The organism is Amycolatopsis sp. NPDC051903, assembly GCF_044452505.1.
Lineage (GTDB): Bacteria > Actinomycetota > Actinomycetes > Mycobacteriales > Pseudonocardiaceae > Amycolatopsis.
Genome location: NZ_JBITBT010000040.1, coordinates 1 through 56,106, shown reverse-complemented (window position 1 = coordinate 56,106; position 56,106 = coordinate 1). Strand labels below are relative to the sequence as shown.

At 68.3% G+C, this 56,106-nt stretch carries 52 protein-coding genes and 5 pseudogenes; 30 read left to right on the top strand and 27 right to left on the bottom strand.

What is annotated here, in order from left to right:
• Window positions 1-15: 15 nt before the first annotated feature.
• Window positions 16-747 (bottom strand): annotated as a pseudogene (locus ACIA77_RS43505) (TRM11 family SAM-dependent methyltransferase); the annotation flags it as partial.
• An 887-nt stretch (window positions 748-1,634) separates the two neighbouring features.
• Between ACIA77_RS43505 and ACIA77_RS43500 the strand changes: the two are divergent.
• Window positions 1,635-1,967, top strand: a complete 333-nt coding sequence (locus ACIA77_RS43500; protein ID WP_395892028.1) for an SDR family NAD(P)-dependent oxidoreductase — start codon at window positions 1,635-1,637, stop codon at window positions 1,965-1,967.
• Window positions 1,968-2,624: 657 nt separating this feature from the next.
• On the opposite strand, the gene ACIA77_RS43495 is transcribed toward ACIA77_RS43500, so the two are convergent.
• A complete protein-coding gene (locus tag ACIA77_RS43495) occupies window positions 2,625-2,864 on the bottom strand; it encodes a DUF2188 domain-containing protein (protein ID WP_395892027.1) in 240 nt (79 codons plus the stop codon).
• 272 nt (window positions 2,865-3,136) lie between these two features.
• Here ACIA77_RS43495 and ACIA77_RS43490 point away from each other — a divergent pair, with 272 nt between their 5' ends.
• A complete protein-coding gene (locus tag ACIA77_RS43490) occupies window positions 3,137-3,511 on the top strand; it encodes an STAS domain-containing protein (protein WP_395892026.1) in 375 nt (124 codons plus the stop codon).
• A gap of 119 nt (window positions 3,512-3,630) precedes the next feature.
• Here ACIA77_RS43490 and ACIA77_RS43485 read toward each other — a convergent pair whose 3' ends face one another.
• Window positions 3,631-4,083 (bottom strand): ATP-binding protein, encoded by a 453-nt coding sequence (locus ACIA77_RS43485; RefSeq protein WP_395892025.1) that lies wholly within the window; start codon window positions 4,081-4,083, stop codon window positions 3,631-3,633.
• Between the two features lie 244 nt (window positions 4,084-4,327).
• The gene (locus ACIA77_RS43480; RefSeq protein ID WP_395892024.1) at window positions 4,328-4,639 is read right to left on the bottom strand and encodes a MerR family transcriptional regulator; all 312 of its coding nucleotides are present in this window, start codon (window positions 4,637-4,639) and stop codon (window positions 4,328-4,330) included.
• 799 nt (window positions 4,640-5,438) lie between these two features.
• On the opposite strand from ACIA77_RS43480, the gene ACIA77_RS43475 reads away from it, so the two are divergent.
• The 4 genes from ACIA77_RS43475 to ACIA77_RS43460 all read left to right on the top strand — a co-directional run bounded on the left by ACIA77_RS43475 (window position 5,439) and on the right by ACIA77_RS43460 (window position 6,966).
• A complete protein-coding gene (locus ACIA77_RS43475) occupies window positions 5,439-5,870 on the top strand; it encodes an Hsp20/alpha crystallin family protein (RefSeq protein ID WP_395892023.1) in 432 nt (143 codons plus the stop codon).
• A gap of 152 nt (window positions 5,871-6,022) precedes the next feature.
• Entirely contained in the window at window positions 6,023-6,202 is a 180-nt protein-coding gene (locus tag ACIA77_RS43470) for a hypothetical protein (protein ID WP_395892022.1), read from the top strand.
• A 48-nt stretch (window positions 6,203-6,250) separates the two neighbouring features.
• Window positions 6,251-6,643 (top strand): hypothetical protein, encoded by a 393-nt coding sequence (locus ACIA77_RS43465; RefSeq protein WP_395892021.1) that lies wholly within the window; start codon window positions 6,251-6,253, stop codon window positions 6,641-6,643.
• Window positions 6,640-6,966, top strand: coding sequence for a J domain-containing protein (locus ACIA77_RS43460; RefSeq protein WP_395892020.1), 327 nt, complete (start codon window positions 6,640-6,642; stop codon window positions 6,964-6,966). Before ACIA77_RS43465 ends, ACIA77_RS43460 begins: the two co-directional genes overlap by 4 nt.
• Before the next feature lie 285 nt (window positions 6,967-7,251).
• Here the strand turns inward: ACIA77_RS43460 and ACIA77_RS43455 are convergent, their stop codons facing one another.
• The 7 genes from ACIA77_RS43455 to ACIA77_RS43425 all read right to left on the bottom strand — a co-directional run bounded on the left by ACIA77_RS43455 (window position 7,252) and on the right by ACIA77_RS43425 (window position 12,291).
• Window positions 7,252-7,623 carry a hypothetical protein gene (locus tag ACIA77_RS43455; protein WP_395892019.1) on the bottom strand — a complete coding sequence of 124 codons (372 nt, stop codon included), beginning with the start codon at window positions 7,621-7,623 and terminating at the stop codon, window positions 7,252-7,254.
• 545 nt (window positions 7,624-8,168) lie between these two features.
• Complete coding sequence (locus ACIA77_RS43450; RefSeq protein ID WP_395892018.1) at window positions 8,169-8,357, bottom strand: hypothetical protein; 189 nt, start codon at window positions 8,355-8,357, stop codon at window positions 8,169-8,171.
• Between the two features lie 127 nt (window positions 8,358-8,484).
• Complete coding sequence (gene xerC / locus ACIA77_RS43445; protein WP_395892017.1) at window positions 8,485-9,411, bottom strand: tyrosine recombinase XerC; 927 nt, start codon at window positions 9,409-9,411, stop codon at window positions 8,485-8,487.
• Window positions 9,312-10,007 carry a hypothetical protein gene (locus tag ACIA77_RS43440; RefSeq protein ID WP_395892016.1) on the bottom strand — a complete coding sequence of 232 codons (696 nt, stop codon included), beginning with the start codon at window positions 10,005-10,007 and terminating at the stop codon, window positions 9,312-9,314. The genes xerC and ACIA77_RS43440 overlap by 100 nt, the downstream gene beginning before the upstream one ends.
• A 249-nt stretch (window positions 10,008-10,256) precedes the next feature.
• Window positions 10,257-10,844, bottom strand: a complete 588-nt coding sequence (locus ACIA77_RS43435; protein WP_395892015.1) for a nuclear transport factor 2 family protein — start codon at window positions 10,842-10,844, stop codon at window positions 10,257-10,259.
• A 124-nt stretch (window positions 10,845-10,968) separates the two neighbouring features.
• Window positions 10,969-11,619 carry a nitroreductase family protein gene (locus ACIA77_RS43430; RefSeq protein ID WP_395892014.1) on the bottom strand — a complete coding sequence of 217 codons (651 nt, stop codon included), beginning with the start codon at window positions 11,617-11,619 and terminating at the stop codon, window positions 10,969-10,971.
• 90 nt (window positions 11,620-11,709) lie between these two features.
• The gene (locus ACIA77_RS43425; RefSeq protein WP_395892013.1) at window positions 11,710-12,291 is read right to left on the bottom strand and encodes a carboxymuconolactone decarboxylase family protein; all 582 of its coding nucleotides are present in this window, start codon (window positions 12,289-12,291) and stop codon (window positions 11,710-11,712) included.
• A gap of 104 nt (window positions 12,292-12,395) precedes the next feature.
• Between ACIA77_RS43425 and ACIA77_RS43420 the strand changes: the two genes are divergently transcribed.
• The 11 genes and pseudogenes from ACIA77_RS43420 (at window position 12,396) to ligD (ending at window position 24,148) form a co-directional block, all read left to right on the top strand.
• Window positions 12,396-13,049 carry a TetR/AcrR family transcriptional regulator gene (locus ACIA77_RS43420; protein ID WP_395892012.1) on the top strand — a complete coding sequence of 218 codons (654 nt, stop codon included), beginning with the start codon at window positions 12,396-12,398 and terminating at the stop codon, window positions 13,047-13,049.
• A 932-nt stretch (window positions 13,050-13,981) separates the two neighbouring features.
• A complete protein-coding gene (locus tag ACIA77_RS43415; protein ID WP_395892011.1) occupies window positions 13,982-15,814 on the top strand; it encodes a glycoside hydrolase family 15 protein in 1,833 nt (610 codons plus the stop codon).
• Window positions 15,811-17,178: a glucose-6-phosphate dehydrogenase gene (locus ACIA77_RS43410; RefSeq protein ID WP_395892010.1), complete on the top strand. Its 1,368-nt coding sequence runs from the start codon at window positions 15,811-15,813 to the stop codon at window positions 17,176-17,178. The genes ACIA77_RS43415 and ACIA77_RS43410 overlap by 4 nt, the downstream gene beginning before the upstream one ends.
• Window positions 17,179-17,238: 60 nt before the next feature.
• On the top strand, window positions 17,239-17,514 hold the full coding sequence (locus ACIA77_RS43405) for a hypothetical protein (protein WP_395892009.1): 276 nt from the start codon (window positions 17,239-17,241) through the stop codon (window positions 17,512-17,514).
• Window positions 17,511-17,666 (top strand): annotated as a pseudogene (locus ACIA77_RS43400) (dihydroxy-acid dehydratase); the annotation flags it as partial. The gene ACIA77_RS43405 and the pseudogene ACIA77_RS43400, both read left to right, overlap by 4 nt.
• A 62-nt stretch (window positions 17,667-17,728) precedes the next feature.
• Window positions 17,729-18,910, top strand: a complete 1,182-nt coding sequence (locus ACIA77_RS43395) for a dihydroxy-acid dehydratase (protein ID WP_395892008.1) — start codon at window positions 17,729-17,731, stop codon at window positions 18,908-18,910.
• Window positions 18,911-18,944: 34 nt separating this feature from the next.
• The gene (locus ACIA77_RS43390) at window positions 18,945-19,967 is read left to right on the top strand and encodes a C-terminal binding protein (RefSeq protein WP_395892007.1); all 1,023 of its coding nucleotides are present in this window, start codon (window positions 18,945-18,947) and stop codon (window positions 19,965-19,967) included.
• A gap of 670 nt (window positions 19,968-20,637) precedes the next feature.
• Window positions 20,638-21,336 (top strand): hypothetical protein, encoded by a 699-nt coding sequence (locus tag ACIA77_RS43385; protein ID WP_395892006.1) that lies wholly within the window; start codon window positions 20,638-20,640, stop codon window positions 21,334-21,336.
• A 319-nt stretch (window positions 21,337-21,655) separates the two neighbouring features.
• Entirely contained in the window at window positions 21,656-21,937 is a 282-nt protein-coding gene (locus tag ACIA77_RS43380; RefSeq protein ID WP_395892005.1) for a hypothetical protein, read from the top strand.
• A gap of 334 nt (window positions 21,938-22,271) precedes the next feature.
• Window positions 22,272-23,222, top strand: a complete 951-nt coding sequence (locus tag ACIA77_RS43375) for a hypothetical protein (RefSeq protein WP_395892004.1) — start codon at window positions 22,272-22,274, stop codon at window positions 23,220-23,222.
• 5 nt (window positions 23,223-23,227) lie between these two features.
• The gene (ligD, locus tag ACIA77_RS43370; protein WP_395892003.1) at window positions 23,228-24,148 is read left to right on the top strand and encodes a non-homologous end-joining DNA ligase; all 921 of its coding nucleotides are present in this window, start codon (window positions 23,228-23,230) and stop codon (window positions 24,146-24,148) included.
• A gap of 218 nt (window positions 24,149-24,366) precedes the next feature.
• Here ligD and ACIA77_RS43365 read toward each other — a convergent pair whose 3' ends face one another.
• Window positions 24,367-24,867, bottom strand: coding sequence for a hypothetical protein (locus tag ACIA77_RS43365; RefSeq protein ID WP_395892002.1), 501 nt, complete (start codon window positions 24,865-24,867; stop codon window positions 24,367-24,369).
• A gap of 459 nt (window positions 24,868-25,326) precedes the next feature.
• Between ACIA77_RS43365 and ACIA77_RS43360 the strand changes: the two genes are divergently transcribed.
• Window positions 25,327-25,722 (top strand): ANTAR domain-containing protein, encoded by a 396-nt coding sequence (locus tag ACIA77_RS43360; protein ID WP_395892001.1) that lies wholly within the window; start codon window positions 25,327-25,329, stop codon window positions 25,720-25,722.
• A gap of 570 nt (window positions 25,723-26,292) precedes the next feature.
• Here the strand turns inward: ACIA77_RS43360 and ACIA77_RS43355 are convergent.
• Window positions 26,293-26,379 (bottom strand): annotated as a pseudogene (locus tag ACIA77_RS43355) (hypothetical protein); the annotation flags it as partial.
• 609 nt (window positions 26,380-26,988) lie between these two features.
• Here ACIA77_RS43355 and ACIA77_RS43350 point away from each other — a divergent pair.
• The 6 genes from ACIA77_RS43350 (at window position 26,989) to ACIA77_RS43325 (ending at window position 33,253) form a co-directional block, all read left to right on the top strand.
• Window positions 26,989-27,768 (top strand): SDR family NAD(P)-dependent oxidoreductase, encoded by a 780-nt coding sequence (locus tag ACIA77_RS43350; protein ID WP_395892000.1) that lies wholly within the window; start codon window positions 26,989-26,991, stop codon window positions 27,766-27,768.
• A gap of 40 nt (window positions 27,769-27,808) precedes the next feature.
• Window positions 27,809-28,630, top strand: a complete 822-nt coding sequence (locus tag ACIA77_RS43345; RefSeq protein ID WP_395891999.1) for a sugar phosphate isomerase/epimerase family protein — start codon at window positions 27,809-27,811, stop codon at window positions 28,628-28,630.
• A gap of 49 nt (window positions 28,631-28,679) precedes the next feature.
• The gene (locus tag ACIA77_RS43340; protein WP_395891998.1) at window positions 28,680-29,858 is read left to right on the top strand and encodes a DUF993 family protein; all 1,179 of its coding nucleotides are present in this window, start codon (window positions 28,680-28,682) and stop codon (window positions 29,856-29,858) included.
• 65 nt (window positions 29,859-29,923) lie between these two features.
• On the top strand, window positions 29,924-31,402 hold the full coding sequence (locus tag ACIA77_RS43335; protein ID WP_395891997.1) for an FAD-dependent oxidoreductase: 1,479 nt from the start codon (window positions 29,924-29,926) through the stop codon (window positions 31,400-31,402).
• A 5-nt stretch (window positions 31,403-31,407) separates the two neighbouring features.
• Window positions 31,408-32,184, top strand: coding sequence for an SDR family NAD(P)-dependent oxidoreductase (locus ACIA77_RS43330; RefSeq protein WP_395891996.1), 777 nt, complete (start codon window positions 31,408-31,410; stop codon window positions 32,182-32,184).
• Between the two features lie 127 nt (window positions 32,185-32,311).
• Entirely contained in the window at window positions 32,312-33,253 is a 942-nt protein-coding gene (locus ACIA77_RS43325) for a LysR family transcriptional regulator (RefSeq protein WP_395891995.1), read from the top strand.
• On the opposite strand, the gene ACIA77_RS43320 is transcribed toward ACIA77_RS43325, so the two are convergent.
• The 5 genes from ACIA77_RS43320 to ACIA77_RS43300 all read right to left on the bottom strand — a co-directional run bounded on the left by ACIA77_RS43320 (window position 33,158) and on the right by ACIA77_RS43300 (window position 38,412).
• Window positions 33,158-34,474 carry an MFS transporter gene (locus ACIA77_RS43320; RefSeq protein ID WP_395891994.1) on the bottom strand — a complete coding sequence of 439 codons (1,317 nt, stop codon included), beginning with the start codon at window positions 34,472-34,474 and terminating at the stop codon, window positions 33,158-33,160. The two genes, ACIA77_RS43325 and ACIA77_RS43320, sit on opposite strands and share 96 nt — an antisense overlap.
• A gap of 99 nt (window positions 34,475-34,573) precedes the next feature.
• Window positions 34,574-35,830: a CaiB/BaiF CoA transferase family protein gene (locus ACIA77_RS43315; protein ID WP_395891993.1), complete on the bottom strand. Its 1,257-nt coding sequence runs from the start codon at window positions 35,828-35,830 to the stop codon at window positions 34,574-34,576.
• Window positions 35,831-35,873: 43 nt separating this feature from the next.
• Window positions 35,874-36,641, bottom strand: a complete 768-nt coding sequence (locus ACIA77_RS43310) for an SDR family NAD(P)-dependent oxidoreductase (protein ID WP_395891992.1) — start codon at window positions 36,639-36,641, stop codon at window positions 35,874-35,876.
• Complete coding sequence (locus tag ACIA77_RS43305; protein ID WP_395891991.1) at window positions 36,638-37,912, bottom strand: CaiB/BaiF CoA transferase family protein; 1,275 nt, start codon at window positions 37,910-37,912, stop codon at window positions 36,638-36,640. The genes ACIA77_RS43310 and ACIA77_RS43305 overlap by 4 nt, the downstream gene beginning before the upstream one ends.
• The gene (locus ACIA77_RS43300; protein ID WP_395891990.1) at window positions 37,909-38,412 is read right to left on the bottom strand and encodes a MaoC/PaaZ C-terminal domain-containing protein; all 504 of its coding nucleotides are present in this window, start codon (window positions 38,410-38,412) and stop codon (window positions 37,909-37,911) included. Before ACIA77_RS43300 ends, ACIA77_RS43305 begins: the two co-directional genes overlap by 4 nt.
• Window positions 38,413-38,617: 205 nt before the next feature.
• Between ACIA77_RS43300 and ilvD the strand changes: the two genes are divergently transcribed.
• From ilvD to ACIA77_RS43285, 3 genes are all read left to right on the top strand, one after another.
• Window positions 38,618-40,465, top strand: a complete 1,848-nt coding sequence (gene ilvD, locus ACIA77_RS43295; protein ID WP_395891988.1) for a dihydroxy-acid dehydratase — start codon at window positions 38,618-38,620, stop codon at window positions 40,463-40,465.
• A gap of 48 nt (window positions 40,466-40,513) precedes the next feature.
• Window positions 40,514-40,858 (top strand): STAS domain-containing protein, encoded by a 345-nt coding sequence (locus tag ACIA77_RS43290; RefSeq protein WP_395891987.1) that lies wholly within the window; start codon window positions 40,514-40,516, stop codon window positions 40,856-40,858.
• Window positions 40,859-41,061: 203 nt separating this feature from the next.
• Window positions 41,062-41,829 carry a helix-turn-helix domain-containing protein gene (locus tag ACIA77_RS43285; protein ID WP_395891986.1) on the top strand — a complete coding sequence of 256 codons (768 nt, stop codon included), beginning with the start codon at window positions 41,062-41,064 and terminating at the stop codon, window positions 41,827-41,829.
• A 1-nt stretch (window position 41,830) separates the two neighbouring features.
• Here the strand turns inward: ACIA77_RS43285 and ACIA77_RS43280 are convergent, their stop codons facing one another.
• The gene (locus ACIA77_RS43280) at window positions 41,831-42,025 is read right to left on the bottom strand and encodes a hypothetical protein (protein ID WP_395891985.1); all 195 of its coding nucleotides are present in this window, start codon (window positions 42,023-42,025) and stop codon (window positions 41,831-41,833) included.
• A gap of 179 nt (window positions 42,026-42,204) precedes the next feature.
• Here ACIA77_RS43280 and ACIA77_RS43275 point away from each other — a divergent pair, with 179 nt between their 5' ends.
• Entirely contained in the window at window positions 42,205-42,444 is a 240-nt protein-coding gene (locus ACIA77_RS43275) for a LamG-like jellyroll fold domain-containing protein (RefSeq protein WP_395892060.1), read from the top strand.
• Between the two features lie 1,162 nt (window positions 42,445-43,606).
• Window positions 43,607-43,810 (top strand): annotated as a pseudogene (locus ACIA77_RS43270) (histone-like nucleoid-structuring protein Lsr2); the annotation flags it as partial.
• 6 nt (window positions 43,811-43,816) lie between these two features.
• Here ACIA77_RS43270 and ACIA77_RS43265 read toward each other — a convergent pair.
• Entirely contained in the window at window positions 43,817-44,308 is a 492-nt protein-coding gene (locus ACIA77_RS43265) for a hypothetical protein (protein ID WP_395891984.1), read from the bottom strand.
• 298 nt (window positions 44,309-44,606) lie between these two features.
• Here ACIA77_RS43265 and ACIA77_RS43260 point away from each other — a divergent pair.
• Window positions 44,607-45,595, top strand: a pseudogene (locus ACIA77_RS43260) (IS481 family transposase).
• Here the strand turns inward: ACIA77_RS43260 and ACIA77_RS43255 are convergent.
• From ACIA77_RS43255 to ACIA77_RS43225, 7 genes are all read right to left on the bottom strand, one after another.
• Window positions 45,592-46,236: a DUF2637 domain-containing protein gene (locus ACIA77_RS43255; protein ID WP_395891983.1), complete on the bottom strand. Its 645-nt coding sequence runs from the start codon at window positions 46,234-46,236 to the stop codon at window positions 45,592-45,594. The pseudogene ACIA77_RS43260 and the gene ACIA77_RS43255 overlap by 4 nt on opposite strands.
• The gene (locus tag ACIA77_RS43250; RefSeq protein WP_395891982.1) at window positions 46,233-47,267 is read right to left on the bottom strand and encodes a tyrosine-type recombinase/integrase; all 1,035 of its coding nucleotides are present in this window, start codon (window positions 47,265-47,267) and stop codon (window positions 46,233-46,235) included. Before ACIA77_RS43250 ends, ACIA77_RS43255 begins: the two co-directional genes overlap by 4 nt.
• Window positions 47,257-47,721, bottom strand: coding sequence for a hypothetical protein (locus tag ACIA77_RS43245; RefSeq protein ID WP_395891981.1), 465 nt, complete (start codon window positions 47,719-47,721; stop codon window positions 47,257-47,259). The genes ACIA77_RS43250 and ACIA77_RS43245 overlap by 11 nt, the downstream gene beginning before the upstream one ends.
• Window positions 47,722-48,073: 352 nt before the next feature.
• On the bottom strand, window positions 48,074-48,778 hold the full coding sequence (gene drmC, locus ACIA77_RS43240) for a DISARM system phospholipase D-like protein DrmC (RefSeq protein ID WP_395891980.1): 705 nt from the start codon (window positions 48,776-48,778) through the stop codon (window positions 48,074-48,076).
• Window positions 48,768-50,834: a DrmB family protein gene (drmB, locus tag ACIA77_RS43235; protein WP_395891979.1), complete on the bottom strand. Its 2,067-nt coding sequence runs from the start codon at window positions 50,832-50,834 to the stop codon at window positions 48,768-48,770. The genes drmC and drmB overlap by 11 nt, the downstream gene beginning before the upstream one ends.
• Window positions 50,834-54,598 carry a DISARM system helicase DrmA gene (gene drmA, locus ACIA77_RS43230; protein WP_395891978.1) on the bottom strand — a complete coding sequence of 1,255 codons (3,765 nt, stop codon included), beginning with the start codon at window positions 54,596-54,598 and terminating at the stop codon, window positions 50,834-50,836. Before drmA ends, drmB begins: the two co-directional genes overlap by 1 nt.
• A gap of 62 nt (window positions 54,599-54,660) precedes the next feature.
• The gene (locus ACIA77_RS43225) at window positions 54,661-55,977 is read right to left on the bottom strand and encodes a recombinase family protein (protein ID WP_395891977.1); all 1,317 of its coding nucleotides are present in this window, start codon (window positions 55,975-55,977) and stop codon (window positions 54,661-54,663) included.
• Window positions 55,978-56,106: the final 129 nt, after the last annotated feature.

Genomic DNA, 56,106 nt, shown 5'->3' with positions numbered 1-56,106 from the left:
ACCGCACATTGGCGCTCACGGCTGCTCGCCCGCGCCGGTGCGCGCGGCCTCGAGCGGGCTGCGCAGCACGATGACGTCTTCGTGTGCGATCAGGTGCATCGGCAGGCCCTGCTCGCGCTGTTTGCGGATGAAGTCGCGTTGGAAGAAGCTGCCTCGCGCGACCAGGTCACGCTCGGCGACGCGGGCGAGCAGGGCAACGCACCGTTCGACGGGCAGGAGCCCGGCGGCGACTCCGCACTTGCCGATCTGCGAGGGCAGGTCGATCAGCTCCGCATGTTCGCGCCACGGGCGCACGGTGATCGCGACGTACCCGCCCGGGCGCAGCACGGCGGCGCACCCGGTGAGGATGCGCGTGAACCCTGTGAGCAGCCGGTGGTGTCCGACGTTGGCCAGGTTTCCGCGGTCCAGCTGGTTGCCGTAGAGGTGGTGGAACTTGTGGACCTTGCCGTCGTCGGAGTCAGTGTCCTTGGTGACGACCTGGCCGTGCAGCGAGGGGCGGTACGGGGGTGAGGTGACGACCAGCGCAACCTGACCGTGGTGGTGCTCGGGAAGCAGTCGTGGTAGCCGGCGGGCGTCGCCGCGCAGGACCTCGGCTTCGTGGGCGTGCCCGCGCTCCCGGGCCAGTGCGAGGTTGGCGCGCGCCACCGCGACCCAGTGCGTTTCGTACTCGACGCCGATGGCGTGGCGGCCGGCGTCGATCGCTTCGACGAGGGTCGTGCCCAAGCCCGCCATCGGGTCCAGTTGTAGCCGTCGAACAGGCAGAAGTAGCCCTGGGGGCAGCGGTCCCACCCGCCGGCTTGGTTGGCCACGACACCGGCTGCTTGTCCCGCGTCGACAATGGGCTGCTGGGTCGCGAGTCCAGCCGCACGGTCCGGCGACAAGGGCGTTGCGAAGGCGGCGGGAGCCTGGAGCGTCACGCTGCCGGCCAGCAGCACACCGAGCGTGGGCAGGATGAGTCGGGCGATTTTGGACATGGGTATCCCCTTCAGCGAATTCCAGTAATCTTCTTCGGGTTGAAGTTCGACCTAAGTGGACTCAGCGCCCTCAGCGCGCCTGGTCTCTTTCGGCCCGGCTACCTCCGGCACCGAGACGGCTTCGCGGACCGTCTTCCAGGCCTGACAGTGATCGCACCAAGCGAATCCGCGAACGGACTCCGGACTGGCGGCCAGTTCGTCCAGAGCGTTCTCATCTGCGTCGGCAATCGGGCTACAGTGACCACATTGCAGCGTGTAGTGCGCCACGCGTTCCTCCTTCTCGCCGCATCAGCGCGACAGTTCAGGAATTCCAGCGCCGGGTGGCATCCATTCCCGGAGGCACCATCCGACGCTGGCATGCGGATCAGCTTGGCGACGCCGCCGAGACCTGGCGGAGAGTGTGTCACGCGGAGGGGGTTGCCCATTCGCATGAGTCCACTGTGGTCGCTCACGATCGGCGCCGGTAGCAATCGCGGAACACAGCTGTGTCCTCATTGTGTGCTGAGCCGGTGATGGTGTTGTCAAGACGAAAACCGCTTCCATGACGCCAAGCCGGGGAGGACACGAGCGAGCCACGCGACGTTCGCCCGTAGCTCGGTGATCAACTCTGCGGTCGCGTCAAGTCTCAGCCTGGCGCAGTTGCGATATAGAAGGGGACAGATGGGCAAGCTCTCGAGTCGGGTCACGGTGGTGACCGGCGGAACGCGCGGCTTGGGCCGTCAGATAGTCGAGGCTTTCGCCGGCGAGGTTGCCGCAGTGGTCATCGCCAGCCGCAACGGGGTCGCGCGCGAGGAGGCTGCTTCACAGGTCCGCCGGGAGCACGGCGTCGAAGCCCTGGCTGTTGAGTGCAACATCGGCGACTGGAGCGCCTGCGAACGTCTGCTCGACGGGCTCAGCCCACGCGGCCGCCCTCCCCTCGAGGCGACTCGATCAGCAGTCCCTCATAAATACCTTGATCAACTTGACGTGATCAACAATCCTGCCGAGCATTAACTCTTTCGGGTGGCGTTTGTCAGCGACAATGGAAACAAACTCACGTCCAAGCGGACGCGAAAGTTCTGTAATTTTCAGGAGGCGGCTTCACACGGCCACGCAGCGGCCGGGCTCGCACCCGCAGCGGCCGGTATCCGGTGGGCCGAGCTGGTCCAGCTCGCCATCGTTGTAGACCCAGACACCCCGCGGTCGTGAACGACACCTGTCACACACGCCGAACCGGCTAAATAGCGCTTCTGGCCAGCAGGGGCAACAGCGCCAACCTGCAGGGGCTCCGAGGGAACAGACGGCGCTCCACGCACGCCGCGAGTCCGCAGCCGGACTCCGAGCACTGCCCGCCGAACTGCCAACCCCGAACGCACCCGCGACCCGATTTACCTCGCCTGCCGCCGCGGCATGCCGGTCTGCAACACGGTGCCCATCGCCGGGACCAAGACCCTCGCCATCGTCGCCGCGAACCCCACGCCGCGGTAACTGGCGGTGTGCGCACCGAGGGCTCAACCGAGGAGCGGCTCCTGCGGCTGCTGGCCGCGTGGTGCCGCGGCGCCGACGCCGAGGCTTTCGCGCCCAAGCTCGAACTCGCGGCAGTGTGGCGCCGCGGGATGGCCCAGCGCATGCCCGATCGGCCAGGTAAAACTGGCCGTTGCGGCTCTTCTCTCAGCCGGGGATGTTGCCGGGGTCGTGGCGGTAGGTGTTGCGCTCACCGATCCGGCCGTCCTTGGTGCGGATGAAGTGCTCGACCTTGCGCTGCCGGGCCATGTCCCGGCCCTTACTGGCGGCCGCTTCCTTCGAGCCGTGGACGTTCGCGGCCCGGCTGCTGCCCTCGACCTTGTTCTTCCACTCGCCGCCCTGGAAGTAGGTCTCGATGTCACCCTTCACCGCTGCGTCACCTCCCATGCCTGGCGCGCCACCTACGCTGGTGCGCCACCGCAGCGTGGATACCCCTTCTGATCTGCCGAAACACGTCGAGAGGTGATCGCCGCGCACAGCAGGCCTGATCGGGCCGCCGAGCCCGCATAGTGCAGATGTACTACGCTGGGGGTTCGGTCAAGCAGCCGGCCGTACCTGACCTTCCCGCACTCCGGGCAGCAGTTGTTGCGTGGCCGCACGATCGCCTCGATCACCCCTCAGCGTTGTACCTAGGGTGTGGCCAACGGAAGTGGGCCACCATGACCAGCACCATCACCGAATTCCACCCGAGCACGCTGGCGCAGCCGCATCCGATGCAGCTGGACACCCACCGCCCCACCAGCGACATTGTGATCGTTCGGGCTGACGGGGACATCGACAGCAACACCGCACCGCGACTGCACGAACTGCTGCTGGAACGCGTCCACGGCGCGATCGGCACGCTGGTGATCGATCTGACCACTGTGACCTTCCTGAGCTCGTCGGGGCTGCGCACCCTGGAGCTGGCCTACCTGCTGGCAGTGGAACGCGGAATCACCTGCGTCCTGCGCCCGCCGACGTCCAGGACCGTGCAGCGCATCCTCACCCTGTTCCCGATGCAATTCACCGACGCCATTGCTGCACCGCAGGCCTGACCCGCAGGTCAGTCACAGATCGATGGGCATAACGGTCGTGATCATCGCTCAGCACTGGTTTCGTTCAGATGTTCCTCGAATGCTGTTTCCGGCGCGCGGTCAAGTGTTGCCGTCGCAGTTCAGCCGCTACGGGGCTGGTACGGCAGTTGCCAGGCCATGGCGACGACGGTGCCCTTTGGGGTGGTGGTGACAGCGCTGTGATCGGCGAGCAGGTGGATCAGCGGTAGACCGCGGCCGTGGCTCGGGTCAGGCTGCGGGCGCCACCGGCCGCGGTCGGTGACGGTGACGCGCACGGCGCGGACACCGTGTTGGGCATGCAGATCGAGAAGGCCGGCCGAGTCGGCAGCATAGGCGTGCTCTGCCACGTTGGTCATTGCTTCGAAGACGGCCAGCTGAAGATCGGCAGCCAGATCCGCTGGTAAGTGGCGGGCACGTGCCCAGTCCGCCAAGGCATGCCGCAGAGCGATGGCCTCCCCGAGGAGAGCTGGCCGACGCAGATGAAATGCGTGGGCAGGACTCCCTCGGTGCTGCTCGCTGAGCACATCACGCGCCCCACTGGCGTACCGCCCCATTTGCCTGGTTTCCATGCCACGGCATACCCGCACACGGCGCAGCTATGCGAGCTGATCCGGCGTCGGATCTGGTGCGCCCAGCGGTCATCGCCATCGGCGGGCCTGAGTGGGATCGCTGTCCGGCTCAGCTTCCCCCCGCTAGGGTTCGCTTCCACGATGTCCTGCCCGCGCGGGGGTCCATAACCGCAGACTCCCCCGTTGTCGGCGGTGCGGGAAGGCCCGCTCCTGCGCGGAGGAATCGGCGTCAGCGCTGGTCGAGCTGGGCGCGCAGGTCGTGGATCGTGGTTTCGGCGTCGGCGAGCTGGTCTTGCAGGCCGATGATGCGGGCGGCGGCGGCGAGGTTGTGGCCCTCGTCGAGTTGTTCGCGCAACCGGACCACGAGGTTGAGCTGGCGCCGGGAGTAGCGGCGATGCCCGCCGTCCGAACGCTGGGGGCGCACCAGATCCGCGGTGTCGAGGCTGCGCAGGAACGCTTCCTGGACACCCAGCATCTTCGCGGCCTGCCCGGTGGCGAAAGCCGGGTAGTCCTGGTCATCGAGGTTGCCCAGATCAGCCACGCCCACATCCTTCGCGGATTGTCACGTCAGTCGCTACAGATTATCTGGGGCGAGCGCTTGACACAACTTGCAGTGCGCGCTATAGAAATGGATAGACGGTACATGACCTGGTGTCGAACACGACGATGTTGCCGGGGAGTGATCGACGATGCCGGACACCACTCGCCACACGGCGGTGACCAGCGGGTTCGCCGAGCTGATCTGCGCCGACGAAGCCTGGCTGCGCGCAGAGTTCGACGCGATCATCACCGCCAACTTCGGCGTTCTCCCTCCACTCCCAGCACGGCCGCGGCCTGGATCCGCGGGCCCGCGGCGACCCGGCCGCACGCCCCGCGCGGCACCCACTGGCGACCGACCGGCCGACGGGGCGGTGCCGGCGATGCGAGGTGGTCATCGGCAGCGTTCCCCTCCGCTGGCTGGTGCGCTCTGCACTCAGCGAGTGACCACGAAAGGCAGGTGATGCCCACGCATTCCTGGAGCCCGCCGGCCCGTAGTTCGTTCGCCGGCGAGGATGCCTGCTTCGCCAGACGGCCGAGAAGACCCTGACAGCGGTCCCGGCCCCGCGTCTAGTGGCGCACCCCTTGCGACATCCGAGCCGGCACGAAGTAGCAAAGCGGGCACCGGGGTGAACGATGCAGCGATCGCACAGGCAACCCACCGAACTGGTCCCGGCCGCCGCCACCGGCGGCGGCCGGACCGACGAGCACACCAGCCCTAGCAGCACACGTTGACGAACCGCCGTCGGCCACCAATACGCCGGTGGTGGTGCACAGGGAAGGAGCAAAGGAGGCGGATGGTGATGTTGATGCGAACTGACCCGTTCCGGGAGCTGGACCGGCTGACCCAACAGTTCTTCGGCGCCAACGGCACCACGTCGCGCCCGGCGGTCATGCCGATGGACGCCTACCGGTCCGGCAATGAATACGTGGTGCAGTTCGACCTGCCCGGTGTCGCACCGGACTCCATCGACCTGGACGTGGAGCGCAACGTGCTCACCGTCAAGGCCGAACGCAGCCCGGACTACGACGAGGGCGCCGAGGTGCAGGTGTCCGAACGGCCCCGCGGGGTGTTCTCCCGCCAGCTGTTCCTGGGCGACACCCTCGACGCCGACAGCATCGCAGCGCAGTACGACGCGGGTGTGCTGACTTTGCGGGTCCCGATCGCCGAGCAGGCCAAGCCGCGCAAGATCGCCATCAGCGGCGGGGGCGAGGCCAAGCAGATCAACGCGTGAACGCCCCGAACCCCGTGGCTCGGCCGGTACGCGGCCCCGCCCGCCGCGGCCTCGACCGCGGCGGGCGGGGCCGGCGTCGTCGCCACCGCCGGCACCCGAGCCGCCACCCGCGCCAGTGCCAGCGCGCACCAACCCGAACGGAGAACCCGGTCATGCCCGACGAAGCCCCGGCCCACGACGTCGCCGACCAGCAGCGCCCGGCCCGCCCCGAACCCGCCGACGACGAGCAGGCTCTGCGCGGCATCGGGGATTTGCTCGACGCCGATCCGGCCGATGTCGCCGACCAACACCGCGACGCACCGGTCCTCGACGACGCCGAACCCTGGCCCTGACCCGGTGGGCCCCGCCGGGCCGAGCACAGCAGGAGGATGAGGGAAGCGATGGGCACCACCCGAGACCGATCGCCCACGATCGCGACAACCCTAGCCGCGACCGCCCGGGGTCTTCGGCGCGCGGTCCGCGCGGCCGACCCGGCCCAGCCGCCTGGCCTGACACAGCTGCGCGATGCCGGTTGGCAGCTGACCCAGCTCACCGGAGAGCTGACCGATCTGGTGGCCCTGCTGGCCGAGCACACCGGCCGCCACACCCTGCGCCCCGAGCAATTCCGCCGGCTCGACGGCGCACCGGCCACCGCGCACCTGGCCTCCGCCTGCCGAGAACTGGCCACCCTGCGCCACGCCCTCGACACCGCCCACACCGCCGCGCGCGACTACTACACCGAGATCAGCCAGCTCACCACAGCTGCGCCCGGTCCGCTTAGGCCCTCGCCATGAACACCTCTCACCCCCCGGGGCTGCCCAACCCCTACACGGTGCTCGGCCTGTCCCCCACCGCCGGCGCCACCGAGATCACCGCCGCCTACCGGCGCGCCGTCCGCGACTGCCACCCCGACGCACCACACCCCAACCGCGACCGGCTCGCGGCCGTGATCGCCGCCTACCGCCGCCTCCGCGACCACCATGCCCAGCAGTCCACCGAACCGCCCCGGCACCCCACACACGGCCGCGACATTCCGGTGCGAGTGCATCCCCGCGCCACACCGCCAGCGCCAGACATGCGCGCCGGCCCCGTCCGCCGCCACCCCGACCGAACTTGATCGTGGACGCGCAGCCTTTGCTCCGACCGCCCGCCGACCGGAGCTGGACGCGGCGCTGCTGCCGGCCAACCGGGCCGGCTGCTGCGAGTGGTTCCAGCAGTGCGGACGCGTCGTCGGCGACCAGGGCCTTCGCCGCCCCGGCTGCGGCGCGCCGGCCCGTTGCGGACATGCCGTCGGCCGCGGTGACGTGTGCGGCGAGCTGGCGCAGCCGACCGCGTGCGGCGTGATGCAGGCTGCATCACGCCGCACGCGTCTTCGGCGCCCACGTCACACGGCGCTGTGGGGCTAGGAGGCTGGACGCGTGAAGTAGACCGGCGTGTTGTAAATCTTCCCACCGCCGGGGAAGTAGTCGATCAACTGGATCCGGACGTAATCAACCCGTTGGTCAACCGATCCACCGCCCTCGGGGAACGAGAAACTGCGCTGGTCGTCAGGCTCGACCACGGTGCGTCCCTGACTGTCCAGGCGCGTCGGGTTGCCGGAATGGAACGCGTCGAACACCGCCTGCACCGTGTACGTGCGACCATCGGGCGCGAAAACTGTGCCGTTGATCTGCACCGCCCAGTTGTACCAAATGATCTGACCGGCCACGAACTCGTCATCGGGGGTCGTGTCACTGCATGCCTGCGGGGTAAGGCACACCCGGAAGGTGGTCACGGGTTCAGCGTTTGCCGTACCCGCCCCGGCCAACAGACCACCAACCACTACGGCCGCACTGATTAACGCACGCGTTCTCGCGAATGCTCTCATGAACCGCGACGCTAACGACCTTTCGGCAGGAACTGGAGGAACAGCCCCAAGGCACCGTTTTGGAGTAACGGCCGCACGATCCCGGCGAGATCCTGACACCCGCCACGGAGCGTGGAATCGCCTGCGTGCCAGCCCTGCACGGGAGGCTGGATGCCCCCGCTCCGGCCGGCGGCAGCGGGAGTCCGGCGGCAGGAGCAGGAGGCACATGGGCCCGCCCCGCGCTGCCGTGGGGGCGGGGCGCAGCGGGACGGGTGGCGTGAGGCCGGCGCGGGGGTCGCCTCTCGGCGAGTGGCGCGACCCGGGACCGAAGACTCGGCGGTCCGGGAGGGCAGTGGGTGGAGCCCGGGGACACCACCGCACCGGCAATCACGTGTAACGCTGCCCGGCCCCGGTTATTCCACAGTGGACGTGGCGAGGTGCTCCCACCCAGGGGTTCGCCGTCAAGAGGAGTTCTACGCGGCACGCCGTGGTCCGGCAACCGCTTCCGCGTACACCCGGTCCAGCTGGTGCAGGCGGATGTGCCGGAGCGCTTCGCCGAACGTGCAGGCGTTGTACCAGAACCAGCCACACCCGTCGCACTGGCAGTGCCAGCGGTCGCAGTGGCCGCAGTACTTGTTGCTGGCGTGGTGGTGGTTGGTCATGACGTCGCTTCTTCCGGACTGAACGGGACCTGCTCAGTCTGACGGGCGGACGGTGCCCGCGTCGTCACGGCGAGCGGGCATTTCCCAGGCCCGGGTGCCGGGAGCCTGCCCTACCGGCTGGCCGGTATCAGCCCGCGGCGCCGCTGGTCTGCTTCGCGAACCGGAGGCCGCCTCGAGCCTCGTGCCGTCCACGGGCTGGCTGGTCAGGGGCTATTCCGTGGTCTCGAGGCCGCTCGCTCATCGGAGGACCCCTGCGTCGACGGGCCGGATGGGTTTCGCCTGCGGTGATGAGGTCGGCGAGGGTGGGCGCTGCGGTGCCGGCGAGGTGGCGGCCTTGTTCGAGGTAGGCCTCGGTGGTGGCGAGGGTGGCGTGGCCGAGGTCGCGGGAGATCTGGCGGATGGGGATGCCGTGGGCTTCGGCGGCGATGGCGTACAGGTGCCGCGCCGCGCGCGGGTGCACCGTATCGGCGATCGCCCGCACCGCCGCGGCGTGCGCGCGGACCGTGCTGGAGGCCGTGCCGCGGCGTAGCAGGCTGCGGCACAGGTACCGCAACGCGTCGGTGATCTGCTGCGGCTCCAACCGTTTGCCCTCGCGGCTGGCCAGCAGCGGCCGGTCGGCCGGTTTGGCTGACACCTGCCCGCGCACAGCGATCTCGCTGGTCGCGTCGGTGGCGTCGCGGTCGGCGAGGTACTCCTCGATGAGCGCGAGGACCCAGTCGACGAGGCGGACCCAGCGCCTCTTGCGGCCCTTCCCCGCGATCCACAGCGCGGGCTGACCGCCGGGTCCGGTGCGGTGCAGGTCGCGCCGGCCCAGCGCGCACAGCTCCTCGGCGCGGACGCCGGTGGTGAGCAGGACCGCGACGATCACCCGGTAGCGCAGGCGCATGTCGGGGACCGGGTAGGTCTCGGCGGCGTAGCGCAGCGCGCGGGCCTGGGCGAGGGTCAGCGGCACGGTCAGGTGCTCGGGGTCGGGTTTGAGCACGCCGAGGTTGCGGCGCTCGGTCTGCGGCAGCGCGGCCGGCACCTCGAACGTAGTGGCGCCCCGGGCACGCATCTCCTTGTACCACGCGGAGATCGCGCCGAGGCGGGCCTTGCGGGTGTTCGCTGAAGCCCTGACGCCTCTTGCACGGTGAGCCAGGTCCGCACCGCGTCGCGGGTCATGTCGGTGAGCGGGTTGAGCCCAGCCGCGGCGCACCACGGGAAGAACGCGGTCGCCTCCAGCACCGGCTGCACGTTGCGGTGCGTGGGCTCGCCGCGCCACAGCCGCTGGTCCGCGCGCGGGATCCCGAGCGCGTTCGCGTGCGCCTTCTTCGTGTTCGGGGAGGTGTAGGCGGTGTGCAGCCACACCGCCGCGGTGTCGATGACGATGCGCGCCCACGCCGGCGACGCGTCCTCGTCGACGACCAGTTCCTCACTGCCCGCGTCCGTGGCGTCCTCGGCGGCGCCCTCCTCGAGGACCGGCGTCGGCGGGTCAAGGTCGAGCGGCGCGATTCCCCGCGGAACCAGGTCGCGGTGGTGGGCTTCGAGCCGGGTCGCCATCGCGTCCAGCGACAGGGCGAGCGGATGCGGCGCCGACACCTGCGGCGCGGCGGCCGCGCTGCGCAACGCCGCCGCCGCCGCGTCGGCTACGAGATCGCGCCGCTCGACCAATCGGGCGTGGGAGACCGCGCGCGAGTCGACGTCGACAGGCCCGCGGCCATCGGGCTGCTCGGTCTGGTGTGGACGGCTGTCATGGGAGCTTTCGGCGTGGACCTGGATGCGCGCGTCATGACCCTCACGCCCGACCCGCTACGACGACCTCGACTTCGGCTCCTGTGAGGGCAACCCGCCGGACCGTCTCCCGGGTGCGGACCGCGCACCTCGGTCCGCACCCGGGAGCGGGGTGGGTGAAGCGAGGGGTCAGGCCGATTCCGTGATCGCGATCGGATCGGGCGCGCAGGCTGCGACACACACCCAGGTGCCCTCGCGCTTCTGGTATGTGTCCGTGTAGAGAGCTTCTTTGGCCACTCCGTCGTGGAGTGTGGTGAGTGTGACGCGAGCGTGGATCAGGGCAACGTCGCTGAGGATGCGGATGTTGACGTCGTGGACGGTGAGGTCCTTGAAGGGGCGCGGCTTGGCGATGTACTCGAGGTACTCGTCACGGTTGAGGGTCATGCCCTCGATTTGGATGATGAAGTCCGCCGCGAGGAACTCCCGGAAACGTGCGACGTCGTTCGACTGGTCGGAGCGGACGTAGTCGAGGTTGAGCTGCTCGAGGATCGCCAGGTCTTCAGCCGACTGCTTGGTGTCGCTCATGTTCTTTCCCTCCTGTGAACGGGGTTTGCGGTCGTAGGCGTGTACGACGAAAAGGCGCCGGCGCAGCAGGTGGTTGGTATCGGTGCGTCGCACCGTCTTACCGCGAACGTCGCTGTAGCGGACATGTCCCGCGCCGCGGATCACCCGCCACCATGCGAGTTCCCGGGCTGCGTCAGGGTCCAGTCGGTTCATGCGTGCCGTGAGCGCCGGCCGGGGCACGGCACCGAGATCGGGCGCTGAGGCGGGGCAAGCCGCCTGCGTTCGCTGCGCGACCCAGAGCCGCGCAGGTGCCCGATCGGGGCGCCTGCGCGGTTCGTCACATGCGGGTGAAGATCTTTTCGGCTTCGAAGCGCGAGACCGGCTGGCGGGAGACGCGTGTCTCGTCGGGATATCCGAACGCCATGATCAGCGTCGTGGTGAAGTCGGTGTCGGTGAGGCCGAACGCTTCGTCGATGGCGGCGCGGTCGAATCCTTCGAACGGGGTGGCGTCGACTCCGACAGAAGCAGCGGCCATCATGGTCGCGCCGACCACCAGGTAGGTGTTCTTCTCGAGCCAGTGCAGCACGTCGCCGCCGTAGTTCTCCGACTGGATCTTCACGAAGCCGGCCGCTCCCGCCTCCCATCCCGCCTGGGTCTGCGGGTCCGCGAAGCGACTGTCCGCGCGCTCCTTCGCGAAGATCTCCTGCAAGTGCTCGTCGGGAATCGTCTTGCGGGTCGCGAGCACGATCGCGTGCGAGGCGTTGCGGACCTTCTCCTGGTTGTCCTCGAAGCGGCCGACGAGAGCGTCCGCGAGCTTGTCCTTGCCGGCCTGGGTCTCCAGCACGAAGAAGTGGATCGGCTGGATGTTGATCGTCGTCGGCGAGGTGCGCAGGTAGCGCAGCAGGAGCTCGAAGGTCTCCTCCGGGATCTTCTTGTTCGGGTCGAAGTAGCGGGTGAGGTGCTTGGTGATCAGGTTCTCGAGGTCCATGCTCGGCCTTCGTTTCGTTGACGCAGCGATCGGGTAAAGGTGCGGATTTCGGGGCAGTGTGGTCACATCAGTGCGTGGTGAACACCGCTTTCAGCGGGGTGATCCGGTGACGGCCGGTTCGGTCACGACGTCGCTGGTCCCGCGCCCGGCACCGGGGATGTCGACGGTGGTGTCGTTGACGTTGTTGAGGAAGTTCGTGAGCAGCGTGACGACCACGACGGTGACGATCGCCTGGATCTCGGGGTCGGTGTAGCCGGCCTCGCGGACCGCGGCGATGTCCTCGTCGCCCACCTGACCACGGGTCTCGATCACCTGCTGGGAGAAGTTCGCGACGGCGGCACGCTTGGGATCGGTGGAGCCGCCCTTACGGGCCAGCTCGATCTCCTCGGCGGACATGCCCCCGAGGTTCGCCGAGATGTAGCCGTGCAGCGCCGAGCAGTAGTCGCAGTCGTTGGCGTGGGACGTGGCCAGCGCGATCGTGTGGCGGGTCTTGGCATCGAGGAGCTTCGCGATGCTGCCCTGCAGGCCCATCACGATCTCGAGGACGGCCGGGTTGGCGGCGAGCGCGGTGAACATGCCCGGAGTGAATCCGAACTGCTTGGTGATGGCGTCGAGCGTGCCCTGCGTCTTGGCGTCGATGTCTGTGAGCTCGGGCGTGGCGAGACGAGACATGGTGGTGATCCTCCGGACGGTGTCATTCTGGGCTGTTCAGCCCACTCACACTGAACACGACGCGGAATGGGTTGTCAAGCCCAATTTCTGGTAGGGTGGAGGTCATGGAGACGGACACGCGACCTCGGCAGACCCACAAGCTCACCGAGAAGGGGCAGGCAACGCGCGCCCGCATCCTCGAGCACGCGGCGAATCTCATCTACACCCAAGGCGTGCACGCCACGAACAACGAGCAGCTTCGCCGCGTCGCGGGGGTGAGCGGCTCGCAGCTCAACCACTACTTCCCGAACAAGGAGAGCTTGCTGCTCGCCGTCATCGACTGGCAGGCGGACGGCGTCCTCGCCTTCCACCGCAGCGACAAGTTCGGCGGCTTCGACACCATCGACGCGTTCCGGGAGTGGGCGGACTTCTACGTCGCCCACGGCCGTCCGTTCCAGGACGGCTGCAGCCTCGGCTCGCTCGCGAGCGAGATCATCAAGACCGACCTCGACGTTCACCAGCAGCTCGCCGCCACCTTCGAGCAGTGGCGCGACATCTTCCGCGATGGACTCGAACGGATGCAGCGACTCGGCCGCCTCGACGCCACGGCCGACCCCACCCGGCTCGCGCACGCGCTCCTCGCCGCGTACCAGGGTGGCATGCTCCTCGCCCAGGTCGCCCGGGACATCGCACCGCTGCGAGACGCCCTGTACGCCGCAGTCGACTACCTGGAGACCTTCGCGATATACCCCGACACCGACGAGCCACGAGCGCAGTAACCGAACATTCGAGGTGCGATCCTCGACACCGGCATCCGGGAACGGCAGAACGGGGGGTCGCCGCGCAGCAGCAGCTCGCGCGGCTCGAACCAGTCCTGGGTGCCTTTCTCCCCGGTCACCGCCTCCCGCAGGGCGTTCGTCGTGAGCCTGGTTTCGTATCGACGTCCTCGGTCAGGCCCGGGCCGACCAGCGCGACGAACCCGCTTCCCTTGCGCACCACCGTGAACCCGGCTGTTGCGCCACTCCGTTGACCGGGTGTGCCCGACGATGCCTGGTGGTCGTGGCTGGTGATTGCAACGTCCTGACCGTGGGGCCGGTTATCGGAAGTCGCAGTGAAGTCGCGGGACTGTGATGCCAGCGTTTTCAGGTCGAGTGGGGTGACCTGGTCGGCGACGATCGAGACGGTGCCCTGTCCCCGGCTCCCGCCGGGCCGTCCAGCCAGATCGCGTCGTCGCAGCCCGCCGCCGCCGTCACCCCGCCTCGTCGAGCACGGCCCGTGCCCGCGAGCTGTCGTGAAAGTCCGGCAGGGCCCGCTCCTGGTCGGCGATCTTGCGCCGGTACCAGTCCTGTGCGCCCTGCTGGAGGCGGGAGAGTCGGCGTACCCGTCGGCCGCGGGGAGAGGACCGCCCCCAACCGGCACCCAGTCGAAGCCGGCTCGGTGGGCGGCACCGGAAGGGAGAGTGTCGCTCACGCCGCAAGCGTCTCAAGATCGTCCAGCTGCTCCGGTGGGTACCACGGAGACCTCTCACCCAGCGCGGGTGATGCGGGACCCGCCGGGTCCTCGCTAAGCGTGTAGCAGAGGTAAGTGTCCGCGCTGTCCGACCGGGGGAGGCCAAGCTCGTGCTTACCGTCTGGGAGTCCGACCCGCCGGACCGGTCGCGGCCGCGCGCGAGACGTCGGTGCCGGGGACGACTTCCCCGGCGAGGGCCGCGATGACACTCGAACCCGACCCGCCCTTCCGGCCCGTCCGCACCCGGGACGGGTACCCGCCGCTGGAGGACCTCGGCCTGATCGGCGACGGCTCGACCGTCGCGCTGGCCGGCCTCGACGGCAGCATCCGCTGGTTGTGCCTGCCCCGTTTCGATTCCGAGCCCCTGTTGTGCGGCCTGCTGGACAAGGACCACGGTGGCGGATTCAGCATCGCGCCGGAGGGGCTGACCGAGGCGCGGCAGCGGTACGAGCCCGACACCGGGGTGCTGGTCACCGAGTTGCGCAGCGCGACCGGCACGATCCGGATCACCGACGCGCTGGCGCTGCGCCCGGGCGCCGACCTCACCGACGACGTGCCCGCGGGACGGGGCGAGCTGGTCCGGTCGGTGATGGTCCTGCACGGGCACGTCCGCCTGCGAGTGGCGCTGGAGCCCCGCGACGGCGCGCAGGCCCGGGTCGCCGCCAGCGGCCTGGTCGTCCTGCCCGCCCGGCGGCCGGACCTGCGCCTGCACCTGCGGTCCAGCCGCCCGCTCAGCGGCCTGCGCGGAACGTACGACCTGGCACAAGGCGACTCTATGGACCTCGTGCTGTCGTGGGGCCGCATCCACCGCCACCACCGGTTCGACGCGAACGCCATGCTCCAGGCCACGGCCGGGGCGTGGCGCAAGTGGCTGACGGGCTTCACCTACGACGGCCCGGCCGAGCCGTTGGTCCGGCGCGCCGCGATCACCTTGAAGCTGTGCGACCACTGGGTCAGCGGATCCCTGGTCGCCGCGCCGACGTCGTCGTTGCCGGCGCCGATCGGCGGAGTGCGGAACTGGGACTACCGCTACACCTGGATCCGGGACGCGGCCTTCACCGTGTTCGCCCTGCGCCGCATCGGGTTCGCGGACGAGGCCGACGCGTTCCTGGGCTGGGTCCTCGACGCGTTCGAGCAGAGCCGGCGGCCACGGATCATGTACGACCTCGACGGCGGACCCGTCCCGGCGGAATGGGAAGACACCGGACTGGAGGGGTACCGGCGCTCCGCCCCGGTGCGCTGGGGCAACGGCGCAGCCGACCAGCGTCAGCACGACGTCTACGGCGAGGTCCTCGACTGCGCCGACCAGTGGGTCCGCGCCGGCAACCAGCTCGAACAGCCGCTGTGGGCGGCGCTGGCCGGCCTGGCCGAGGCCGCCGGGGAGGCCTGGCGTCAGCCCGACCAGGGCATCTGGGAGGTGCGCAGCGAAGGCCGGGTCTTCACGTACTCGGCGGCGATGTGCCAGGTGGCGCTGGACCGCGCCGCCGCCATCGGCGAGCGGCTGGGCCTGCCGGGGCCGGTGTCCGCCTGGCGCGCGGCCGCGAGCAAGCTGCGCCAGATCATCCTCGACGAGTCCTGGGACGAGCGCGCCCAGACGCTGAGCGAGCACCTCGATGGCGGCGGCAGCCTGGACGCGAGCCTGCTGGCCCTTCCGCTGCGGCGGGTCCTCCCCGCCAGCCACCCGCGCATGGTGGCCACCACCGCTGCGGTGGCCGGGCGCCTATCGGCCGGCGGCGGATTGCTCTACCGCTACTTGCACCACGATTCACCCGACGGCATCGCCGGTGACGAGGGCGCCTTCCTGCTGTGCAGCTTCTGGCTGGTCGACAACCTGGCCCTGCAGGGCAGGCTCGAGGAGGCCGAGGAGCTCTACAGCTCGCTGTGCGGCCGGGCCAGCCCGCTCGGCCTGCTGCCGGAGCAGATCGACCCGTCGACGGGTGAGTTCACCGGGAACTTCCCGCAAGCGTTCAGCCACATCGGCGTGATCGCCAGCGGCGTGACGCTCGCCAGGGCCAGGGCAGGAGCATCGAGATGATCGAACGGCTCGTGATCTTCGGGGCGACCGGGGACCTCACCGCGCGCTACCTGCTGCCCGGGCTCGCCGCGCTGCGGGCCGCCGGGCACCTCGGCGAGGGCTTCCGGCTGATCGGCGCCGGGCGGCACGACTGGGACACCGGCGAGTTCCGGCGCTGGGCCGCCGACCAGCTCACCCGCCACGCCGAGAAGCTCCCGCTTTCGGCCAGGGAAGCCGTCGTGGCGGCATCGCAGTACCGCCGGACGGACGTCATGGACCCCGCCGGCGTCGCGGCGGTCGTCGCCGGTCACGGGCCGGTCGCCGCGTATCTGGCGCTGCCCCCGGCGGTGTTCCCCGCGGCAGTGTCCGCATTGTCCGGGGCCGACCTGCCGCCCGGCAGCAGGATCGTGCTGGAGAAGCCGTTCGGCGAGGACCTCGACAGCGCGGTGGAGCTCAACTGCCTGCTCGCCGACCTCGTGCCCGAGCAGGCGGTGTTCCGCGTCGACCATTTCCTGGCGATGACGACGGTCCAGAACGTGCTCGGCACCCGGCTGGCCAACCGCATGCTGGAGCCGGTCTGGAACGCCGCGCACATCGCCGAGGTGGACATCACCTGGGACGAATCACTGGCGCTGGAAGGCCGCGCGGGCTACTACGACGGGGCCGGGGCGCTCAAGGACATGGTGCAGAACCACCTGTTGCAATTGCTGTGTCTCGTCGCCATGGAACCGCCGATCAGCCTGGGCGAACGCGACCTGCGCGACCGCAAGCTCGACGTCCTGCGCTCGGTGCGGCCTCTCACCGACGCCGACGTCGTCCGCCGCACCCGCCGCGCGCGCTACACGGCCGGGCGGCTCGACGGCCGCGACGTCCCCGCCTACACCGGCGAGGCCGGCGTGGACGTCACCCGCCGCACCGAGACCTTCGCCGAAGTGGAGCTCGAACTGGACAACTGGCGCTGGGCGGGCACGATCTTCCGGCTCCGCAGCGGGAAAGCACTCCGGCGCGACCGCAAGGAGGTCGCCGTGCACTTCCGGCCCGTGCCGCACCTGCCCCTCGGGCACAGCGGAGAAGCCGGGCCCAACGTGCTGCGGTTCGGGCTCGACCCCGAAGACCTGACCCTGGACCTGACCGGCATCGGGGCCAGCGCCCACACCTTCGCCCCGCTCACACTCACCGCCCGGATCGACCCGCCCGACCTGCCCGCCTACGGCCGACTGCTGCTGGACGTGCTGGACGGCAAGGCCGCCCTGTCCATCCGCGGTGACGAAGCCGAGGAAGCGTGGCGCGTCCTCACCCCCGTGCTGTCGGCCTGGGCCAAGGACCTCGTCCCGCTCGACGAATACCCCGCCGGTTCGGACGGGCCCGAGGAGCTCACCCGCTAGCCTCCCTTCTCCGCCGGGCGGGCCACGGCTCGCCCCGGCGGAGAAGGGAGCGCGCGACCGATGGAACGAGACCAACCGCTGCTGCGGAGCCAGCGGCTGCGCCTGGTCAACCACCAGGGCGACGCGCTGCGCCTCGGGATGAACTGGACGGAGGAAGACCTCGGCAAGCCCCAGGTCCTGGTGGACAGCGCCTACGGCACGGGCCACCCGGGCACGTTCCACTTCCGGGAGCTGATCGAGGAAGTCAGCAACGGCGTCTACGAGGCCGGCGGGAAACCGGGCGTCTTCACCGTGAGCGACATCTGCACGGGGTCGTCCAGGCCACCGACGGCATGAGCTATTCGCTCATCTCCCGCGACATCATGGCGGCCATGGTCGAGATCCACGCGCTCGGTCATCCCCACGACGGCATGGTCCTGATCTCCGGCAACGACAAATCGGTGCCCGCCCACCTGCTCGCGATCGCCCGCTGCGACCTGCCGGCCATCCACCTGCCCGGCGGCACCCAGCTGAACGCACCCGACTACGTGACGTCGAACAAGATGTGGGAATGGGCGCCGCCGTCGAACGTGGTGAGCTCGAGCGCCAAGACCTCGAAAGCGCGCAGCGCGGCGCGTGCCCGACGTGCGGGGCGTGCCAGTTCATGGGCAGCGCCAGCACCGGACAGGTCATGGCCGAGGCGCTCGGCCTGGCCCTGCCCGGCTCCGCGCTCGTCCCGGCGCCACTGACCAAGCTGCTGCGCTACGCCCGCGCGACGGGCAAGCAGCTCGTCACCATGATCCACCAGAACCTGACGCCACGGCGCATCCTGACGCGGGAGGCGTTCGAAAACACCATCATCATCCACGCCGCCGTCGGCGGATCGACCAACGCGCTCCTGCACCTGCCGCCGATCGCGCAGGAAGCGGGCATCGAGATCACCATCGACGACTTCGACCGCATCCACCGGCGGGTGCCGGTGCTCGCCAACGTCAAGACGACCGGACGCTACCCCGTCGAATACTTCTGGTACGCGGGCGGCGTGCCCGCCGTCATGCTCGAACTCCGGGAAATGCTGCACCTCGGCTGTCTCACCGTGACCGGCAAGACGCTCGGCGAGAACCTCGAGGACATCGAGCAGAACCCGTACTTCTTCGCCGAACAGCGCGGTTACCTGAACAACGTCAAGGTCGACCGCGACGAGATCATCCGCACGCGGTCCGACCCGTTCAGCGCCGACGGCGGAGTGGCCGTGCTGTACGGGAACCTTGCGCCCGGCGGCGCGATGATCAAGACGTTCTCGGTACCCGAACAGATGCACGTACACACCGGGCCTGCGCGGGTGTTCGACTTCGAAGAAGAAGCGGTCCACACACTGGTCAAACGCCGGATCTCGCCGGGCGACGTCCTGGTCATCCGCTACGAAGGACCACGCGCCAACGGCATGCCGGAGATGTCTTACGCGGCCGCCATCCTGTCGGCCGACCGCGTCCTGAACACGACCACCGCGATCGGCACCGACGGTCGTTATTCGGGGGCGATGAGAGGACCGTGCATCGGGCACGTCGCGCCCGAACGGCGCCTCGCGATCGTCGGGGTCAAGGGCGAACGCCGCCCGCCGGCCGAGATCGAGACGATCCTCGCGGAGCGACGCAGGATCTGGAAGCCGCCGCAACCACGCCACAGCAAGGGAATCCTCTCGCTGTACTCGCGCGTCGCTCGCGGCACGGCCGAAGGAGCCTCGATCACCTAGGACAGCACGTGTCCACCTCGTGAAGGCACCTAAAATGACGAAGCAAACGCAGCAGACCGTGGTCGTCATCGACTACGACTACGGAGACGTGGACATCGAGCGCGCGATCGTCGAGGACGCCGGTCTCCGGCTGGTCGCCGCCGACTGCAAGACCGAGGACGAGGTCATCGCGGTCGCCGAGGACGCCGACGCGATCATCGTCCAGTACGCCACGGTCGGAGCGAAGGCGATCAACGCCTTCACCCGGTGCAAGGTCATCGCGCGGTACGGCACCGGGGTCGACATCGTCGACGTGGCCGCGGCCACCCGGCGCGGCATCCTGGTGACCAACGTCCCCAACGACTGGTGCGAGAACGAAGTCGCCGATCACGCCGTGGCCCTGCTCCTCGCCGCCGTCAGGAAGATCCGCGGCTACGACCGCGCGGCCCGCGCCGGGACCTGGCGCTGGCAGTCCGGCGAACCGATCCGGCGGCTGCAGGGCCGCACCGTCGGACTGCTGGCGTTCGGCGCGATCGCGCAGGCGATCGCGGCCAGGGCACACGCGTTCGGGATGCTCGTCCTCGCCCACGATCCGTACCTGGACCCGGAAGACATCGCGGCGCACGGAGCGCAGCCGGCCTCGTTCGACGAATTGCTCGCGCACGCGGACTACCTCGTGGTCCAGGCGCCGCTCACCGAGGAGACCCACCACCTCATCGGCGAACCGGAACTCCGCCGCATGAAGCCGACGTCGATCCTCGTCAACACGGCCCGCGGGCCCATCGTCGACGACGCGGCGCTGTACACGGCGTTGAAGGAAGGCTGGATCGCCGCCGCGGGCCTGGACGACCTCGAAGAGGAACCCGCCAAGCAGCGGCACTGGAAACCGGTGAACCCGCTGTTCAACCTGGACAACGTGCTCATCACGCCGCACGCGGCCTACTACTCCGACGAAGCGATTCGCACGGTCCGCGACTTCGCGGCCCACGAGGTGGTGCGAGTGCTCACCGGGGCGCCGCCGCTGTCACCCGTGAACGCCGCCGAACTCGCCCTTGCCCGCTCCGAGCCATCATCGTGAGCCGCAGGAGGCGCATGCATGGTGGATACTCGGCGCGGCGGCATGAGGGCGCGCGGCGGACCCACCGGCAGGAATTCTCCCTAACCTGCCGGCGGGCTGCACTACGCGAGCGTTCGCCACGAAGCCGCGAGAGGCCGGCGTTCGGCCGGCCGGCGATCACACGGCGCTGACATGCGCGAGAGCTTTCACGAAGAGCTGACAGTGCCGCTCGCCGCGTTCCAGGCGGAAGCGGTAACCCTGACCCGATACTGGCCAGTCGGTCACCACCGCCCGCCTCATCCGCCGCGGTATGCGTACGCGCCGGACTCATGCCCCGATCTGCGCAGGTTCGGCTCCGCCCGGCACAGCTACTAGACACCCGGTTCAACCACTTACAGGACACGCTCTAGGCGAGGCAGGCGACGTAGGTAGAACTGGTCAGTCCGTACGGAGTTCGGGACCAGGTTCTCGTCGGTCCGCGGCTGCTCGATGGTCCGCGGTCCGCTCGGTGGCCCGTCGGAGAAAGGGGTACGGCGACGGCCGGGTCACCTGTACGCGAGGGACACGGCAGCGGTCGACCGCAAGCATGGATTGAAATCCTCCTCGCCACAGCGGTTCGTGGAGCCTTCAGTGGACGTTCTTCGGCTCGTAACATGGGCGCGGTCGCTGTGGGTCGGCGAGGGGAGAAGCCATGGCTACCAAATTCGTCGAGACCGCCGGGAAGCAAGCACAGTCCCGGACGGTGAGACTCCCGTTCGGGCTTCCCGAGTTCCGAGCACCCGACGTGCGGCTGCTGGCGTGGGTCCCGAAGCAGGCGCGCCACGAGGTGAGCGCGACACTGGACACCGCCCGTTCCTTCCTGCCGCCGCCGCGAAAGCTCGTTTACTTCGGGGCGTTGGGGGTGCTGACCGCGGCCGTCGCGATCGGAGTGGGTACGGCGGTGGCCGGACGCGGCCGTGGATCCCGGCCCGTCAAGCCGGAAGAACGGAGCGCGCCGGAGAAACCGGCCGGAAAGCAGCATGCACCTGAGCGGCGGGTGCAGCTCGCCGGGCAGCCCGAGACCGCCGGCGCACACCGCCCGACGAAGCGCGCCACGATCGGAGAGCGGCCGACGATGGCCGGGCAGCCCGAGGTCGCGGGTGCGCACCACCCGCTGGCGGAGCGCACCCCACCACAGCCACCTCAGGCGCCGCAGCCGGAGGTCGCGGCCGAACGCGAACCCGCGCCCGTGCGGCGGGAAGCGCCGGCGAAGCCGGAACCCGCGCCTGCGCAACGAGAATCGCAGGCGGAGCCCACTCCGGCGAAGTTACAGCCCTCGACATCGACCTCGTCCGGCGCCGCGGCGAAGTCGCACAGGAAAGACAGCGGTCCCGCGCCCGGCGGCGAATAGCGCGTGCGACTGCCCGATCCGTTCGGCATCGTCCGCGCAGTGGCCGAGCCGATCGCCGAGCCGCCGACGGTTCGGTCATCGAGTGGTCTACCTACTCGGGGAACGCACCTCAGGGCTCGGCAGCTGTGCCGGCAGGGCGCGGTGGCCGGACCACCAGTCGTCGACCCCGACACCAACCACACGTGGGCACCGGTACAGACCGACGGACGAGCACGCGACGCCCAGCCGGAGTGGGTCCGGACCGAAATGATCATCCGGTGGCCTGCCGACACCCACGAACCTGACGCCGCTACAGACACCACCGCCCAGACGGATAGGGGTGACCAGGCAACGCCTGCCCGACGGTGTGCGCGGTGCCGACGTGACCCCACGTTCCCCGCCCCGCGAGAACCCGTTGCCGCCGCGGCACGACGACCCGACACCGACCATCGACCGGCGGTACCTCGAGCCCGCCGACCCCGAGATCACCATCCCGATCCCCCGCGTCCCGGCAGACGAACGATTCGCCCAGCGGCGCGGGCTGAGCTTCCTGATCGCCGCCTGCCTGGGCAGCTGGCGCACCACGGGTCAGTCGCGATCGCCGCGGTCACAGCCGGGCTGATCATCGCCATACTCCGCACGATGGACGTCTCCCAGATCGACATCGGCCCGATCCACATCGTCGGCAGCACCGACACCCCCTCCACCCGGTAGGGCCCGAGCCACGGCGGATGGCCCGGCTGCGATCACCAGCGCAGCCGGGCCACCGGCGTACCGGTGCTTCGAAGCGGACAGCCAGCCGGGCAGCTCACAGGCTGGTGACCTGCACGTTTTTCGGCACGGTTGGTCCACCCGGGTTACGCTCGTGTTCAGGTGTCGCCAGCTGGGGACAGTCCCCTCGTCGCGGTGCGCCGGGAGGTCGCGATGGTCACGAGGCCGGTGGGGGCCGGGTAGTCGTGGCCTCGGTGCGGCCGCCGGTGCGGTTGCCGCTGGCACAGCCCGCACGGGAGGTGCCGGAGTCACGTCCTGGCTGGTCCTGGGCGTTCGAACCGAAATTTGACGGCTGGCGCGCGGTCCTGTTCGCCGAGCTCGCCCTGTTGCAGTCGCGGCAGGACAACAACCTGGCCGACCGCTTCCCCGAGATCCTGCAGGCCGGCGCGGCGCTGGGCGACGTCGTGCTCGACGGGGAACTCGTCGCGCTGCGTGGCGGTCGGCTGGAGTTCGGAGCGCTCGCCTCACGCCCCGGCACGCGCGCGAAGGCGGGGGTGAGCATCTACTACGCGGTGTTCGACGTGCTCGCCCACGGACCCACGGATCTGCGGGCCCTCCCCTACCGGGACCGGCGCACGCGGCTGCAGCAGCTGCTCGCCGGTGCCGCGCCGCCGCTGCAGCTGGTGCCGAGCACGACCGACCGCGACGCCGCGCTGTCGTGGATGCGCCCGGAGGCCAGCGACGTCGGGATCGAGGGCATCGTGGCCAAGCTGCTCGAGGCCCGGTACCGGCCCGGCCGGACCGGCGCGTGGGTGAAGGTGCGGCAGGTGAGCGTCGTGGACGCCGTCGTCGTTGGTGTGGCCGGCGACCCGCACGTGCCGAGCGAGGTCGTGCTCGCCCGCCGCGACGAGCACAACATGTGGCGCCACATCGGCCTGTCCCTGCCCCTCGCGCCGCGGCTAGGCCGGCTGATCGGCGCGCACGTCACGCCCACCGGCGCGCCTGCGGCCTCCACCTCCGCCGGGTTCGGCCGCGGACGCACCTGGTACCTGCCGGTGCGACCCGAGCTCGTCGTCGAAGCCGAGACCGACCCCGCGATCGAGTCCTTCAGCAGCCGACAGCGCCCGCGGGTGCACCGCGCGCGGCCCGATCTCGCCGCGGGCGACGTGCCGCGCGGCCGTCGCGCCGAGGAGTGAGGCCGATGCCGGAGAAGAAGGTCACCGTGCAGGTCGGGCAGCGGCAGCTTGTGCTGTCCAACTTGGACAAGCCGCTCTACGGAAATGGCTTCACCAAAGCGGAAGTCGTGCACTACTACTCGACCATCGCCCCGGTCCTGCTCCCCCATCTCGCCCGCAGGCCGATCACCGTGGTCCGGTTTCCCGACGGGACCTCAGGCCAGGCGTTCTTCGAGAAGAACCTTCCGCGCGGCGCCCCTGACTGGGTCCAGACCGTGACTCTGCCGAGCTCCGGGTCCCGCAGCGGCCGCGGGCCGGGCACGATCACCTACCCGCTGATCGAAGACCTGCCGAGCCTGGTGTGGGCGGCCAACCTCGCCGCGCTCGAGCTGCACGTCCACCAGTGGACCGTCGGCCCCGGCCCGAACCGCCAGCCCCCGAACCGGCTCGTGTTCGACCTCGACCCCGGCGAGGGCGCCACCGTGGTCGAATGCTGCAGGGTCGCCGAGCGGCTACTGGAAGTGCTCACCGCCGACGGGCTCACCCCGTTGCCCAAGACCAGCGGTTCCAAGGGCCTGCAGGTGTACTGCGGCGTGCGGATCCGCCGACCGGATCACACCTCGGCCTACGCCAAGGCGCTCGCCGAACAGCTTGCTGCCGAGATGCCGGAGCTGGTGGTGGCGAAGATGGCGAAGAGCCTGCGCACGAACCGGGTGTTGATCGACTGGAGCCAGAACCACCCGGCGAAGACGACGATCGCCCCGTACTCGCTGCGCGGGCGCGAGATGCCCACGGCGTCCACCCCGATCACCTGGGACGAGGTCCGCGCCTGCCGCACGCCGGCCGAACTCACCTTCACCGCCGACGACGTGCTGCACCGCGTCGGCGAGCACGGCGACCTGCTCGCCGAGCTCGGCCGCACCCGCACGGCGCTGCCCGACCAGTGACCCGCACCGCGGCGGCATCGCGGACAAGCTGGGTGGCCGCGGGAGCGGGGATCAGCGGTGCTGGCTGGTCGCGTACGTGCCGGTCAGCTTCTTGGCGTTGGCGAGTGCGATGTCGTAGGCCGGTGGGGCGGTGGTGATCTCCTGGACGCACCCGGGGCACAGCACGGTTGACAGGACTACCTCGGACGCGCGCCGGCTTCGTCGTCGCACTTACTCGATCAGTATTTGGCCAGGTCTTGCACGATTGGGCCAGAAGTGGGCACGCGAAACCACCACCACCCCCGACCGGTGAGGTCGATCCGAGCGATCTTCGCGATGCGGTCGCCCGGGTCGTCGGCAGTGAAGGACCGGAACAGGTCGTCGCCCGCCGTGACGTACCGACGAACCTTGCCAGCGAGCCCGGGCCTGAGCCGGCCGAGTGCGTCCTCCACGAAATCGCGCATGAAGAGCGCACCGGCCAGGTCATGCTCGGTCCAGACACTGCGATCGGTGTGAGGCAGCACGCGATCTTGGTCGAGCTTCTCGACGTGCAGCGCCCAGGCTCGGCTCAAGCCGAGAGCGTCGGGTTTGCCATTGTCGCCCGGCTCGGGCTTGTTCTCCGCGATCTCCGCGAGCTCTTCGTCAGTAAACAACCCCTGGATCTCTTCGGGCATGCCATCGTGCATTGGCGCAGCGTCGTAACCCTGACTGGTGGCACTAACGGCATAGTGGTCGACCATGCTCGCGACAGTAGTTCGTGGCCCCGAGGTGAGCCGTAGTCCGGATAAGCACGCCACCCGGGCCGGGCTCGGATTTCCGGCACCGGAAGCAATTCTTCGACGCCTGCTCGTCGCCGGCCACGCCCCGCACCCCTCATCCTGGTTCGCCTTGCCATGCCGACCGTATGCCGCGCCATCGACACTCGGCGGCCTCGACATGCGCTCGGATGGTGTGGCGTGGACGGCACCGCGGGGGTGTGGCGCGCTGGTTGCCCTCGATCGTGACCTTCCCCGGCCCGGTCACGAAGTTGGTTTCAACGCTGCCCGTCACGGGTTATATCCCCCTCGCGCCGCGCGCCAGCCACGTCGGCGCCAGAGGAGTACCCCGCGGCCTCACCAGGCAGAACGCCGGTGCCTACGTGGTGCGCGGCGGGGTACTTTTTTCTGATCCAGCTGCGGATGAACAGAAGGGAGATGATCATGTCCGTGGTTGAGTCCCAGAATCGCGAACCCACCCGCCCGGTGCCTCAGGCTGTTGCCGCTGCCGAGGGCAGCTTCGAACCCGATGGCGTCGAGATCGACGGCCTGGCCGAGGCCTTGGCCGTGGAGAACGAGCAGCTGCGCGACGCGCTGCAGACGCGCGAGCTGATCGGCCGGGCCACCGGGGTGTTGATGGGCCAGCGTCGATGCGACGCGGACGAGGCGCTGGCGCTGCTGATCAGGCTGTCGCAGGACACCAACACCAAACTCCGCGACGTCGCCGACGCGTTCCTCGACGAGTTCCGCGCCGACCTGCCCACGCAGCGACAGCCCACCACCACCGAGACCGCCGGCGGGACTCACCACCCACCGGGTGCTCTCGAACCCGGCAGCTGAACGACGCCACGCTCGGCTGCGAACCGACCATCCCGGCCGCATGACCACAAAAGATCTTGTAACATCGGCCCGGCGGTTTCGGTTCTTGTGAGCGAGCATTGTGGATACGCGCGGCACCGAGCATGCCGCATGCGAACCCCGCCGGCAGGACCTCCCCCCACCCTGCCGGCGGGCTCCACACTCCAGGCACGCCACACCGCCGCGAATGGCCGGCCGCGGCCGCACGCGAGTGCTTCCGGCTTCCCACCCGCGTGCCGGTACGCGTTCCCGACGTCAGCTGAAGCGGTTCTCGCCCCATCACCCGTTCAGCTCAAGGTGACGTGGCACATGTTGTGATCACCCCACGTCAAGCCGCATTCTACGAACACGTGTTCGATCCGGACTTCCCACGGTGCAGCAGAGGTGTGGGAGCTCGTCATGGCGTTCAACGGCGGCCGGTCGATGCCGTGGTCGGAACTGGAGCGGATCGCCTCCGGCCGCGGCGGCCCGGCCAAGCGGCCGGGTGATGAAGACGCGCCGCGCTCACACAAGCGGGAGGGCTACCAGCCGCCGGCAGGGCTGCGGCCACGCGCCGACGTCGAGGCTCGCCGCGGCGGTGGTCTCGGTGAATTCGTCGATGTTGGCACGGGTGCCGGGCCCGGCGGACCGCGACGAGATGGGTTCGCCGTCCACGACGACCCGACCTACGCCGACCCACAAAGTCAAGCGTACCAAGCCGAAGCCATCGCTGCCGTGCAGGACTGGCTGACCCGCGCCTAACGGATCAAGCCGCGACGACCTCACGGAGCCGGACGACCTCCGGCCGCGTGCTCCACAGCGGGAGACGTTGCGCCAGCTGGTTGCCGTGCCTGGCGTCGACGAAGGTGCCGCCGGCACGTCTCTTGAAGCGCGTGCACAGACTGATGCGCAGAACGCAACAGATTTCCTGGATCAGTGCGTTGTGTATTTCAATCCTGGGCGCCAGTGTCGATGCGTGCGAACTTTCAGCGACTCGGCGGCTGCCCTCGGCGCTGCGCGGCCGGCGGTGGAACCCGCCGGGGAGTCCGGCTGACGGATCGTCGGCTCCGGTGGACCCCGCCGGTGGCGTGTGTGCTCTGCGGATCGCGGAAACGCGGGTGTTGTCGACGCCCGTGAGTTCTGTCGTGCCCGGAGCCTGTGGATTCTGGCGGGTACGTGACCGCCGGCGGAAGACGTCTCAGGAGGATCAGTGACGATCGATCACCACTCATACAGGGGGAACCTGTCCGAACTCGTTGGGAGCCGGGCATGAGGCTGGATGGCCGGGGCGCGGTCGTGACAGGGGCAGCGCAGGGTATCGGGCTCGCCATCGCGACGCGGCTGATCGCCGACGGCGCGGCCGTTCTGCTCACCGATGTCAACGGTGACGCCGCACAGCAGGCCGCGAAGACGCTGCGTGAGCAAGGCGGTGCCGCGGAGGCGTTGCCGGTCGACGTGACCGACGAGGCTCAGGTGCGCGCCCTTCCCCCCAGGGCCGAGGACCTGCTAGATCGACCCGTGGACATCACGGTGGTCAACGCCGGGCAGCAGACGTTCAACGAGTTGCTCGACGTCACCAAGCAGGAGTGGGACGCGGTCTTCGACGTGAACGCCTGGGGCGCCTTCCTCACGGCCAGGGAGGCCGGCCGGCACCTGCGGGCGGCGGGCAGGGGCGGCAGCATCGTGGTGATCGCGTCGCGCTCGGCGCGGCTCGGCACCCCGCATTCGCCGCACTACGCCGCGTCGAAGGCGGCCGTGCTGAACATCATGAAGTCCTGTGCGCTCGAGTTCGCGCCGGACGTGCGGGTCAACGCGATCGCGCCGGGGATGATCGACACGGACCTGTGGGCGCGGGCCGATGCCTTCGAGTCCGAATTGGACGGTAGTGCTGCGGGAATCGCTCGGGCCGCGAGGATCCGGCAGATCCCGGCCGGCCGGCCGGGCAGCCCGGCCGACATCGCCTCGGTCGTGTCGTTCCTGGCCTCCGACGACGCCGGCTATCTCACCGGCGAATGTGTCCACGTCTCCGGCGGCGACTACATGCTCTGACCGCGGACCCCGACCACCGACGAAACGGAGCTGACGAAAGGTGACGAACAGCGTGGTACCCGAGCCGCTGGTGCTCAGCCAGGGGTCCTTTTTGGACATTTCCACACCCGAATTCCTGAAGATCTGTGCGGATTCCGGCATGGCCGCGAGCGTGTGGGACATCCCGGTGCACCGCGACGGCGCCGACGTGGTCCTAAAGGCCGCTGAAGATCTCGGGGTCGAGCTCTTCAGCATGTGCCGGCTGGGCTACTTCACCGAGGAGGACCCGGACGAGGCGCGGTGGCGCTCGAACCTGGCCGTGCTCGACACCGCGGCGCGGCTGGGCATCGGCACGATCGTGGTGGTCGTCGGCGCGGTGACCACCACCTTCGCCGAAGCGGGCAGCCGCATCCGCGCAGGGCTCGAGCGAATCCTCTCGCACGCGCAGGAACGCGGAGTGCGGCTGGCCATCGAGCCGTTCCACCCGATGATGGCCGCGGAACGGTCCTCGGTGTGCCGCCTGGCCCAGGCGACCGCGCTGGCGCAGGAATTCGCCTCCGAGTGGCTGGGCATCGCCCTCGACGTCTACCACGTGTGGTGGGACCCGAATCTGGCCGAGTCCGTTCGCGCGGCGGGCCCCCACGTCATGGCGGTCGATCTGTCCGACTGGCTGGTCCCGACCACGAATCTGTTGCGCGGCCGTGGCCGCCCCGGCGACGGCGTGATCGACCTGCCGGGTTTCGTCCGGCTCGTCGACAGCACCGGGTACACCGGCCGCTGGCAGGTCGAGGTCCTCAGCGACGAACCGCGAGAGGGTTCCGACCTGGACTACGCCCTCGATCTGCGGGAACGGACGTCCCGGCTTCTGACGAACGCGCGGTGACCCTGTCCGCGCCCACCCCTCATCCCTTGATCGCCCTGGAGGCATTCGCATGACCGACTCGATCACTCTGAAGCTCCCACGTCCGGACGGGACAACGGAGCAGCACACGATGGGCCCCGCCCGCGAGTTCCCCGCGCCGGCAGCCGCGTTCGCCCAGCGTGACGTCTACGCGGCCCCGCACGTCGTCGCCGCGCCGCTCGGCGAGTACACGCCGGGGATCGAACCGCCGGTCGACTGGGACGCCACGATCGCGTTCCGCCGCCACCTGTGGCGGTACGGCATCGGCGTGGCCGAGGCGATGGACACGTCCGAGCGCGGTCCCGGCGGCTTGACCTGGGAGCAGACCAAGGACCTCATCCGCCGCTCCAGCGAGGCCGCGACCGAGGCCGGCGGCGAGATCGTGTGCGGGGCGGGCACGGACCAGCTCGACGTCACCTCGCCCACCCTCGACGACATCGCCGACGCCTACCTCGAACAGCTCGACTTCATCCAGGGCCTCGGCCGCGGCGCGGTCCTGCGGGCCAGCCACGTGCTCGCCCGGGTCGCGTCGGGTCCGCAGGACTACGCGTACGTCTACGACAAGGTGCTCGAACGCGTCGAGACGCCGGCGCTGGTCCACTGGATCGGCGAGGTGTTCGACTCGGCGCTGCGCGGCTACTGGGGTCACGTCGATGTGGACGAGGCGTTGAAGGCGGTCGTCACGCTGGCCGAGCGTCATTCGGAGCGGTTGCGCGGGTTCAAGTTCTCGCTGCTGGACGTGGAGCGCGAGGAGCGGCTGCGCCGTGAGCTGCCCGACGGTGTCGTGGTCTTCACCGGTGACGACCACGACTACCCGAAGCTGATCCGCGGTGACGGCGAGCACCACAGCCACGGTCTGCTCGGGGTGCTCGACCCGCTGGCGCCGATCGCGTCCGTCGCCTTCCAGAAGCTGGACGCCGGCGACGCGGACGGGTTCACCGCTGACATGGAGTCCACGCTCGCCCTGGCCCGCCGGCTGTTCGAGCACCCGGCCGGCGAGTACAAGACCGGCGTCGTGTTCCTCGCCTACCTCTCCGGCCACCAGAACCACTTCCGCATGGTCACCGGCCGGGAAGGCATGCGTTCGGTGAACCACCTCACCGACGTCTTCCGGCAAGCCGACGCACTGGGGCTACTGCCGAACCCGGCGCTGGCCGCCGAGCGCATGCGCGCGGTGCTGACCGTCGCCGGGTGGGACGCGGCGCGCTGAACCGGGCGCACAGCAGCGACCGCGACCCCGTCGAGACCGAACCGGATAGCCGCGAAGGAGCGACTTTGTCCACAGATTCAGCGATCACGTATGACCTCGTCGTCGTGGGGGGTGGCGGCGCGGGCCTAGCCGCCGCCACCCAGGCGGCCGAAATGGGTGCGAGTGTCGCGCTGCTGGAGAAGAACCCCGAACTGGGCGGGACCACGAGCCGGTCGATCGGCTCGTTCTCCGCCAACGGCACCCGCCTGCAGCGCAAAGCCGGGGTGGCCGACGCGCCGAGCGAGCACTTCGAGGACATGGCGAAGTTCGCCGGCCCACTGGTGGAGCGCGACAACCTGGCCTTGCGGCGGGTGTACGTCGACAACTCCGCAGACACCCTGCACTGGGTCCAAGACCACGGCGTCGCCCTGTTCGGCCCCATGCCCGAACCGCCGCACCGCAGCCCGCGCATGCACAACGTCCTGCCAAACTCCTCGGCCTACATCTACTGGTTCGAGCGCGCCGCACGCAAAGCAGGCGCGCGCATCCTCACGAACACGGCCGCCCGCCACCTGGTGGTGGAGGAAGGCCGCGTCGTGGGCGTCGAAACCGAGACCACAAACGGCACCCGGCGTGTCATCCGGGCCCGGCGCGGCGTGGTGCTGGCGGCAGGTGACTTCAGTTCCAGCGTCGAGATCAAGACCAGCCAGTTCGCGACGGCACGGGCGGCGCGGGTCGAGGGCATCAACCCGACCAGCACCGGGGACGGGCTGCGGCTGGGGATGGAGGTCGGCGGCCGCATCCTCAACGGCGACCTCGCGGTCGGCCCTGAGATGCGGTTCGTGACCCCGTCACGCAAGCTCCTGCTCCAGAAGCTGCCGCCGTGGCGGATCCTGACCACGATCATGCTGCTGGCGCTGCGGTGGCTGCCGGACGCGATCCAGCGCCCGTTCATCATGTCCTTCGCCACCTCCTACCTCGCACCGTCCCCGAACGTCTTCAAGCAGGGCGCGATCCTGGTCAACGCCGACGGCGAGCGGTTCACCGACGAAAGCGCGAACCCTCAGCTCGAACTGCCCGACCAGCCCGGCGGCAAGGGCTACCTGGTGATGGACGAGGCCACGGCCACGCAGTTCAAGAAGTGGCCGAACTTCATCTCGACCGCGCCCGGTGTCGCCTACGCCTACATCGACGACTACCGCCGAAACCGGCGCGACATCTTCCACAGCGCACGCGCCGTGGCGGACCTGGCGGCCAAGATCGGTGCCGACCCTCGCAAGCTCGCCGCCTCGATCGGGCAGTCGGCCGGCAGCGAACAGAACTTCGTGGCGCTCGGGCCGCTGAAGAGCTGGATCGTGCTGACCGAGGGCGGGCTGGCGATCGACGCGGACATGCGCGTTCTCGACCAGCAGGACGACCCGATCCCGGGGCTGTTCGCGGCGGGGTCCAACGGTCAGGGCGGTCTGCTTCTGGAAGGCCACGGCAACCACGTCGGATGGGCGTTCATCTCCGGCCGCATCGCTGCCAAAAGGGCTCTGTGGTCGCCGACGAAAGAAGGGAAGTAGCCCGCGTGGAAACTTCGACCGAACCGCGCCGCGACCTCCCAAAACTCACCGACCAGCTCGCCGGCCACCGGATCCTGGTCACCGGCGCCGCCGGGGACATCGGGTCCGTCGTCGCCCGCACAGCCGCGGCCCGAGGGGCCGACGTGCTGCTGATGGACATCAAGTCGCCGGCGCTGGCGGAGCTGTCCGCCGAGCTCGGCGCCGGCAGCGCCGGCGCGAACCTCCTGGACACCCTGGCAACGATCGCGGCGATCGAAGCCTTGGCGGACGGCAAGCCCATCACCGGGCTGGTCAACGTCGCCGGCGCCCACAACCGCGAGGCCGCGCTGGAGCTGTCCGCCGACGACTGGGACCGCGTCCTCGCCATCAACGCCCGGGGCACGTTCGTGGTCACCCAAGCCGTAGCGAGGGCGATGGCCACGACCGGCGGCGGCGCCGTCGTGAACTTCGCGTCGATCGCGGCCTGGCAGCCCCGGATCAACCTGGCCCACTACTCCTCGGCCAAAGCGGCGATCGTGGGCCTGACGTACTCGCTGGCGCTCGAACTGGCCCCGCAGGGCATCAGGGTCAACGCCGTCGCCCCGGGCGTGATCTCAACCCGCCTGACAGCGCCGACGTTGGAAGAGCCGGTGTCCCGGGCGGAACGGCTGAGCAAGATCCCCCTCGGCCGGTTCGGCCGGCCCGACGACGTCGCCGAAGCCGTGTGCTTCCTGCTCTCCGACAGCGCATCGTTCGTGAGCGGACACGTACTGACGGTGGACGGAGCCCAATCGGTGGTCTGACGGACCTCCTGGGAGAAGGCCGGCCGGAACGGAGACCCCGTCCGGCCGGCCTTTCGCGCGCCCTGCGGTGCGGTTGCGCGGCCCGGCGAGGATGACATGCTGACGGGACACGAGCGGAGGACGACAGATGGCGATCGACGACGTCACCCTGCACCAGATCCGGGTGTTCCGTGAGGTCGCCAGGACGCGCAGCTACACCAGCGCCGCCCGCCACATGAACCTCTCACAGTCGACGCTGAGCCGGTCGGTGTCGCAGCTGGAGCGCACGCTGGGCGTGACGCTACTGCAGCGCGACACCCGCAACGTCGTGGTCACCGCTGAAGGGGAAGAGTTCCTCAAAGTCGCCGACCAGCTCATCGACACACTGTCGGTGGGGCTTGAGCGCTTCGACCGCTATGCCAAAGCCCAGCAGGGCACGCTGGCGCTGGCCACCCTTGCGTCCTTCGCGGCGGCGGTGCTGCCGAGGCTGCTGAGCGCGTTCTTCAGCGGCAACGAGTCGCTCGACTTCCACCTCGTCGACGGCGGGAACGACGACGTGCTGCGGCACCTGGAACAAGGCACGGTCGAAGTGGCGATCACGGCGGATGTCGAGGTGCCGCAGGGCCTTTGGGTCACGCCCGTGCTGGAGGAGAAGTTCTACGGCGTCGCCCCAGACGACCATCCGTGGGCCGACCAGGACGCGGTCACTTGGAACGATTTCGACGCCGAACAGTACGTGGCCGCGCGCTCAGGCACCAGCATCCGGGCCATCACCGATCAGGCGCTCGCCGACGCGGGCGCGGAAGTCCGCCTGCGGTTCGAGGTCGCCAACATCGCCACGCTGGGCGGACTCGTTCGCGCCGGGTTCGGCGTCTCCGCCCTGCCGGCGCTGGAGTTCATGGGTTACCGGCTCGACGATCTGACACGCGTGCCGATCGTCGGGCCGGGCCCACATCGTGTGCTGGCCGTTATCTCACGGCCCCACACCGAGTTGTCACCGACCGCCCGCCGCTTCCGGAAGGTCGCTGCTCAGGAACTGCGGAGAATGAGCCTGCCCACCGGGATCAGCGTGCTCGCCGCCGAGCCCTGATCGTTGCGCGACGTTCAGCCGGCGCATCGTCAGCAGGGTGGCGATGCCGATCAGGCTGACCCCGAGCACGAAGAAGTACGGCGACCGCAGATTGCCCGTGGAGCTCACCAGCCAGGTGCAGATGTAGGGCGCCGTTCCACCCGCGATGACGACCGACACGTTCGTCACGAGAGCGGTGCCGGTGTAGCGGACTTCCGGTCCGAACAGCTGCGGGGTAAGGGTGTAGTTGCCCGCCTGCGCCGTCGCCATGTTGACAGCGACGACGAAGTACCCCACGCCGGCGAGGAAGAGGTTGTTGAAGTCCATGATCACCAGCGCCGGGTACGTCACGATCGCGTAGGTGGCCAAGCCGATGATCGTCACGTTCACCGAGCCGATCCGGTCCACCAGCCGGCCCGCCACGGGTGTCATCAGCACGCCGAAGAGAGTGCCACCCGCGGTGATCCAGTAGACCGGTGTCTTCGCGTAGTGCAGGCTGGTGATGAGGTAGATCGACAGGAAGGTCGCGCCGACGTAGGCGGTGCCCTGGACTCCGATGCCGAGCAGGATGCCCTTGATCAGCGGGCCGGGGTAGGAACGGAACGCGGAGATCAGGGGGAACCCGTGCCGGGGGCTCTCGTCGTTGTCGATGCGCGGCAGGTAGCGCCGGGCGACGAAACAGACGATCGTCAGGGGCAGCCCGGCCCAGAACGGGATGCGCCAGGCCCACTCGTTCAGCTGGCTGGTCGTGACCAGGCCCGACACCAGGCCGACGGCTGCCGACGCGATGGCGAATCCGCCGTTGGTGCCCACGGGAACAAACGACGCGTACCACCCCTTCTTGCCCGGCGGTGCCACCTCGTTGATGACTGTCGCCGCGCCGCCGACCTCACCGCCGGCGAAGAAGCCCTGCGCGATCCGGACGATCAGCAGGAGGATCGGCGCCAGCACACCGACGCTGGCGTAGGTCGGGAGAAACCCGATGGCCGTGTTGGCCAGGCCGATGCCGACCACCGTGACCAGCAGTGCCGGTCGTCGGCCGAACTTGTCGCCGAAGGCGCCGAAGAAGATCCCGCCGATGGGGCGGATGACGTAGGACAGGGCGAACACGGCCAAGGTGGACAGCAGTGCGGCTGTGGGGTCGTTCCCGGGGAAGAACAGTGGCGCGATGATGGCCGCGACGTACCCGTAGAGGGCCCAGTCGTAGTACTCGATCAGTGTGCCGAGGCTACCGGCCAGCACGACTTTGCGGATGCTTCTCGCGTCTCCCTGCGACGCTGCAGGACTGTGAGCGCTCATCTTCCTACTTTCTCTGGTTCGACGGTGATGGCTACGGACTGCTCAGGACCACTGGGGTCCGTTTCCCCCGCGCTCTCGATCCGATTCGGATCCGATCACCCCCGCGTTCTTCAGCGCCGCGATGCGCTCTTCGGCCAGACCGGCCGCGGTGAAGATTTCTTCGTTGTGTTCGCCGATCTTCGGCGGGACCGCGCGCAGGCGCGCCGGCGTCTCCGACAGCGTGATCGGCATGCCGATCCACTTGACCCGGCCCACCCCGTCGACGTCACCGGAGATCACGAGCTCGTTGTGCGCGACCTGAGGATCGGTGAACAGGGCGTCGTAATCGTTCACCGGCGCGACGAGCACGTCCTCCGCCTCGAAGCGCGCCATGATCTCCTCGCGCGGGAACTTGGCGATGGCTTCGGCGAGCAGCTGCCAGGTTTCGCGGGTGTGGTCGAGGAGGCCTTCGACGGTCTGGAAGCGCGGGTCGTTGACGTCCTTTTCGGACAGTCCACACGCGCGCGCCGCGCGTTGCCACGGATGGTCGACGAAGTACTCGCCGATCAAGGTGAACCACAGCCCGTCCGCGGCCTCGTAGTAGCCGTACAGCGCCGTGTTGCCGGGATGCGCGATCCCGGCGGTGGGCCGCGGGAACCGCTGCCCGGTGTTGAGGTAGGTCGCGGCTTCCTGCAGGTGGCTGGTGATCGCGGCGTTGAGCAGATTGGAGTCGACGACCTGGCCGCGGCCGGTGCGTTCCCGCGCGGCGAGGGCGATCATCATCCCCTGCGCGAACTGCATGGACGCGAGGTAGTCGATCATGAACGTGCCGGTCGGCACGGGACCGCTCTGCTCGGTGCCGGTCAGCGCCATCAGCCCGCTCACCGCCTGCGCGGCGAGGTCCTGGCCGCGGCGGTGGACGTAGGGACCGGACAGGCCGTAGCCGGTCGCGTAGGCGACGATGATCCGCGGGTTGACGGCGGACAGCTGTTCCCAGCCAAGGCCCAGGCGGTCCATGACCCCCGGGCGAAAGTTGCTGGCCACGATGTCCGCGTCGCGCGCGAGATCGAGGATCAGGGCGCGCCCGGCGTCGCTCTTCACGTCGACGGTGATGCTCTTCTTGTTGCGGTTGGTCGCCGACCAGTGGGGACTGAACCCCGCGGCCAGCAGGGGTTGCTGGTTGCGGCCGATCTCGCCGACATCGATGCGTTCGATCTTGATGACCTCGGCGCCGAAGTCCGCGAGGACCTGGGTGGCCGAGGGGCCCTGTTCGAGCTGGGTGAAGTCGAGGATCCGGATTCCCTCGAAGGCGTCGGTCACGGTTCCCCTTCGGTGTCGGGTGGCTGGGCGGACGGCGGAACGGTCAGGTCATCAGGTCGCCGCCGCACACCTTCAGGCACTCGCCGGTGATGTAGGAGGCGTCCGGTGAGGCCAGGAAGGTGATCGCAGCAGCGACTTCTTCGGGACGGCCGAGCCGGCCCAGGGGGTTGTCCTTGATCCGGCGTTCGAGCGCGGACTCGGCGCCCTGCCCGGTCAGCCGGCCGATCTCGGCGTCGGCGTGGTCGGACATGCCGGTGGCGATCCGGCCGGGGGCCACGGCGTTCACGCGAATCCCGCGCGGCGCGAGCTCGGCGGCGAACGACTTGGTCAGGCTGGCGACTGCAGCCTTGGACGCCGCGTAGTGCGCGGACAGCGCGTTGGGCAGGAACCCTTGGATCGAGGCCAGCGTGACGATGGCGCCACCGTCGGCCAGGCACCGCGCGGCGAACTGGAGCGTGAGGAGAGTTCCGCGCGCGTTGACCTGCAGCACGCGGTCCCAGTCCTGGGTGTCCAGCTGCGACGCCGGGCCGAACAGCTGAATGCCAGCGTTGGCGACCACAACATCGAGGCTTCCGACGCGGTCACCCGCGGTGGCCATCGTCTCGGCCGACGTCACGTCCAGCGGGAACGCCTCGGCCTTGCCACCGTCGGCGAGGACGGCGTGCGCCGCGGCCGCGGCCAGGTCCTCGTCGACGTCGGCGATGAGCACGTCGGCGCCGAAGCTCGCGAAGCGGCGTGCGGTGGCGAGCCCGATGCCGCGGCCGGCGCCGGTGATGAGCACTCGGCGGTCGGTGAAGGAGGTCTCGCTCATTCGGCCGGCCCCCAGTGCGCCACACCGGTTTCGCGGTGCCGCCGGTTCTCGATCCCGACGACACCGGATTCCTGGAGCCCGGCGATTTCGGCGGAGGTGAAACCGAGTCCGGCGAGGACCTGCTCGTTGTCCTGACCGACGGTCGGCGGAGCGGTGCGCACCCGTGCTGGTGTGGCGCTGAGCTTCACCGCCGAGCCGACCAGCTTCACCGTCCCGGCGTGCGGGTGCTCGGCCGTGACGACGAGTTCGTTGTGCGCGATCTGCGGATCTTCGAACAGGTGCGGGTAATCGTTGACCGGAGCGGCGAGGATGTCCTGCTCCTCCAGTGCTTTCAGGGCCTGGTCGAGCGACAGGCGGTCGAAGGCGCTCTGGAGCAGCGCGTGGGTTTCCTCGACGTGCTCGGCCAGCCCTCGCACCGTCGCGAAGCGAGGGTCGTCACGGTGCTCGGCGAGCCCCAGCGCGTCGCAGACCCGCTGCCACGGCCGGTCCACGAAGTACTCACCGACGAGCACGAGCCACCGGTCGTCCGCGGTGCGGTACCGCGCGTACAGCGCCGTCGAGTGGCTGTGGGCGACGCCGTGCGGCGGGCGCGGGTACTCGCGGCCGGTGTTGAGGTAGGTCGTCGCCTCCTGCAGGTGCAGCGCGACCGCGGAGTTGAGCAGGCACGAATCGACGACCTGGCCCTCGCCCGTGTGCCCCCGCGCGGCCAGCGCGAGCATGATGCCCTGGGCAAAGTGCATCGCGGCGACGTAGTCGATGGCATACGTGCCGGCGGCGGTCGGTGAGTCGGCCGAGCCGGTCAGAGCCACGACGCCGCCCATCGCCTGCGCGGCCAGATCCTGCCCGCGGCGCTCGACGTACGGGCCGGACCGTCCATAGCCCGAGGCGTACGCGCAGATGATCCGCGGGTTGATCGCGCGCAGGTCCTCGTAGCCGAGGCCTAGGCGTTCCATGACCCCGGGGCGGAAGTTGCTGGCGACCACGTCGGCCGTCTTGACCAGCCGTTCGAGGACGTCACGCGAGCCCGGGGCCTTGAGGTCGAGGCTGAGGCTGAGTTTGTTGCGGTTGTTGGCGGCCCAATGCGGGCTCATGCCGTTGACCCGCGGGCTGTGGTCGCGGCCGATCTCGCCGACGTCGTGGCGTTCGATCTTGATGACCTCGGCGCCGAAGTCCGCCAGCACCTGCGTTCCCGACGGTCCCTGCTCGAGCTGGGTGAAATCGAGGATGCGCACGCCCTCGTAGACGTCACGCAACCCTCCTCCGTCACTCATCGCGCGGGTTCCATGGTTTCGTGCTCAGCCGGGCGCGGCGCGTCCTCCGGTTCGGCGTGCAGCAGGATCGCCTTGCGGCCACTTTGGACGACCTGACCGTGCTGGTTGACGAGCTCCACCGCGAAGATGACCACACCCTGGTCAGGGCGCTTGGTCCGGCGGCGCAGCTCGTCCACCACGAAGCGGACGTGGATGGTGTCGCCGAACCGGATCGGGGCCTTGAACGACCACTCCGAGATCCCCAGGAACGCGATCGCGGTCCCGAACAACAGCCCACCGCCCAGCATCAGCCCGTGCGCCATCGACAGACCCAGCAAACCGTGAGCGATCCGTTCGCCGAACTCGGTCTTCTCGGCGTAGGCCCGGCTGACGTGGACTTCGGAGTAGTCGCCGGTCGTGCCGGCGAAGGTGACGACGTCGCCTTCGGTCACGGACCGGGTCGCCGATTCGAACTCCTGGCCGACGTAGAGCTGGCTCCAGGTGAGACCACGTGCTGCCACGGTGTTTCCTTTCCTCGCGCCCTGGGGGTTGCCGTGACGCTAAGGCGAGGTGACGCCGGGCATCAATTCATTCGCTGCCGTCATCTGTTGAGTCTTGTGCGGCCACTGTTGCCAACCTTGCAAGAATTCCCCCGAACCAGTGCGTTGAATGCCTGGATCTCAGCGGTCAGAGTCGAGTCACCCGAACCACTGGAGAAGGACTGCGATGGCGACTCTTCGCTCCCGGACCACCACCCACGGCCGCAACGCGGCGGGCGCGCGCTCGCTCTGGCGCGCGACCGGGATGACCGACAGCGACTTCGGCAAGCCGATCGTCGCCATCGCCAACTCCTACACGCAGTTCGTGCCGGGCCACGTGCACCTCAAAGACCTCGGCGAAATCGTCGCCGAAGCCGTCAAGGAAGCCGGTGGCATCGCGCGCGAATTCCACACCATCGCCGTCGACGACGGCATCGCCATGGGCCACTCGGGCATGCTCTACTCGCTGCCCTCGCGCGAGATCATCGCCGACTCCGTCGAGTACATGGTCAACGCGCACCAAGCCGACGCCCTCGTCTGCATCTCCAACTGCGACAAGATCACACCCGGCATGCTCAACGCCGCCATGCGCCTCAACATCCCCACCGTGTTCGTCTCCGGCGGGCCGATGGAGGCCGGCAAAGCCGTGGTCGTGGACGGAGTCGCCCAGGCCCCGACTGACCTGCTGACCGCGATCGCCGCCTCGGCGTCGAATGCGGTCGACGACAACGCCCTCACCACCGTCGAGCAGGCCGCGTGCCCGACGTGTGGTTCGTGCTCCGGGATGTTCACGGCGAACTCCATGAACTGCCTCACCGAAGCCCTCGGTTTATCCCTGCCCGGCAACGGTTCCACCCTGGCGACCCACCGTGCCCGCCGAACGCTCTTCCAGGACGCCGGGCGCACGGTCATCGACCTGTGCAAGCGCTGGTACGGCGAGGACGACGCGTCGGTGCTGCCGCGCTCGATCGCCACCAGGGAGGCGTTCGAGAACGCCATGGCGCTGGACATGGCCATGGGCGGCTCGACCAACACCGTCCTGCACATCCTCGCCGCCGCCCAAGAAGGCGAAGTCGACTTCACCATCAGCGACATCGACGCCATCGGCCGCCGCGTGCCCTGCCTGTCCAAGGTCTCGCCGAACTCCGACTATCACATGGAAGACGTCCACCGCGCCGGCGGCATCCCCGCCATCCTCGGCGAACTCTGGCGCGCCGGCCTGCTCCGCGAAAACGTGCACGCGGTCCACGCCGCGTCACTGTCCGACTGGCTGTCCACTTGGGACATTCGCGCCGAGTCACCGTCACCCGAGGCAATCGAGCTCTACCACGCCGCACCCGGCGGCGTCCGCACCACCCAAGCGTTTTCCACGGACAACCGCTGGTCCTCACTCGACACCGACGCCACCGGCGGCTGCATCCGCGACCTCAAGCACGCGTACACCGCGGACGGCGGCCTCGCCGTGCTCCGCGGCAACCTCGCGGAAAACGGCGCCATCATCAAAACCGCCGGAGTCCCCGAAGGCATCCTCCGTTTCGAAGGACCCGCGCTGGTTGTCGAAAGCCAGGAAGAAGCCGTGTCCGCGATCCTGACCAAACGCATCCGACCGGGCGACGTCCTGGTCGTCCGCTACGAAGGCCCCGCCGGCGGCCCCGGCATGCAGGAGATGCTTCACCCCACAGCGTTCCTCAAGGGCACCGGCCTCGGGACCCAGTGCGCCCTCGTCACCGACGGCCGCTTCTCCGGCGCCTCCAGCGGCATCTCGGTCGGCCACATCGCCCCCGAAGCCGCCGCCGGGGGCGCCATCGCCCTCGTCGAAAACGGCGACCGGATCATCATCGACGTCCGCAACCGCACCCTCGAACTCGACATCCCCGCTGAAGTCCTCGCCGAACGCCGGTCCAAAATCGAGACATCCGAACAGCCCTGGACCCCGAGGGACCGCGAGCGCACGGTGTCGAACGCACTGCGCGCGTATGCCGCGATGGCGACGTCTGCTGACACGGGCGCCGTTCGCCGCATCCCAGGAAGGTAATCAGCGACCATATCTGCGGATGAGTCGCACATTGCCAACAGCGAGTGCTTGAAAGGATCTCCCTCAGTTGTCACCGCTCGGCAGACCGAGCTGCGTGTGGTCCTCGCCGCGCGGGGCGAAGTCGACGTGATGACCACACCGAAGCTGCGCGAGGCCATCCTGAGTTCCCTGGCCGACGAGCCGAGCGTGCTGGTGATCGACTTGTCCGCGACCGCATTCGCCTCGTCCTCGGCGATCGGCGCGCTCATCGAGGCGCAGCTCGCCGCCAAGGCGGCGACCTCGGTACGACTCGTCGTCCCGAGCCGCGTCCGCCGGCTCTTGCGCATGCTCGGCCTCGACCAGCAGTTTGAGTACCGCGACACGGTGGCCAAAGCCCTGCCCGAAACGGATTGAGCAGCCACGCTCCTTCCACATCGGGGCAGCGACCCCTCCTCGCCCGGACCGACCTCACATGATTTCGACCAGATCGGTCCCGGACACCACTCGATTTCGTAGTCGACACCTCACAGAACGCACATCACCCGTTCCGGTATCCGCGCACGCAAAAGGTCCCGCCCCTGCCTCCCACCTGGTGAACTGCCAACGTGCCACCACCCTTGACGCCTCACCAGGTCGAGCTCTTGCGTTGGCTCGCAGACGGATGTCCCGAACGCGATTGGCCCGACCACACGCACAAAACCACCATCAGAGCCCTGCACAGCCGCGGCCTTGCCAAGATCACCCGCAAACGCAAGATCTGGGCCGCTACGATCACCGAACGCGGCCGCTACTACCTCAGCCATGGCCGCTACCCACCGGCCATCGCGAGCCACGCCACCGCAACCGACCCACCCGAGGTCCCGCTCACCCGCGATCAACGACGCACCGACGAACCCGTGCTCGACACAACAGCCCGCGCGATGCAGCGCCTCAACCGCCGCCCCCAAACGCCCGCCAAACGCACCACACGCACCGTCCAGGAGACCTACATGCGTTACAAGGTCGTTGTCACCCGCGTTCAGGTCGCCGAACGGTTCGTCCGCGCGAGCAGTGAAGAAGACGCCGCGTCCAAGACGCAGGAAGAGTTCGACCGACCCTACGGCTACTTCGGGTCCTGGAAAACCACCGGCACCGAAGTCGACGTCATCGAAGCCGAACAGACTATCGTCATCAAGCCCACCTCGCTGGCGGCTTATGGCCCGCTGCTCCTCAGCCTCAAAGACGCCGGCAAAGCGCTCGGCCTTAGCTACTCAACGCTCTACCAGATGGTCAACCAGGGCGACATCGACCATGTCCTGCTCGGCACCCGAAAGTACATCTCCCGAGCGCATCTCATCGAGTTCATCGAACGCAACACCCACAAGGGCTACTACCGCGCACGCTGACTCACCCGCCACCCGGCATAGCCTGACTCTCCAAGGCCGCCAACTCACGCTCGATCTTGTCCGCCCGACGTCCTGCGGCGTCAGCCTTCTTCCGCCCCCGGTCTCGTTCTTGCTCGGCCTGCTCCATCTCCTGCGTCAACCGCTGGATGTCAGCTTGCCGCCGCACTTCATCAGCCGGCAGTTTCTCGGTCTCCACGATCCCGCGAGTTTGCCCGCATTCGGCGCACTTGTCCGTGCTAGAGCTCCACCACTGGTGCGAGCGGTGCTGTGTCTTGTCGACGACATGCCCACAGATAAACCTTAATCGCCACGTGTCCAGGTCCTCCGCCCTTGGTCTTGGCGACCGATTGACGATCGTCCAGATGTGCTCGAGCGCTGCTGGGTCGATCGGCGTCGGGGGACAGCAGTATCCGCAGTGCATCACTCGACGGAACACTCGCCCAAACCATCACCGGCGTCACCGGATGGAACGCCACCGGACCGTTCACCATCGGCCGAGGCAAATACACCGGGACCAGCACCTTCTACTTCCCCGGCAGCATCAGCCACCTGCAAGCATGGAACTACACCCTCACACCCACCCAGGTCACGGCACTCGCCCAACAAATCAACTGAACCGACTCGACCAGGAGGTCGCATCACGCCCCAACGGCCGATGCGACCTCCTGGCATTGCGAACTCCGGTGAAGTCTCCACCAGCCCTCTGGAGCGGCCCCACGCCAGACGTTGTGGAGCAAATCTGGAGCACAGGCACGTGATCAACGGCGATCAACCACCTCAAATTGCACTCAACTGCAACCAGCCACGTCACCCGACCAGCACATTCTCCATAACCGCAGGTCAGCCGCTTGATCGAACCTCACTGGCAGTGAGGGGGTCAACCACCACTTCCCACCGCGGGCCGGGGCGACGGCGCGGCCACCGCGCCGGAATATAGGTCAGCCCAGCGCCGCACGTTACTGCCTGGCGCTGGTTCAGGCCTTGGGCACAGAGGTCGGCCAACGGTCGCGCGGCAGCACACCGGGCGGTCGAGCGTGCCGCCCCGAAAGCTCGGCGTACTCGATAGAGATCCACTCCAAGGCAAACCGCGCGAGAGGTGCATGCCACAACACGCGTCTGCCCCATCGATCGCACCAACAACCCGCAAGCGGGTTCACTCATCGACGATGCCGCAGCCGCGACCGCAGCGACGCTGCGCGACTCCGACTTACACCCAGCAGCACCACGGCCTGCACATCGCCTGCTCACACCTGGCGATCATGGATGCGGCACCCCGGCACCCAGCAGCCCCGGGAACCTGCCCACTCAACGGGGCAGCGCCCCCCGACCCACCGGCCAGAGCAAGCAGCCAAACGCGAGTTATCAATTCGTTACCTTCAGGGTCGCACCGGACCGCGGAACTTTCATCGCCCTTAAATCGCCCCTACTCAAGGGTAACAAAAAAGCCCAGGTCACTGACCTGGGCTTTGCTCCCCCGCTTGGACTCGAACCAAGAACCCTCCGGTTAACAGGGTGACAGTCAGATCTCCAGACTGGGTGACGTTCAGGGGCACTGGCGAAGGTTTGGTCGAATACGCCGGGGCCGTCGATCTCAAGGTGAGTGCGTGGTCCGGCCGGCAGTTGCGGCGTGGAAGGTGCAGGTTCCGGAATGGGATGTTTTGGCCGGACACGGCGATACAGAAGTCGGTCAGGGTCGCGGTCACGGTGATGCACACCTGGCGGATTCGCGGAGGCCGGTCGTCGGCCGCGCCGAAGTGATCGGGGCTCGCCGGTCCAGGCGAGCCACCGCCCCCGCAACACCGTAGGCAGCAGCTCGACGACGGCTGGTGACCGGGAGCGCTCGCGGGCCATCCGCGCGTGGGCGCTCGAGAACGGCTGGGACGTCTCCGAGCGCGGCCGGATCCCCTCCAACGTCGTCGAGGCGTACGACAATCGCGACGAGGCGCCAAAGAAGCCTTCGCGTCGACGCAAAAAGGCGTAACCGGGGCTACTTCTCCCCACTGTCGCGGGAGGTTGGTTCTCCGTCCGTTTCCGGGGCGACGTCTCTCGCCTCCGGCGCGGCGACTTCTCCTCCCGCGTCGGCGTGGTGGCGGATCTCGACCTGCGGGTAGACGAGTTTGTTGAGCACGCTCGTGATCGAGGTTCGGCCTTCCACGCTCATGACCATCTTCCCGAACTCGGGGTCCGTGGAGAAGCGGATCCGGACGCCGACGACCGATTTCGGCACCCAGCCGTGCACCGGGCGGGCGCGGCCCAGCTGGTGGGCGAACGCGGAAACCATCTGCAGCGACGGGTCGAAGCTGGTTGTCGGGAGGAGGTCGTAACGGACTCGGGAGCGGAGGTGGCGGGAACGGAAGTGGCGGTGGAGGACGAAGACCGCGATCCCGATCGCGACGACCGCGGTGATCACCCACCACAGCGCGCCGCTCGCGAGCAGGTGGTCAGTATGGAGCGCCTGCGGCGCACTGTGCTGGTGCATGGCCTGGCGGCCATGCGGACCTGAGAACATGTCGGCATTAGGGGCAAGCCTGGCCTGCACTATCTGAGCTGGGATGATGCCGAACGCGGAGTCTCTCGATGTGGTAGGCCCGATCGCACGGCCGATGTGAGCCCCGATGATCAGGTGGCCGGAGCGCGCTGGGCGCCGCGGTAGGACCGTCCCATGCGGTCACCGTCGCCGATGACCGGAGACCAGCCGCGGCGCCCAGGTAGCTCGTTCTAGTTCTAAAACTGACTGAGGTTGTTGACAGTCTTGGGCTCCTGATCTAGGGAGGCCTATGGCTGAGCGAGTGTGGAGTGAGAAGGACCTGGTCAGGCGCGCGAACCGGCGTCTGGCCGTTCTTCGTCACGCCGTGGAGGTCAGCGGGAATGTGGCGGCGACGTGCCGGTACTTCGGGATCAGCCGCACCATCTTCTATCGGTGGAAACGCCGCTGCGAGGATGAGGGCGTGGACGGGCTGAAGGACCGGTCGAGCGCCCCGTTGCACTGCCCGACCATCACCCACCCCGAGGTGGTCGAGAAGATTATCCATCTGCGGCAGCACTACCACTTCGGCCCGCTGAAGATCGAGATGTATCTGCGTCGCTACCACGACGTCGAGATCGCTGCCTCGACGATCTACCGCATCCTCAAACGCCTGGGCATGAACCGCTTGCCCGCTTCGCAGCGCTACCAGCGCCACCAGAAGCGGTGGAAGCGCTACGAGAAACAACGTCCGGGCCACCAGCTGCAGATCGACGTCACGTTCGTCGAGCCGATCACCACCAGCACCGACCAGCGCAGGCGGAAGTTCTACCAGTACACCGCGATCGACGACTGCACCCGCCTGCGCATCCATCCTGCGGATCTACCCACGCTCGGACCAGAAGACCGCGATCCAGTTCCTCGACTACGTCCTGTCCCGGCTGCCGTTCCAGGTCGAGAAGATCCACACCGACAACGGTGCGCCAGTTCCAGACCGCTTTCCACTGGCACGTCCTGGACCAGGGCATCGGCCATGTCTACATCCGGCCCGCAACGCCACGGTTGAACGGCAAAGTGGAACGCTCCCACCGCATCGACGCCGAAGAGTTCTACCGCCTGCTCGACGGCGTCCTCCTCGGCGACATCGGTGCCTTCAACGAGAAACTCAAGGAATGGGAGGACTACTACAACTTCCACCGCCCTCACGGCAGCCTCGCCGGCCAGACCCCGTATGAGAGGCTGCTACAGAAGACCCAACCCCACGCCCAACCTGTCAACCACCAACGACAGCAGCACATCTAGGTCCTTGAGTGTTCTGCGGTGAGGCGCTCGAGGCGGCCGGTTTCCCGCCACGTGCGCAGGATGCGCCGGCCGTAGTTGTGGGTGTTGGCGACGCGGTCGAGTTCGGCGCCGGTTGGAGTTCGGCCGTGGGCGTGTTCGCGGACGAAGTGTTGCCACATTCGTTGTTCGGCGTTCGCTGGTGATGCTTCGGGTTCGGTCTCGGGCGCTGGCGACATGGTCTCGCGAACGGTCTCGGCGGTCTCGGCACCTGGCGTTCTGCTGTGGTGGAGCGCGCGGTTGAGCAGTTCAACAGCGAGCAGGAGGGCGAGCGGTGGGCTGGCGGCGACAATGACGCCGAGGGCGGTGAGGTTGTCGGTGGCGCCGATGTTGGCGCACAGCGAGAGAGAAATGCCGAAGCCGAAAGCACTCCAGGCAGTGCGTCTGCCGGTGGTACCGGCGCGTTTCCAGAGTTCGACAGTGGCGATGGTGAGCAGGCCGTCGACGATGAGGGGCCAGATCGCCGCGGTGGTGAGGTCGGCGCCGAAACGGGCCGCGAAGATGCGGCCGTGGCGGTAGGAGGCGAAGGCCGCGCCGAGGGCGACAAGAGCGGTGCAGGCGCATTGCACCACGAGGGCGGCTGTCCATCGTGGAGAGTGGGTCATGGCCTGGCTCCCGGGTGGTGCTGGTGGGCCAGCGGGTGTGGCTCCCCGGTGAGGGTGGCCAGCGCGGTCGCGACGTCGGTGAGCGAGGCTTTGATGTAGGTGACGGTGGCGTTGTCCGCGGAGTCGGAGTGGCCGGCGTAGGCGTGGGCGACGCCGTAACCGAAGCGGCGTTCGACCCAGGTGAGGGTGGTGTGGCGAAGCCAGTGGGTGGAGATGTTCTGGTTATGCACGAACGGAAGGTGCTTGCCGACTCGCTGCCAGATGTGGTCGTAACGGCGTTTGGTGATCGGTTCGCCGGTGCGGTAGCGCAGCAGCTGCGCCTCCGGATGGGTAGAGCCGCGTTCGGTGGCATGGTCCATAAGCATGCTCATCAACGTGGGTGACACCGGTTGGAAACGACTTGTGCCCTCTTTCTCCCGGAGGTAGACGAGACACTGGGTCGGTTCCAGGTCTCGATAGCGCAGACCGAGCGCCCCGCCGCGACGGCAGGCGGTCTCGGTGTGGAGCCGAAGCAGAAGACTGTCGAGATGAGGATCGTCGCCGGTGCCGGCGGTGACGGTGTTGATCTCGGCGAGCTCCTCGTGGGTGAGCGCGCGCCGCGGGGACGGCAGGCGTCGCGGTTTCGCGACTCTCAGGGCCGGGTTCTGCAGTTCCGTGAGGATTTCGTCGGCAACGGCGTGGCGGTAGAGGCAGCGGATCGCGGCAATGAAGTTCTCCATCGCATGCCGACCGCCCCGCGAATTGCGGCGCACCAGTGCCTTTTCCCGCGCGGCTTCGGCGAGCTGCTTGATCTCCGACGGCGTCGGCTCGTCCAGCCCACGCGCGGCCCACTCGGCTTCGATCTGCGCCCAATAGCTCGCATAGGAGCGTGCCGTCGCCGGAGAGACCGCACGGGCGACCACCGGGATATAGGCCGCGAACGTCGGCACATCGACGGATGGTGCCGCGTCGCTCAGCAGCTCGGTCGGGCTGATGCCCATCTTCGACAACAGCAGCCGGGCGGCCTCGAGTTCGGGCGGGCTAGTCGTCATTGCCGCCGCCGATCAATGAGGAGTGGTAGCCGAGGACGATCTTGTCCAACGCCGCCATCGGGTGGACCACGAGGACGTTCTCGTGCAGATCGGCCACCAGCAGAGCCTGATCACCCGTACGCAAACCACACGGCCGCCGCAACAACAGCGGCACGATGACCTTGCGCTTCGGGTCAAGGGCGAACACACCGTGGCGGTCCGGCACGAACACCACCGACGACCCGACAACGGTCGCCGCGAGACGGATCGACGTCTGCCACCGCAGCCGAGCCAGCAACGGCAGGGCACTCAACCGCCCAGAGGCGTCGACACGCGAGAGGGAGTAGACGAGACCAGCGCGACGACCACGAGGGGCACCAACTGGCAGGGGAAGTGGTTGGGCAGCTGGAATAAGGCTGGCCAGCGGTCCATCAGGGCTTGCCCCGGGAATGATCGGTGGAACCACGGCGGTCATGCCCACCACCGCCCCAACGTCACAGGGCAGGCATCCGACAACAGAAGCCGACCACCCATGTGCAGGGTGATCGGCTGGCTCTGAGAGACTTGGGGAAATCTCACCACATATGGTGTCCGAGGACGATCTCGCACGCTAACCACAACGCTGCGGATCCTCGGCTGACCTGCAGGTTCCCACTCATCGGCCCCGAAGCCACCCCACGCACATGGGGTAATTGAGTGTCCGAGACGATCTTGCACGCTAACCACACGCCTGCAGCTCCATTGATGACGTGCAGGCCAGTGTTGGCCCCTGCTTCAGGGACACGCCCGCTGCCAGGTTGGCGCGCCAACTCGTGACGGCAGCCCACTCACGCAAGATCATAAAGGCTTCCGTGTTTGCTGGTCATCGTGACCTCGACGGACTCGGCAAGGGCGGAGTCTCGAACGAGGAGACCGAACTCGACGTTGCGGTTCTCGGCACTGAAGGAGAAGTTGGCGCTAGTGAGCAGCAGTACCTCGTGGTCGATGATGACGAACTTGGCGTGGCTCACGATCTGCTTGCCGTTCGGTAGCACGGCGGACTCGTAGATGGTGGCGCGCGGGAGCTGGGCCTTGACCTTGGCGGAGTCGGCCTTATCGCCATCGATGTAGACCGTCACGACGACTCCGGGCTGCTGTGAAGCTTGCTTCAGCACAGTCCACATCTGCGAGGTGGGCTCGAAGTTGTAGGTCGCGCAGGTGATCGACTGCCGGGCGGCTTGAACGAGGCGATGAAATTCGCCCGTGAGGTGGCCGACTTTGGCTTCGTGCCCTGGCATGGTCCACACTGGAGTGAGGTCACGGTGAACGGCCTTAGCGCCAGCGATCGCGTGGAGCACCGCGATGGACCGGTCGACCTCGGTGTGGCCGAGGCGACCTGCGGCAAGCAGTTCGCGGACCCGTTCGCGACGGGATGCGTTGATGGTGCCCAGTGCTTTGATCACGTGCTGACCGGTTGATAGCTGCACGGCGAGCCCCACGGCCTCGCTGGCTGTGAGGTACTCGCCGAGCTCGCCGTACGGGTCAGAGGGCATCCACGCTCCCGAAGAACCCGGGCACGGTGTCGCCTGCGGCGGTGGGGAGGTTCAGCACGAAGCGTCGGTCGAGGAACCGGTTGGCTTTCTCGCATGAGGTCTCCGATGCGAATGTGCAGCAATGGCACGCGGCGCCGTGAAGGAAGTCTTCGGGATCGCGTGGGGTACGCATCGCGCAGACGGGGTCGGACGAGCACCGTGCGGCGCGGCGGAGCGCCGAGACAACCAGGCCCTGCAATCGGGTGGGTTCGGAGAGCGCAACAAGTCCGCCGAGCGTGCCTTCGCTGTCGGATGCGGCAGTGCAGATGAGCAGCCCGGCCGCGCCCTCGCGTTCCGGTGTTTCAGTCCACCCGTAGATGCGCTCGGTGAGGCTGGCCGCCCCGTAGCCGCAGGACATCGCCATCTCGCGGATCAGAATGTGCGCGAACGTGTGCAGCAGCCAGTACCGGGGCGAGGGCAGCCGCGTGCCAGGGTCGACCACCTTCGCGGTTTCGGAAAACCTTCGTTCGAAGTTATTGTGGTGCGCCAGCGTGTGCGCTTCCCACAATGGGGAGTCGCGGATCTCCTGCTCCCACGCCTGGACCGCGTCGAGGTCGAGCTGGAGAAAGATTCCCTCACCGCGGTCCTCGGTTGCGGGTACCCAGGCCGGCTTGCCGTTGCGGGTGAGCTTGACGAGCCGGCTGACCAAGTCGTTGACGCGGTCCATCTCGTCGAGCCGGGTGAAGCCGAGCACGGCGTTGACACGCTTCATCTGGTTGACCGCGACGACCCGGCTGATCCGTGGGTGAAGCCGGGTGCCGCGCTGCATTTCGGTGACCATGAGGCCGCTGGAGTTCTGCTGTTGCGGGAACAGCGACGGCTTCTGCAGGTACCGCCACTCGGGCACCAGCAGCTCGACCGGGTCCCACTTCGCGAGCTTCTCGTGGCGGACCTCCTCGGAGTCGGCGGGAGCAAGTACGTCGGCGACGGCTTCGGCAATGTCGTCGTCGGTGACACCGGTCAAGTCGATGTCGCGTGCTGTCGCGAGCGCCCGGATTACTGGGATCTGTTCACCGAACTTCTGAACTTGGTCGACGCCCAGCTCCGCGCGCAGCTTGTCGGCGAGCGCTTCCTTCTCCTCGGCGTCGGTGCGGGGCATGACGATGATGCGCTGCGTGGAGGAGAACCACAGGTTTGACGCACCCATCATGATCAGGGCCGGTTGTGCGTCGCATGCGGCGTCGAACGCGTTCAGGTGCGGGTGGCGCCCGCGGCATTTCTGCGGGATCTTCTCCCGTCCGATCGCGCCCTGCGCTTCGGCCATGCCACGGGCGGCTCCGCAGGAGGCGCAGGTGATCGTGGAGCCCACGCTCTTGCCGACGTTGGCGTCGCGCATCTTCAGATCAGGGTTCTCGGCTTTCGGGCAGGTGCCGCCGCGATGAACCCACAGCTTGTACGGGAACTCGTCGAGGTGCCCGTTGGTGCAGGTCAGCAGGTGCTGGGCGGGAACCGCTGGGCTCTCACGTTTGCGACTGGTCGACCCGGTCTTTTGCCCACCGCGACCAGGGCAACTCTTGTGGCTGAACTGTGCCAGATCGGGCCGGAACGGATGTGTGTTGGTGTAGCTGAACCGTGGAAGCGGGCCGAGGAAGTCGCACCCGGTGCACCGCAACCACTGCGGGAACACCCGCGCCGGAACACCAAGGTCGGAGCCTTCCTTCGACATCGCACCCTTTTTCGGCTGCCACGGGTAGCGCCGCAGAGTGTCGACCTGGGGGCCGAGGTGAAGCCGAACGACGTTCAGGAGGCGGGGTTCGAGGATCGTCGGGATGTGCTCGCGACGCTTCCAGATCGGTTCCCAGTCGTCGAGGCCGGCAGGCATCACCGAGAAGCCCGGCAGGTCCATGATCGCGCCGGGACCGTAGGTGTACAGCAGCGACGAGGGGCGTGCGGTGCCGACCTTGGCACGGTTCTTGGCCGCGCCTTCCTCAACATCGGCGAGCGGGTCGAGCACCTGCTCGTCGTCGTGCAGCATTTCCGATGCGCTCGCGGGTTCGGGGGTGAGGATCTCGCTCATCAGTCGTCGTCTCCTGTGGGCAGCGTCCATTCGGTGACACCGTCGGGTGCCCGTGAGAAGAGCCTCTCGGGCAGTGGGCTGACAAGCAGGTTGATCTCGGGCTGCACCTCACGCATCGAGTTCGCGATCACGAACGGCGCCTGCACCGACCCGCCGACCGACGCCTTGGCGTTCTCGGGACTGATGATCAGCGGCAAGTACTTGTCGCCTTCACCAGTGCGTTCGTAGACAAGCGTCTTACTCATCTCGCCGGCGCGTTTGGCGCGTTCGTTCCACCTGTCGATGCGATTGACCAGCAAGTCATTGGCCTGTTTCGCGGCATCGTCGCTCTGCGCGGCCGCGGCGATCCGCGCCTTGAGCCGTCCGACCAGCGCCTCGACCGCGTCGCGCTGGTCCTTGATCAGCCAAGCGCTCCGCTCAGGCGACAGACCGTCGCCCAGCGGCGCCTGGACGACACGCACCGCACTCACCAGCACCCCGTCGATCCCGCGCGCCAGGGATGTCGGCGAGTATGGCGTGACGGACAGCGCCTCGACCTGGGCGTAGAACGTGTCGTGGTAGTGGCGGAACTGCTCGAAGTGGGCCAGGTCGCGGGGCCGCGCCCAGTTGCCGAGCGCCACGACGAGGCCCGGCCGCCCGGAGGGATCTCGGCCGACGCGGGAGGACGCTTGGATGTACTCGGCGGTGTTCTTCGGTTGTCCCACCACCAGCATCAGCCCGAGGCGCTGCACGTCGACCCCGACCTGGAGCATCGAGGTCGCAAGCACGACGTCGAACGGTGCGTCTGTGCGCGTAGGTGTCTTCTTCCCCGCGTCCCTCGTGGCGAGTCGCGCACGGAAGGCCTCGGTGGTGTCGTAGTCGCTGTCGAACTCCAGCCCGAGCCGGTCCAGCGTGCGACCGATCTCCGCCGATGCGATACGAGATGTCAGCTCGCCGACGTTGAGCAGGCCGAAGGACGCGCCAAGCCGAGACGGGAACCCGGAGTCCTTGCGCGGTCGCTTCACCCGGTTCTGCACGTCATCGGCCACATACCGGGCCATGCCGGCGAGCTCGCGGGTCGCGTTGAAATAGCCGACCAGGGACATGTACGGGTCGGCAGCCGTCCCGGCACGGTCGAACAGGAGCTGGCCGGCCGACAGCAAGACCTCCGCCACCCGGATCTCCGCACTCGACAGGCGTACGCCCTGAGCGCTCACTCCGACGTACTGGCGGCCGGGGTTCTTCCGGTCGATCGGCACTTCCTGGGAGAAGAAGGTGTCGGCCACGTCGAGCACTTGCGGCGGGAAGATCTCCACCTGCCGCCCGTACAGCCCGCGCACCTGCTCCTGTGCGTTGCGCACCGTTGCGGTCGATGCCACGATCAGCGGTCGCACGGGCGCATTTTCCGGAGTCTCCCACGAAGACAGGGTCTCGACCGCGACCTCGAACAGTCCCACCGAGGTGCCCAGCGCCCCGGTGATCAGGTGCAATTCGTCCTGGATGATCAGGTCCGGGGGGCGGAGCCGGTCGACCGGGCGCACTGTCGCCGCGGGGTGCCCGTCCCTTGTGGCCGGGTGGGTCGTGGTGATGCCGCAGTTCGTGTAATCCGGGTGCACGTACCCGTGCCTGCCGCAGCGGCGGCTCACGTATCCAAAGAGGGCCGCGGCTTCACCCTCGCGGGCAAGTCGTGCGAACTTGTCGACGGTGGCGATCACGAACCCGGGTGCGAGCCGGTAGATCTCCTCGTCGACGGTGAGCACCGGGAGGCCCTCGGTCACGGTGCCGCCCTTGGCGAACGGACAGCGGGCCAGCTCGTCGCCGCAGTACACGAACACACGCCGCACTGTGGAGTCGGTCTTCACCTGCGCGGCGGTGATCGGCGTGCCGCACCAGGGGCACCGCTGGATCTGGAGCACGGTCAGACGGTGAGACCCGTACTCGTTGGCCTTGGTGAGCTGCTCGTCCGCCTCTTCGAACCGCTTCGGGCTGACATCCGTGCCGACCCACAGCCCAATCCGGAACGGCTCGACGCCCCAGACTTCCTCCTGATCGAGTCGGGCCAGCTCGGCGGCGCAAACCAGGGCGGTAGCGCGCTGGAACTGCTGGGCGGTCAGGAGGCGCAGTGTGTACCGCATCAGCACCGCGACGCCGTCGCGCCCGTCGAGCGGCCCGTCGGCCGACTGCACAACGCCCTGACGTCGACGGATCGCGAACGTATACGCCGCAAGGCCCAGGTATGCCTCGGTCTTTCCACCACCGGTCGGGAAGAACAGCAACTCGACGCGCGCCTGATGGTCAGCACTGCGCCACGGCGCCGTCGGGTCGGTCAGCGCGCCGAGCTGCATCAGGATGAACGCGAGCTGGAACGGCCGCCACGACGCCGAATCCGCACCCTTCTCGCGCACCTTGGCTTGTGCCTGGTCGATCGTCATCGACAAATCAGAGGAACGTGCGGCTGCCACTTGTGAGGCCACTCGTTGGTCGCGCATCACCCGGTTCATGAACTGGAAGCAGCGCAGCGCTTCTTCGTCTCCGCCGAGGTGCTCCAGACCGTCGACCAGCCGCTGGTGCGCCTGCTTGGCCTCCCACAGCACCAACTCCGCCGTCTCCTGCAGGTGTGGTGGCAAGGTCGCGGCAATCTGGGTCTGCTTGTCGAGCCAGACGCCGTAGCCGTCGATCAGCGGCTGAAGGCTGGCACGAACCTCGTCAGATGTCACGCGCGACAATGCGTCCATCGACATCACGGCCTGGCCCAGCAGCTTCACTTCCTCCGCAGCCCCTTCCGTCTGCGCATCGGCGGCAGACAGCGCGCGGGTCTGCGGCGTCTCGGCAACCGGCAGCCACGTCGTCGAGACCTCGGTCGCACGCCGTGCGCCGTTCCGCGCGACCCACTCGACCGAGCAGGTGCGGCCGACCGCGAACTCCAGGCGATTGCGGTACTGGAGGTTCAGCCGCTGGACTTCCTCGTCGTGCTCCGGCCAGTCCTGCTCCAACACGTCCCGCACCGGCAGGAACACCTCGACGCCGCCCGCATCGACGCGCAGCTTGGTCTGGAACATCCACATGCTAACCGGGATCGGCATCGGGGTTTCTCGGTCGTTGCACAGCGCGATCTCGACGAGCACGCGGCCGTACTGGAGGTCGTCGTACCGGTCCACTCGCAGGCAGATCGACTCCCGCAGTGGAATCGTCGTCGTGCGCCCCACCGTGAGGTCGGCCAACGCAATCGTCCGCGGCTCCTCGATCGGCGTGCGCTGGTAGTGCCTGACCTTGCGGCCAGCCTTGGTCACCTTGTCGGTCTCGATCGTCGAATAGGTGCCCCACGACGCCGTGACAGTGAAAGCCTCAAGGCCGGGCGGGACCTGGAACCGCAGGCCCATCGACGCCGGAATCATCAATCCCTGCTTCGGCGTGCGGTCCTCGGGGTCGTCGTCCTCCGCGTCGGCCTCGGTCTCGTCGGCGGCGAACGCCGGCACACCACGCTGCTCGCGGACAGCGTCCTCATCCATCCGCGCCTCGACCAGGTAACCGCGTTCTGCGGTCCCCTCAGAGTCGTCGTACCTCAGCGCAGCGCCGGAGAGCTTGACCGGAGCGATGTGGCCCACGAGGTACTGCGACCGAGGACTGAACGGCAGCACCTCCTCGGGACCGTGGATTGGTCCGAGCAGTTCCCGCGTCAAGATGTCGACCAGATTCTCGCGCACGGACGTAGACGACCCATCCAGCTCGTGATTTAGCTGGTACAACGCCTGTGGCCCGGTGATCTCGGTGGTTCCTTCCGTCACAGTTCACCAGTGTGCCCGAATGGCGTGTGGTTTGCGCTGCAACACGTCCGGCGACGCCCGCTTCAACGCGCCTTGGAGGGCCCGGCGGGATCGGAATGACCACCGCCGCCGGCGGGAAGCCATCGAAGCAGCACCCGCTCTTCATCGAAATACCGCCCGACGACGCCGCGGCGAATGCGCAGGCTCTCCAGCTGCGTAAGGAGGATTTCTCGCCGCGCCAGGTCGTCGGCGCCGACCGTGTCCCAACTGTCCTGTACGGTCACCCCAGCGAGCGGCTCGCCTCCCCGCTCCGCGAGGAGGCGCTTCACCAGGTACGGGTCGAGCGTTGCCCGGCTCAGCGTCTGTTTGCACTTCGGGCAGTAGAGGATTGGGCGCTTCTGGTTCGTCCCGCGACACATGTACACGTCGCAGGTGTCGCAGGACGCGACACGCGACAGAAATGGGCTGGTTGTCTCCCTGCTGCGTCGCTTGCGGACCTGCGGACTCTCTCGTGAGTTGAGGATGTCCTGCAACGCCGTGAACTCGTCGAGCGTGATCACTGCAAGTGACTTATTGATCACAGGAAGGCCGCGCTCGTCGCGGACGACCGCGAACGGGTCGACATCCTTGGCGTTCCTGCCGCGACCCGGGTTGCGCGGCATCATCCCGGCCAGGATGGGGTTCCGCAGCAGTCGGTTAACCGTGTGATAGTTCCATTCGACGTTTCCCGGCGTGCGCTTGCTACTCCGACCGCCGGGGAGCGGCGCGCCTTCGTCGGTCAGCCACTTCGTGATCCCGTAAACAGTGGCACCGTTCAGTGCCATCATGACGGCCTTCGTGAGCCACTGGAGACGCTCCGGATCCTTGACAAGAACTCGCCCTGGTCCGTTCGGGTTCGCCGCTGAGAGATAGCCGTACGGGATGCCTCCGCCAGCCCAGCGGCCATCCTTAATGAGATGGGCCCGCGCCGAGCGAACGCGTGCCCTGATGGCCTCCGCCTCCATCTCACCAAACACGGCAAGCATCACCGCGAAGGCACGGCCCTGCGGGCTGGTCATATCGATCGGATCCTCAACCGCCACGAGCCCCGCGCTGCACTGCTGCAGCATCTCGTCGGCATGGAGGAAGTCCAGCACTCGCCGCGCAAGCCGGTCCACCTTCCAGATCACCACGGCGTCGAAGCCGCCTGCGGCAAGCAACGCTGTCCAGCCCTTGCGGTCTTCTGGCCGGTTGGCGGTCGCAGAGACGCCGTCGTCGATGAACTCGCCGACGACCTCCCACCCGCGAGCCTCGGCGTAACTGCGGCAGGAATCAAGCTGGCGGATGATCGAGACAGACTCTTCTTTCGTGATGCTGAGTCGGGCATAGAGGGCGCACCGGCGGACCTTGTTGACGTTCACGACACCCACTGTGGCGCACCGCTGATCTTCCTTGCTTCTTTCTCCGTGCGACCTCACTCCTACAGAGGAACGGCACCCTCGGCCTGATCGCCACCAACACGGTCGCCCAAGGCGACACCCGCGAGGTCG

Bases quoted from the DNA above. Each gene is read 5' to 3' on its own strand.
- ACIA77_RS43305 (WP_395891991.1), bottom strand. From the start codon at position 37,912: ATGAGTGACGGAGGAGGGTTGCGTGACGTCTACGAGGGCGTGCGCATC.
- xerC (WP_395892017.1), bottom strand. From the start codon at position 9,411: ATGCGTGCCCGGGGCGCCACTACGTTCGAGGTGCCGGCCGCGCTGCCG.
- ilvD (WP_395891988.1), top strand. From the start codon at position 38,618: ATGGCGACTCTTCGCTCCCGGACCACCACCCACGGCCGCAACGCGGCG.
- ACIA77_RS43495 (WP_395892027.1), bottom strand. From the start codon at position 2,864: ATGGGAGGTGACGCAGCGGTGAAGGGTGACATCGAGACCTACTTCCAG.
- ACIA77_RS43415 (WP_395892011.1), top strand. From the start codon at position 13,982: ATGACACTCGAACCCGACCCGCCCTTCCGGCCCGTCCGCACCCGGGAC.
- ACIA77_RS43265 (WP_395891984.1), bottom strand. From the start codon at position 44,308: ATGCACCAGCACAGTGCGCCGCAGGCGCTCCATACTGACCACCTGCTC.
- ACIA77_RS43325 (WP_395891995.1), top strand. From the start codon at position 32,312: ATGGCGATCGACGACGTCACCCTGCACCAGATCCGGGTGTTCCGTGAG.
- ACIA77_RS43485 (WP_395892025.1), bottom strand. From the start codon at position 4,083: ATGGGGCGGTACGCCAGTGGGGCGCGTGATGTGCTCAGCGAGCAGCAC.
- ACIA77_RS43255 (WP_395891983.1), bottom strand. From the start codon at position 46,236: ATGACCCACTCTCCACGATGGACAGCCGCCCTCGTGGTGCAATGCGCC.
- ACIA77_RS43385 (WP_395892006.1), top strand. From the start codon at position 20,638: ATGGCTACCAAATTCGTCGAGACCGCCGGGAAGCAAGCACAGTCCCGG.
- ACIA77_RS43500 (WP_395892028.1), top strand. From the start codon at position 1,635: ATGGGCAAGCTCTCGAGTCGGGTCACGGTGGTGACCGGCGGAACGCGC.
- ACIA77_RS43350 (WP_395892000.1), top strand. From the start codon at position 26,989: ATGAGGCTGGATGGCCGGGGCGCGGTCGTGACAGGGGCAGCGCAGGGT.
- ACIA77_RS43410 (WP_395892010.1), top strand. From the start codon at position 15,811: ATGATCGAACGGCTCGTGATCTTCGGGGCGACCGGGGACCTCACCGCG.
- ACIA77_RS43470 (WP_395892022.1), top strand. From the start codon at position 6,023: ATGCCCGACGAAGCCCCGGCCCACGACGTCGCCGACCAGCAGCGCCCG.
- ACIA77_RS43490 (WP_395892026.1), top strand. From the start codon at position 3,137: ATGACCAGCACCATCACCGAATTCCACCCGAGCACGCTGGCGCAGCCG.
- ligD (WP_395892003.1), top strand. From the start codon at position 23,228: ATGCCGGAGAAGAAGGTCACCGTGCAGGTCGGGCAGCGGCAGCTTGTG.
- ACIA77_RS43430 (WP_395892014.1), bottom strand. From the start codon at position 11,619: ATGGACCTCGAGAACCTGATCACCAAGCACCTCACCCGCTACTTCGAC.
- ACIA77_RS43340 (WP_395891998.1), top strand. From the start codon at position 28,680: ATGACCGACTCGATCACTCTGAAGCTCCCACGTCCGGACGGGACAACG.
- ACIA77_RS43310 (WP_395891992.1), bottom strand. From the start codon at position 36,641: ATGAGCGAGACCTCCTTCACCGACCGCCGAGTGCTCATCACCGGCGCC.
- ACIA77_RS43460 (WP_395892020.1), top strand. From the start codon at position 6,640: ATGAACACCTCTCACCCCCCGGGGCTGCCCAACCCCTACACGGTGCTC.
- ACIA77_RS43365 (WP_395892002.1), bottom strand. From the start codon at position 24,867: ATGGTCGACCACTATGCCGTTAGTGCCACCAGTCAGGGTTACGACGCT.
- ACIA77_RS43465 (WP_395892021.1), top strand. From the start codon at position 6,251: ATGGGCACCACCCGAGACCGATCGCCCACGATCGCGACAACCCTAGCC.
- drmB (WP_395891979.1), bottom strand. From the start codon at position 50,834: ATGAGCGAGATCCTCACCCCCGAACCCGCGAGCGCATCGGAAATGCTG.
- ACIA77_RS43390 (WP_395892007.1), top strand. From the start codon at position 18,945: ATGACGAAGCAAACGCAGCAGACCGTGGTCGTCATCGACTACGACTAC.
- ACIA77_RS43450 (WP_395892018.1), bottom strand. From the start codon at position 8,357: ATGACCAACCACCACCACGCCAGCAACAAGTACTGCGGCCACTGCGAC.
- ACIA77_RS43475 (WP_395892023.1), top strand. From the start codon at position 5,439: ATGTTGATGCGAACTGACCCGTTCCGGGAGCTGGACCGGCTGACCCAA.
- ACIA77_RS43250 (WP_395891982.1), bottom strand. From the start codon at position 47,267: ATGACGACTAGCCCGCCCGAACTCGAGGCCGCCCGGCTGCTGTTGTCG.
- ACIA77_RS43420 (WP_395892012.1), top strand. From the start codon at position 12,396: ATGGAGACGGACACGCGACCTCGGCAGACCCACAAGCTCACCGAGAAG.
- ACIA77_RS43360 (WP_395892001.1), top strand. From the start codon at position 25,327: ATGTCCGTGGTTGAGTCCCAGAATCGCGAACCCACCCGCCCGGTGCCT.
- ACIA77_RS43435 (WP_395892015.1), bottom strand. From the start codon at position 10,844: ATGAACCGACTGGACCCTGACGCAGCCCGGGAACTCGCATGGTGGCGG.
- drmC (WP_395891980.1), bottom strand. From the start codon at position 48,778: ATGCCCTCTGACCCGTACGGCGAGCTCGGCGAGTACCTCACAGCCAGC.
- ACIA77_RS43395 (WP_395892008.1), top strand. From the start codon at position 17,729: ATGGGCGCCGCCGTCGAACGTGGTGAGCTCGAGCGCCAAGACCTCGAA.
- ACIA77_RS43425 (WP_395892013.1), bottom strand. From the start codon at position 12,291: ATGTCTCGTCTCGCCACGCCCGAGCTCACAGACATCGACGCCAAGACG.
- ACIA77_RS43245 (WP_395891981.1), bottom strand. From the start codon at position 47,721: ATGACCGCCGTGGTTCCACCGATCATTCCCGGGGCAAGCCCTGATGGA.
- ACIA77_RS43405 (WP_395892009.1), top strand. From the start codon at position 17,239: ATGGAACGAGACCAACCGCTGCTGCGGAGCCAGCGGCTGCGCCTGGTC.